Here is a 55,934-nt window from a genome sequence, read left to right as displayed (position 1 = left end):
AACCATCAAGGGACAGGTTTATAGCCAGTCCCTCAGTATCGGGATCAGGGGGACATCGGCCGGAGGCATGGGATAGTCCCGAAGATCCCGCGCTCGGACCCATTTCAGCGCCTGACCTTCGCGCGATTGCGGAACGCCCTCCCATTTGCGGCAGGCAAACAGCGGCATCAGCAAGTGAAAATCATCATAGCTGTGGCTGGCAAAGGTCAGTGGCGCCAGGCAGGAGGCCCAGGTATTGATCCCCAGCTCCTCGTCCAGTTCGCGAATCAAGGCGTGTTCCGGTGTTTCGCCGGGCTCGACCTTGCCGCCCGGAAACTCCCACAGACCGGCCATCGACTTGCCCTCCGGGCGCTGCGCCAGCAGCACCCGGCCGTCCACGTCGATCAGGGCGACGGCGGAAACAAGGACGGTCTTCACGACCGGTAATCCGCGTTGATCTCGATGTACCCGTGGGTCAGATCGCAGGTCCAGACAGTCGCCTGCCCCTCGCCCAGCCCCAGATCGACGCCGATCACCAACTCTTGCCCCTTCATATAGGCGGCGGCCTCGGCCTCTTTGTAGCTCGGGCTGACCCAGCCTTTTTCCGCCACCAGGATATCGCCAAAGGAAATGCTCAGCAGGTCACGGTCGGCGGCGGCGCCGGATTTGCCGATGGCCATGACGACACGGCCCCAATTGGGATCCTCGCCCGCAATCGCGGTCTTGATCAGCGGCGAATTGGCGATGGCCATGCCGTGCACCTTTGCATCGGCATCAGAGGCCGCGCCGGTCACCCGGATCTCGACGAATTTCGTGGCACCTTCGCCGTCGCGCACGACCTGCTTGGCCAGGTCCAGCATCACGTCTTCGAGCCCTGCGGCGAACTCGGCATTGCCGGTCGCATCAACCCCCGAGGCACCGGTCGCGGCCAACAACAACGTGTCCGAGGTCGAGGTATCGCTGTCCACGGTGATGCAGTTGAAGGTCCGGTCGGTCATCGCCGACAGCATGGACTGAAGCGCGCCCTGCTCGACGCGGGCATCGGTGAAGATATAGACCAGCATCGTCGCCATGTCGGGCGCGATCATGCCCGAACCTTTGGCAATCCCCGCGATCTTGACGGTCTTGCCGTCGATCCCGACCGTCTTGCTGGCTCCCTTGGGGAAGGTGTCGGTCGTCATGATGGCGCGCGCCGCCTCTTCCAACGCGTCCGGGCGCAGCGTCGCGTTCAGATCGCCCAGCTTGGCCACAATACGCTCGTGCTTCATCGGCTCGCCAATGACTCCGGTCGAAGAGGTAAAGACCCGTTCGACCGGCACGCCGGTGACCTCGGCCACCGCGCGGGTGACCTCGGCCACCGAGGTCTGGCCGTAATGGCCGGTAAAGGCATTGGAATTGCCCGAGTTGACCACGATAGCCGCCGGTCCGTCGCTGGCACCGCCGATCTTCGCCTGGCAATCCAGCACCGGGGCCGAGCGCGTGGCCGAGCGGGTGAACACACCCGCGACCGAGGTGCCGGGATCCATCACTGCCATCATCACGTCGGTGCGGCCCTGATAGCGCACACCGGCGGCAATGGTGGCCAGACGCAGGCCGTCAATCTCCGGAAGGGAAGGGAAACTGGCGGGTGCCAGCGGGGAAACCTTGGTTATCTTGGCCATTTCAGAGGATCACTCCTGCACGAGTTCGAATTGACGCAGCACATCAGGGCCAATGCCGCCGAGATCGGGCTTTTCGATATTGCCGTCGCGGGTCAGGTCGGCCAGACGCGCTTCGATTGCATCCTGCTGGATCTGGCCGGCAAGCTCTTCGCGCACCTCGTCCAGTTCGGGCGCGGTCGATTTGCGCTTGTCGTTGAGCTTGATGACATGCCAGCCGAATTGGGTCTGCACCGGGACCGAAACCTTGCCGACCTCAAGCTCCATCACCGCAGCCTCGAACTCGGGCACCATGGCACCCGCTCCGAACCAACCCAGCTCGCCACCGTTAGGGCCGGACGGGCCGGTCGATTTCTCGCGCGCGGTGGCGGCAAAATCGGCACCGTTGTCGATCAGGTCCTTGACCGCTTTGGCCTCGTCCTCGGACGGCACCAGGATATGAGACGCGTTGAACTCATCTTCGCCAAATCCGTCAGCATACTTGGCATCATAGGCCGTCTGGAGCGCCTCGTCAGTGGTGACCGACGCCATGATCTGGTCGATGGTCTCGCCCGCCAGCAGCGAGCGTTCCTCATTCTCCAGCGACAGCACGACCTGGAGGGGCGTGCGGCCGTTCTGTACCTGCTTCAGCAGCGTCTGCTGGATCAGCTGGTCAAGGATACCCTCGAACAGCACCTCGTCCGGCAGCTGCTGGTATTGCTGCGGCAGGGTCGCACGGGCGATGATCATATGGCCCAGGGTGATCTCTTCGCCATTGACGCGGGCGACCACGGTACCGGCCTCGGCCTTGGTCTCGGCCGAGACCGGCAGGGCCAGAACCAGCGCAAGCGCCAGCGATGGCAGGAAAGTGAAACCTTTGGGCATTGAATTCATCCTATTCACGGGCCGCGACGGGGCACGGCGTTGACACTCTGGAGCCTGCCGCTTACATCGCTTGAAGCCTTTGACAGGACCGCCTTCACCCCCCGTATCTATGGGTTGCGCACATGGCGGGCAAGCCTGTCGTAACCATGACCGAACAGATCCGCTGGAGTGCATATGCTGGGACTTGGAACGCTTGCCAAAAAGGTGTTCGGAACACCGAACGACCGCAAGATCAAGGCAACCCGCCCGGTGATCGCACGGATCAACGGGTTGGAAGAGGAATTCTCGAAACTGTCCGACGACGGGCTGAAGGCGAAAACCGAGGAGCTGCGCAAGCGCGCTCTGGACGGCGAGAGCCTGGACGATCTGTTGCCCGAGGCATTCGCCAACTGCCGCGAGGCGGCCCGTCGCGCGCTGGGTCTGCGGGCCTTTGACGTGCAGCTGATGGGCGGGATGTTCCTGCATCAGGGCAATATCAGCGAAATGAAGACGGGCGAAGGCAAGACGCTGGTCGCCACCTTCCCCGCCTATCTGAACGCGCTGACAGGCAAGGGCGTGCATGTGGTCACGGTGAACGAATACCTGGCCAAGCGCGACTCGGAATGGATGGGCAAGGTGTTCGCCGCGCTTGGCATGACCACCGGCGTGATCTGGTCGGGCCAGCCCGACGACCAGAAGATGGCCGCCTATCAAAGCGACATCACCTATGCCACCAACAACGAGCTTGGCTTCGACTATCTGCGCGACAACATGAAGGGCGAGTTGAGCGAGGTCTATCAGAAGCAGCACAATTTCGCGATCGTGGACGAGGTCGACTCGATCCTGATCGACGAGGCGCGCACGCCGCTGATCATCTCGGGCCCGGCGCAGGACCGGTCGGAACTTTACGTCGCCATTGACGCGCTGCTGCCCTCGCTGTCCGAGGGTCACTACGAACTGGACGAAAAGACCCGCAACGTCACCTTTACCGACGAGGGCAACGAGTTTCTCGAGGCGCAGCTGGTCGCGCGTGGCCTGCTGCCCGAGGGGCAGTCGCTCTATGACCCTGAAAGCACGACCATCGTGCATCACGTCAACCAGGGGCTGCGGGCGCACAAGCTGTTCCAGCGCGACAAGGACTACATCGTCCGCGATGGCGAGGTTGTGCTGATCGACGAATTCACCGGCCGCATGATGCCTGGCCGCCGGTTGTCGGACGGACTGCATCAGGCCATCGAAGCCAAGGAAAACGTCCAGATCCAGCCCGAGAACGTGACGCTGGCCAGCGTGACATTTCAGAACTATTTCCGCCTCTACGACAAGCTGGCCGGGATGACCGGCACCGCGCTGACCGAGGCCGAGGAATTTGCCGAGATCTATGGCCTGGGCGTGGTCGAAGTGCCCACCAACAGGCCGATCGCACGTAAGGACGAGGACGACCAGGTCTATCGCACAGCGGCCGAGAAATACGCCGCCATGATCGCCGAGACCAAGAAGGCGCATGAAAAGGGGCAGCCAGTGCTGCTGGGCACCACCTCGATCGAGAAATCCGAGATGCTGAGCCAGATGCTGACCAAGGAAGGCATCGCGCACAACGTCCTGAACGCCCGCCAGCACGAGCGCGAGGCGCAGATCGTGGCCGAAGCAGGCCGGTTCGGCGCAGTGACCATCGCCACCAACATGGCCGGTCGCGGCACCGACATCCAGCTGGGCGGCAACGTCGAGATGAAGGTGCTGGAAGCCCTGGCCGAGAACCCCGAGGCAGACCCGGTCGAGCTGCGCGCCGCCGAAGAGGCCCGTCACGCCGAGGAAAAGCAAAAGGTGCTGGACGCCGGCGGCCTGTTCGTCATGGCATCCGAGCGGCACGAAAGCCGCCGCATCGACAACCAGCTGCGCGGCCGTTCCGGCCGTCAGGGCGACCCGGGCCGCACGGTGTTCTACCTCAGCCTTGAAGACGACCTGATGCGCATCTTCGGCTCGGAGCGGCTGGACAAGGTATTGACCACGCTGGGCATGAAGGAAGGCGAGGCAATCATTCACCCCTGGGTGAACAAATCGCTCGAACGCGCCCAGGCCAAGGTCGAGGGCCGCAACTTTGACATGCGCAAGAACGTGCTGAAGTTCGACGACGTGATGAACGACCAGCGCAAGGTGATCTTTAGCCAGCGGCGCGAGATCATGGCGGCCGAGGACCTGTCCGAGATTGTGGCCGACATGCGCGAACAGGTGATTGACGACCTGATCGACGAATTCATGCCCCCCAAAAGCTATGCGGACCAGTGGAACACCCACGGCCTTTATGCTGCGGTGATCGAGAAACTGGGCATCGACGTGCCGGTCATCGAATGGGCCTCCGAAGAGGGTGTGGACAACGACGAGATCCGCGAGCGCCTGATCAAGGCGGGCAACGAGTTCATGGAAAAGAAGGCTGCCGACTTTGGCGCCGAGAACATGCGCAACGTCGAAAAGCAGGTGCTGTTGCAGACCATCGACAGCAAGTGGCGCGAACACCTGCTGAAGCTGGAGCACCTGCGGTCTGTCGTGGGCTTCCGCGGCTATGCCCAGCGCGACCCGCTGAACGAGTACAAGAGCGAAAGCTTCCAGCTGTTCGAGGGTCTTCTGGACAGTCTGCGCGAAACCGTGACGCAGCAATTGTCGCGGGTGCGGATGCTGACCGAAGAGGAACAGCGCCAGATGATGGCGCAGATGCTGGCTCAGCAGGCTCAGGTGCAACAGGCTGGCCAGCGCGCCGAAGAGATCGCCGAGGCCAAAGCCTCGGGCGATGCGCGCCCCGGTTTTGACGAAGCAAATCCCGACACCTGGGGCAACCCGGCGAGGAACGACGCCTGCCCCTGCGGATCGGGCAAGAAGTTCAAGCACTGCCATGGTCGCCTGGCCTGAGGCCGGTCCCCACTGACACAATGACTCCCACAGGCGGCCATATCTTGGCCGCCTTTGTTTTCGACACTCCTGGCGGATTATCAGGTGATGGAGTGCGGAAATGGCACAGAAGAGTCGCAAGATCCTGACGGCGGGCGGAACGGTGCTGTGCGCGGCGCTGATCGGGTTCCTGATGCAGCAGAACGCCGCCCGCGAGGCACGGCAGGTTTCGCCACGCCAGGCGGTCATCCAGCAGGCGGTTCAGCAGCCCGAAGCCGTGACCGATGTCCAGGACCACGCGGTGACACGGGCCGTGGGCCTGTCGCTGGCCGCCGCATCCGTCGAATTGAGCCAGCCAGGCCGCCTGCCTGCGCCCGCGCTGGAACAGGTCAGCCCGTTTCCGGTCAAGGGCGAGGTTCTGCCGGAAACGCCGCTGGATCCCACTGAACCGCAATTGGGCTGCGCGATTCAGGCGGTGGCCGAACCCGCCCCCATGGCCAGCGCCAAGCTCTCGGTCAGCGCCCCCTGCTATGGCAACCAGCGGGTTACCGTGCACCACAGCGGCCTGATCTTTACCGAAACAACCGACGATGCGGGTAATCTGTCCGTGACGGTGCCGGTCCTGTCGGCGGATGCGGTTTTTGTCGTGGCCTTGCAGAACGGCCGCGGCGCAGTCGCCACGACACTGGTCGAGGACCTGAACCAAATCGCCCGCGTTGCCGTTCAGTGGTCGGGCGCGGCGGGCCTTCAGTTGCACGCGCGCGAATTCGGGGCCGCTTATGGCGACACAGGCCACGTATGGGCCGACACCGCCGCCAAGGGGTACGGTCAGGTGGTGCGCCTGGGCGAACCTGGCACGCTGGCCCCGCAAATCGCGGAAATCTACAGCTTCCCCGCCTCTGACAGCCCGGTCAGCGGAACCATCGCTTTGTCGCTCGAAGCTGAGGTCGCGGCGACCAATTGTGGCCGGGACATTTCAGCGCAATCCATCGAGTTGCGCGGTGACGGAACGCTTGGAACCCATGATCTGGTGTTGTCCATCCCCGATTGTTCTGCGGCCGGTGATTTTCTGGTGTTGAATAATCTGATCGAAGACCTGAAGATTGCCGCCAAATGATCCGCAGGTAATTTCAGGTTCCTCATGAATTTGTTCCGTGCGGCGGTTCTCGCCGCACTTTCCTTTGTACCAGCCGGCCCCAGCGCCGCGCAGGACATCACGCTCACCTCGCATGACGGCAAGGTCGAGATAACCGGAACCCTGCTGGGTTTCGATGGCGAGTTCTATCGGGTTGAAACCCGGTACGGAGAGCTGACCGTGGACGGGTCCGGGGTCACCTGCGATGGCCCCGCCTGCCCCAGCATGACCGACTATATCGCCGAGTTGACGCTCAGCGGCTCCTCCACTATGGCCGAAGTACTGCTTCCCGCCCTGATTGAAGGTTTTGCCCTGCGCAACCGCTACCAGACCCGGCGGGAAACCGAGGATGAGACGCGGTTCAGCTATCTGCTGTTCCAGAACGACCCGGCCCGTCCCCATGCCGTGTTTTCATTCCGCGTGACAACCACCGACGAAGGCTTTGCCGATCTTCTGGCCGACGAGGCCGACCTGGTCATGGCCCTGCGCGAGATCCGGCCCGAGGAGCGCCGGCGGGCGCTCGAACTCGGCCTGGGCGACATGACCGACAACAACCGCTCGCGGGTTCTGGCGCTGGATGCGATGGTACCCGTGGTGGCACCGGTCAATCCGGTGCAAAGCATCTCGATGCCGATGCTGGCGCGTGTGTTTGCCGGTGAGATCGACAATTGGGCGGATCTGGGTGGCCCCGACGCCCCCATCGCGCTGCATCTGCCAACCGCCGGGTCCGGCCTGGCGCAGGCGGTCGAGGATCGCCTGCTGACCCCGGTCCGCAAGACACTTCCCGATGACGTGATCCGCCACACCCGCTCCAGCCTGCTGTCCCGCGCCGTCACCATCGACCCGTTTGCCATCGGTATTGCCAGTTTTGCTGAAACCGGCACGGCCCGGCCGCTGACCCTGACCGGGGAATGCGGCTTTTCGCTGGCCGCCACCCGCCGCAATATCAAGACCGAGGATTATCCGCTGAACTCGCCGATGTTCCTCTATATGCCCGCGCGACGCCTGCCCAAGGTGGCGCGCGAGTTTATGGCCTATATGCGCAGCCCGGCGGCCCAGATCGTGATCCGCCGCGCCGGTTTTGTCGATCAGGCGCCCGAACTGATTCCCGTCGCGGGACAGGGCAACCGGCTGGCCAATGCCATCGCTGCCGCCGGGGCAGAAGTGCCGCTGACCGAACTGCAACGGCTTGTCTCGACCCTGTCGGGCATGCAGCGGCTCAGCCTGTCGTTCCGGTTCGAAACCGGCTCTTCACGCCCCGACGCGCAATCACGCACCAATATCGCGCAACTGGCCCAGGCTCTGGAAAGCGGCGCCTACGATACGCGCCAGTTGCTCTTTGTCGGGTTCAGCGACGGTGATGGCGCCGCCGAGGGCAACGCGCGCATCGCCCTGAAACGGGCCGAGGCTGTGCGCGACGCAGTGTTGCAAGCGGCCGAAACCCTCGACCTGGCGCGGGTCGGGATCTCGGTCGATGCCTTTGGCGAGGCGCTGCCGATGGCCTGTGATGACAGCGACTGGGGCCGTCAGGTCAACCGCCGGGTCGAGGTCTGGGTCAGGTAGCCCCTTCATCTCGCCTGCAATACTCCGGGGGAGTCGCGGCCCTGCCGCGACGGGGGCAGCGCCCCCTAAAGAAACCCTTCGGCGCGGAAGCTCAGCTCGACCGACTTTCCGATGATCAGATGGTCGTGCAGCGTGAGCCCCAGCGCCTCACACGCGGCCCGGATCCGCGCCGTCATGTCGATATCCGATTGCGACGGGGTCGGATCACCCGAGGGGTGGTTATGCACCAGGATCAGCGCCGAGGCGTTCAGCTCCAGCGCCCGCTTGGCCACCTCGCGCGGATAGACCGGCACGTGATCGACCGTGCCGCGCGCCTGTTCCTCATCCGCGATCAGCACGTTCTTGCGGTCGAGGTAGAAGACCCGGAACTGCTCGGTCTCGCGATGCGCCATGGTGGTGTGGCAATAATCCAGCAGCGCATCCCAGCTGGAGATCACCTGCCGCTGCATCACCCGGGCGCGGGCCATGCGGTGGGCGCTGGCCTCAAGTATCTTGAGATCGGTGATCACCGCCTCGCCCACGCCCTTGACCTCGGCCAACCGTTCCACCGGCGCGGTCAGCACCCGGTTGAAATCGCCAAACGTATCAAGCAGCAGCCGCGCCAGCGGCTTCACATCCTGCCGCGGGATGGAGCGGAACAACACCAGTTCAAGCAATTCGTAATCCGGCAGCGCCGCCGCACCACCGGCCATGAACCTGTCCCGCAGCCGCTTGCGATGATCCCGGATATAGGACGGCAACCGCCCCGAAGGCAGCGGCATCTCCGGCGCTTCGTCCATGTCGAACAGCATCGGGGCCTCGGAAAGACCAGTCTGGCGCATGGCAATCAGCCTCGCCCCGAATCGGTTTCCGAGAGGTTAACGCTCGCCCGCCATCCTCCGTGTCGCACGCCGCATCGCCAGATGCAGCAGCACCGATAGCACGCCCAGTGTCAGCATGGCGGCGAACATCAGGTCCGTTTTCGCCCGGCCATTGGCCAACAGCATCAGATAACCCAGGCCCTTTGACGCGCCTACCCATTCCCCGATCACCGCGCCGATCGGCGCATAGACCGCTGCCAGCCGCAGGCCCGAGGCCAGCTGCGGCAGCGCAGCAGGCACCCGGATATGCCAAAGCACCGCGCGCGGGCTGGCCTGCATGGTACGGGCCAGGTCGAGGTAGCCGACAGGCGTCCGCATCAGCCCGTCAAAAAACGCCGCCGTGATCGGGAAATAGATGATCAGCACCGCCATTGCCACCTTGGACCACAGCCCATAGCCCAGCCACAGCGTCAGGATAGGGGCCAGCGCAAAGACCGGCAGCGCCTGGGTAAAGACCAGCATCGGCTGCACCAGCACCCGTGCAATCCGTGAACTGGCCAGTTGCAGCGCCGTCGCGACACCCAGCACCGCGCCACAGGCAAGGCCGATCAGAACCTCGAGCGCGGTCACCACCGTATGCTCGGCAATCAGCCAGCGGTTTTGCCACCAGGTTTCGGCGACCAGCACCGGTCCCGGCAGGATAAAGCGCGGCAGGTCGGTCAGGCTGACCACCGCCTGCCAGACCGCCAGCGCAAAAAGGGTCGCGGCCAGAGCCGGGAGCCAGCGTGTCATTGCCCACCCTCCCGCAGCATCCTGAGCAACGCAGCCTGGCATTCCAGCGTCGCCGCGTCATCCACCGCGCGCGGCATCTGTTCCGTTGGCGGTGCAACCGCTGTCAGCCCTACGGCTGTCATCACCCGGATCGAATGGCCCAGCCGTGCGGCCTCGGCCGGGTCATGGGTCACCAGCAGCACCGTCCGCCCGGCCAACAGCTCGGCGGCCAGCTCCTGCATATCCGCGCGGGTACGGGCATCGAGCGCCGAAAAAGGCTCGTCCAGCAGCACAACCGGCTTGTCCTCCATCAGGGTACGGGCCAGCGCCACCCGCTGGCGCTGACCACCGGACAGCTCTGCCGGGCGCTTGGCGGCGTGATCGCTCAGCCGTACCCGGCGCAGCAGGTCTTCGAGCCGGGCAGGGTCCACCTGTTCTCCCCGCAGCCGCGCGCCCAGCGCCACGTTCTGCGCGACACTGGCCCAGGGCAGCAGCAGGTCGTCCTGCGCCATATAGGCCACTCGCGCCACCACCGGAGAACCATCCGACGCGGTGATCGTACCGCTGAACTCCGCCCCGGTCTCCAGCCCCGCGATCAACCGGAGCACCGTTGACTTGCCCACACCGGACCCGCCCAAGAGGCAGGTCCATTGTGCCGCCGCCAACCGCAAGGTCAGCGGCGCGAACAAGGGCGCGCCATCAATGCTGGCGCTGCCGGAGAGGGTGATTGCGGGGGCCGGTGTCACGGTGTCAGCCCCATCTGCCAGAAACCAACCTCAAGCTCGGTCGCGGTGCAGAAGGTCCGGCACAGACGTTCCCATCGTGGCGAGGCCTCGAAATCGGGGCCAATTCGTCTTGTTAGAGCCTGATTCATCAATTCCCCCACCGCCTTGCACGCGGCTTGATACTCGGCCCCGGCATAGGTGTCGATCCAGTCCTTATAGCGATCACTCGTCGCCTCTGCCGCCAGGCGCACGCCGATTTCGCCATAGCCCATGACACAGGGCGCCAGCGCCGCCAGCAAATCGGCCAAATCACCGCTATACCCGGCTTCGAGAACAAAGCGGGTATAGGCGAGGTTTTCGGGCCGCTCGGGCGTGGCGAACAGCTCGTCCTTCGAGATCCCGGCCGCCTCGCACACCCCGATATGGAGCTGCATCTCCTCGGCCACCAGCGCGTTGACGGTGCCAACGGCGGCCAGCATCTCGGCATGGGTCTGGCCCTTGACCACCGCCAGCGCCCAGGCCCGCGCGAAATGGATCAGGAACACGTAGTCCTGTCGCAGGTAATGCAGGAAAGCATCGTGTGGCAGGCTGCCGTCCTTCATCCCCTCGACAAACGCGTGGCGGGTATAGTTCCGCCACGGCTGGCCAGCCGCCGCACGCATCAGGCCAAAGGTGCGGCCATAGTCCGGCGCACTCATTCCGCGGTCACGTCGATGGCGATGGCTGAGACCGGGTTAACGCTGTCAATCAGGCCTGTGTCCTTCAGAAACGCCTCGAACCGGGCATAGCGGCCCGCGTCGACCCCGGCGGGACGCAGGGCAAAGCGGGGCAGCGTATCGGCCCAGGCGCGCTTGTTCAACTCGTCCTGCAACTCGGGCGAAGTGGCCGAGAAGACCTCCCAGCTGGCTTGCGGGTTATTGACGATGAACTGCGTCGCCTTCTCGGTCGCCTCAAGAAAGCGGGCGATCTTGTCGGCATCCATCCGCTCGGGGTTGGCGACGTAGATCAGCTCGTCATAGGACGGCACGCCCTCTTCCTCGATATAGAAGCAGCGGCCCGGCACCCCTTCGATATCCATCTGATTCAACTCGAAATTCCGGTAAGCACCGATCACCGCGTCGACCTGACCGCTCATCAAGGCGGGCGAGAGCGAGAAGTTCACGTTGATCATCTCTACATCGCTCAGGGCAACACCGTATTTGCCCAGAACCGTGGTCAGGATCGCCTCTTCGACGCCCGCGACAGAGAAGCCGATCTTCTTTCCCTTGAGGTCAGCGGGCGACTTGATCGGGCCATCTTCAAGCACCAGCAGACAGTTGAGGGGGGTGGCGACCAGCGTGCCGACACGTTTCAGGGGCAGCCCCTCGTGGATTTGCAGGTGCAGCTGCGGCTGATAGCTGACCGCCAGATCGGCCTGCCCGGCGGCAATCAGACGCGGCGGGGCGGAGGGGTCGGCGGGGGCCACGATTTCCACAGTTAGACCCTGTTCTGCGAAATATCCCTTTTCCTGCGCCACGATGATCGGGCCGTGGTCGGGGTTGATGAACCAATCCAAGAGAAGGGTCATCTTATCCTGCGCCAATGCGGGCGTTGCGGCCAGCAGTGCCAGTGCAGTTACCAGGTGTTTCATGTCGCGTTTCCTTTCATGATGTGGCGGCCGCGACGAGGACGATCTCGCCGGGCCAATCCGGTTGCAACCGCTCTGCCATGCGCCAGGCCCGGAGGCCGGTGGCGCAGCACAGAGCCAGTCGTTTTCCATTGTTAGTCTCTGATAGATCGAAGTTTGCTATCGTCATCCGCTGTGCAGATGGATGCGCCGGGTGCGGCGCTTCGGCCTCGGATCGCAGTTCGAAAATGAGGTCATCGGCTGTCAATTCCGAAGGCGCAACAAAGCGGAAAGCGGTGACCGGTTCCGCCGCGGCGTCGAAGCGGAACGCGCTGTTCCGCCAGGTTTGCGCGTCGATCTGCACCATCTGGCCAAGGGGCGAAGGTTCCAGGCCGAGAAGCACCGAAAGCGCCATTTGCGCCTGTATAGAGCCTAAGATGGAGACAACTGGCCCCAACACGCCAGCGGTTGCGCAACTGGCCGCACTGTCCGGTGCCTCGGGGAAGACCGCGCGCAGGCTGGGCCCACCGCCGCAGAAGCCGCCCGCATAGCCGACGAGCCCCAGAACCGAGGCGCTGATCAGCGGTTTACCCTGCGCCAGACAGGTGTCGCTGAGCAGATAGCTGGCGGCATAGCTGTCGGCGCAATCCAGCACCAGATCGGCGTTTTGACTGTTTTGGACGACGTTTTCCGGGGTGATTGACCGTTTTGTACCGGTCACGACAATCCCGGAATTTAACGCACGACAGCGTTCAGCGGCAACCTCGGCCTTGGCCCGGCCGACGTCGGCCTCGGTGAACAGCGTCTGGCGATGTAGGTTCGACAGCTCGATCGCGTCACCGTCAAAAATGTCGATCCGCCCCACCCCTGCCCCGGCAAGGATCGGCAGCGCGGGCGCCGCCAGCCCCCCGGCCCCGACCACCAGCACGCGGGCGGCGGCGAGCCGGGCCTGGCCCTCGGCCCCGACCTGCGGCAGCATCATCTGGCGGGCATAACGGCTCATCTGGTGGCCTCGATCCATTGGCGCACGCGTGCCTCGGGATCGGCATTCAAGGTGATGTCGGTCACGACCGAGACGATATCGGCCCCGGCGGCCAGCACGCCCGACGCACGCTCGACACTCATGCCGCCGATACCGACCAGCGGGATGGAACCTACTCGCGCTTTCCATTCGGTGACGCGCGGCAGGCCCTGCTGATGCCATTTCATCTGTTTCAGGATGGTCGGATAGACCGGGCCAAGGGCCACATAGTCGGGATCCATGCTCAGCACCCGCTCCAGTTCGTCATCGTCATGAGTGGAGACTCCCAGCCGCAGACCCGCCTTGCGGATCGCGGGCAGATCGGCCTCGTCCAGATCCTCTTGCCCCAAGTGCAGCCAGTCGCAGCCCGCGTCGATGGCGGCCGGCCAATAGTCGTTGATGACCAGCACCGCGCCATGCGCGCGGCAAAGGTCGCGCGCGGTGGCAATCTCGGCGCGGATCACTGCGTCGGGCTGGTCCTTGATCCTGAGTTGCACCAGCTTGACCCCCAGTGGCAGCATCCGGCGCAGCCAGTCGGTATGGTCGAAGATCGGATAGAACCGGTCGAGCGTCATGACAGGAATGCCTTTCCGATGACTGGGGTCGAGGCGCTGGCCATATCGCGTGCCTCGATCGGGTCGGCGCGATGCGCCAGTTGCCCGGCCTGAATGGCCAGGGCCATGGCGCACGCCATCTCAACCGGATCGCCCGCGCGGGCCACGGCGGTATTGAGCAGGACGGCGTCATAGCCGAGCTCCATCGCGCGGGCGGCGTGGCTGGGCAGGCCGATGCCTGCGTCGACCACCAGCGGCACATCGGGAAACTCGGCCCGCATGGCGCGCAGCGCATATTCGTTGTTCAGCCCCCGGCCCGAACCGATGGGCGCGCCCCAGGGCATCAGCACCTCGCAGCCTGCCGCCAACAGGCGCTCGCCGACGATCAGGTCGTCGGTGGTATAGGGAAACACCTGGAACCCGTCCTCGGTCAGGATGCGCGCGGCCTCGACCAGGCCGAAGACATCGGGTTGCAGGCTGTCGGTATGGCCAATCAGCTCCAGCTTGATCCAGGGGGTGCCGAACACCTCGCGCGCCATATGGGCGGTGGTGACCGCCTCTTTCACCGTGTGGCAGCCGGCGGTGTTGGGCAGGACCAGCACACCCAGATCGCGGATCATCGACCAGAATGTCTGTCCCGCACCGGATTCGCGCCGCAGCGATACGGTGGCCACCCCGGCCCCGCTGGCGCGGAACGCCTGTTCCAGGATCGCGGGGCTGGGATATTGCGCGGTGCCCAGCATCAGCGGGTTCGGCAATTCGGTTCCGTAAAAGGCGCGCATGTCTCAGCCCCCCTGCATCGGAGCGAGCACCTCGACCCGGTCACCATCATGCAGCCGATGCGCGCCGCGCAGGGACGAGGGCACAAAGCTTTCGTTCACGGCGGTGGCTACCCGGCCCGACAGGCCGCATTCGGCCAGCAGTGCGGCCAGGGTTTCGGCCTCGACCTCGCGCGGCTCGCCGTTAATCACGATCTTCATCGACCAACTCCGTATGTGTGTCGTTCAGCGCCAGGTCGGCCACCCCCTGCGCCAAGGCGGGCGCCAGAAGATAGCCGTGGCGATAAAGGCCATTGGCATAAATGGTCCGCCCCAGCCGCCGGATGCGCGGCAGGTTGTCGGGAAAGGCGGGGCGTAGATCGACGCCGATTTCCAACACTTCGGCCTCGCCAAAGGCGGGGTTCAGGGCATAGGCGGCGCTAAGGAGTTCCAGCATCGAGCGCGCGGTGATACGGCCGCTGTCCTCGCTCTCGATCATTGTCGCGCCCAGCATGTAGACATGGTCGCTGCGCGGCACGACATAAAGTGGCATGCGGGGATGCAGCAGGCGAATTGGTCTTGTTAGAGCCACATCTGGCGCGCGGATGACCAGCATCTCTCCTTTGACGCCGCGCAGGTCGTGCAGCACCTCGCGCGCGTGCAGGCCACGGCAGTCGATGGCATTCTCCAGACCGGCGGGGGCGGGTTTGCGGTGAAACGCGACCCCCTTGTCAATGAGGCCGCGATAAAGGTCCGAGAGCGCGCGGCGCGGGTCCAGATGCGCCTCGTCTGGGAAATGGAGACCCTTTGAGAAGGCATTGATATCAGGCTCTAACTCTGTAATTTCTGCATGACTGATCTCGGTAAACCCTTCGGTCCGGCGGGCAAAGCGGCGCAGGTCCGGCAGGTCGCGCGGATTGGCCAGCACCAAAGTACCGCACCGGTTGACGGTGGTATGCGCCTCCCACCAGCCGATCGCCTGCTGGCCCAGGCGCAGGACCGGCTCCTCGGCGTTCTCATACTCGCACCAGGGCGCCAGCATGCCGCCTGCCCACCAGCTGCATCCATGCGGGCCGGGCGGGCCGGAGGGGTCGAACACCTGCACCTGTGCGCCGCGCGCGACCAGTTCGGTCGCTACCGCCAGGCCGGCAACGCCCGCGCCTATGACCGACCAAAGCGTCATGCGGGCCAGACCCGATGGAAATGATGCACCGGGCCGTGGCCGTGGCCCACTTGCAGATCGTCGGCAGCGATTATCGCGCCTTGCAGATAGGTATGCGCCTCTTGCACCGCGCTTTTCAGGGTCAGCCCCTTGGCCAGACCGGCGGCGATCGCCGAACTGAGCGTACAGCCGGTGCCGTGGGTGTTCTTGGTCTCCCGGCGTGGCGCGGTGAACTCGGCCAATATTCCGGTCGGTGTCACCAACAGATCATGACACACCGCCCCCCGGCCATGCCCTCCCTTCATCAGAATGGCGCCCGCGCCCAGGGCGAGCAACGCCTGAGCCTGAGCGACCATGTCATCCGGGCTGTCGGCATCCGCGGCCCGCAACAGGCGCGCGGCCTCGGGCAGGTTCGGCGTCAGCAGGGTTGCGCGCGGCAAGAGCCGGTCACGCAGGCTGGCCACCGCCGCCTCGGCCAAAAGCGCATCGCCTGATTTCGCCACCATCACCGGGTCCAGCACGATGGGCCCGTCAAACCCGGCGATGGCATCGGCCACGGTGCTGATGATCTCGGGCGTGGCCAGCATGCCGATCTTGATCGCCCGCACATCGAGATCATCCAGAACCGCGTCGATCTGTGCCCGGATCACCTGCGCCGGGATGCCGTGTACCGACGTCACCGCGCGTGTGTTCTGCGCGGTCACCGCCGTGATGACCGAGGCACCATAGACGCCCAGCGCCGACATCGTCTTGAGGTCGGCCTGGATGCCCGCGCCGCTGCCGCTGTCGGACCCCGCAATCGTCAGGGCAATCGCCGTCATATCCGTCACTCCGGTTCGGGGGCAACGGGGGCATGGAAAACGTCCGAAAGTGCGAGACCGTTCCCTACGCCGGTATTGCCCGGATCAGGTTCGATGGGTTGACGCAATCGCGCCTCTCAGCCCCACACAGGGCACCCCAACGGTTGGCCGGACAATCTCAGGTGACGCGACGACAATCAAGAGCGAATCGTTGCAAAAAAGGCGAGCACCGTATGGCGCCCGCCCTTGTCTTCATTTCGCTGAAAATACTCCGGGGGAGTCGCCGCCAGGCGACGGGGGCAGCGCCCCCTAGCCCTTCATCCCGTCCCAGAACGACTTGACCGAGGAAAAGAAGCTCTTGGTCTCGGGATTGTTGTCCTCGCTCAGCTCCTCGAACTCGCGCAGCAGGTCTTTCTGCTTGCTGGTCAGGTTGACCGGGGTTTCCACCGCCAGTTCGATGAACATGTCGCCGATACCGCCGCCGCGCAGGGCGGGCATGCCCTTGCCGCGCAGGCGCATCTGACGGCCCGACTGGCTGCCTGCGGGCACCTGCACCCGGCCCCGGCCGCCGTCGATGGTCGGCACCTCGATCGCGCCGCCCAGCGCCGCCTTGGCCATGCTGACCGGCACCCGGCAGTAGAGGTTCACCCCGTCGCGTTCGAACAGGTCGTGCTTGGTCACCTCGACAAAGATATAGAGATCTCCGGGAGGACCACCGCGCATCCCGGCTTCGCCCTCGCCCGCCAGGCGGATGCGGGTACCGGTTTCGACGCCTGCGGGAATGTTCACGCTGAGCGAGCGGTCCTTTTCGACCCGGCCCGCGCCCCGGCAGGATTTGCACGGGTTCTTGATGATCTGACCCAGGCCGGAACAGGTGGGACAGGTGCGTTCAACGGTAAAGAACCCCTGTTGCGCCCGCACCTTGCCCATGCCCGAACAGGTCGGGCAGGTGGTCGGCTCGACCCCGCCTTCGGCGCCTGTCCCTTCGCAGGCCGAACAGCTGACGGCGGTGGGCACGTTGATGGTCTTTTGCATGCCCGAGAAGGAATCCTCGAGCGTGACCCGCAGGTTATAACGCAGGTCCGAGCCGCGCGCGGCGCGGCGCCCGCCGCCAGCGCCACCGCGCTGGCCCATGAAATCTCCGAATAGATCCTCGAACACGTCCGAGAACGCGCTGGAGAAATCGCCGCCGCCGAAACCGCCACCGGGACGCGCGCCCGCGCCCGTGCCGTTTTCGAACGCGGCATGGCCGAACCGGTCATAGGCTGCCTTTTTGTCGGCGTCCTTGAGAATGTCGTAAGCCTCGTTCGCTTCCTTGAACTTGGCCTCGGCCTCGGGATTGTCCTTGTTGCGGTCGGGGTGCAGTTCCTTGGCCTTGGTGCGGAAGGCCTTCTTGATCTCGTCCGCCGACGCGCCCTTGGACACCCCGAGCACGTCGTAATAGTCGCGTTTTGACATCCGATTTTCCTTCTGCCTCAACGAATGCGGGCCGGTCCGGTGAACGGACCGGCCCGTTCTGGCCCGGATGACCGGTTACTTGCGCTTGTCTTCGCCGAGATCTTCGAAATCGGCGTCGACGATGTCGTCGTCGCGTCCTTCGGCATCGGCCGCCGCCGGCTCGTCATTGCCGCCTTCGGCCTGCGCCTTATAGATCGCCTCGCCCAGTTTCATCGCCGCTTCGGTCACGTTCTGGATGCCCGACTTGATCTTTTCGGCGCTGACGCCGTCCTTTTCAAGGTCGTCCTTGAGCGCGGCAATGGCCAGTTCGATCGCCTCGACGGTGGTCGGGTCGACCTTGTCGCCATGCTCTTCGACCGATTTCTCGGTCGAATGGATGAGGCTTTCGGCCTGGTTGCGCGCCTCGACCAGCGATTTGCGCGCCTTGTCGGCTTCGGCGTTTTCCTCGGCGTCCTTGACCATCTTTTCGATGTCCTCGTCCGAGAGACCGCCCGAGGCCTGAATGGTGATCTTGTGCTCTTTGCCGGTGCCCTTGTCCTTGGCCGAGACCGACACGATGCCGTTGGCGTCGATGTCGAATGTCACCTCGATCTGAGGCATGCCGCGCGGTGCGGGCGGGATGTCTTCGAGATTGAACTGGCCCAGGATCTTGTTGTCGGCGGCCATTTCACGCTCGCCCTGGAACACGCGGATGGTCACCGCGTTCTGATTGTCCTCGGCGGTCGAGAAGACCTGGCTTTTCTTGGTCGGGATCGTGGTGTTGCGGTCGATGAGGCGGGTGAACACACCGCCCAGGGTTTCGATACCCAGCGACAGCGGGGTCACGTCGAGCAGGACCACATCCTTGACGTCGCCTTGGAGAACGCCGGCCTGAATGGCGGCACCCATGGCGACAACCTCGTCCGGGTTAACACCCTTGTGGGGTTCCTTGCCGAAGAACTTGGTCACTTCCTCGATGACCTTGGGCATGCGGGTCATACCGCCGACCAGGACCACCTCGTCAACGTCGGAGGCCGAGATGCCGGCATCCTTGAGCGCGGCCTTGCAGGGGTCCATCGACTTCTTGATCAGGTCGCCCACCAGGCTTTCCAGCTTGGCGCGGGTCAGTTTCATGACCATGTGCAGCGGCTGGCCGTTGGCGCCCATCGAGATGAACGGCTGGTTGATCTCGGTCTGGGTGGTCGAGGAAAGCTCGATCTTTGCCTTTTCGGCGGCTTCCTTCAGGCGCTGAAGCGCCATCTTGTCCTTGCTGAGGTCGACGCCATGCTCTTTCTTGAACTCCTCGGCGAGGTAGTTGACGATGCGCATGTCGAAGTCTTCGCCACCCAGGAAGGTGTCGCCGTTGGTCGATTTGACCTCGAACAGACCGTCGTCGATTTCCAGGATGGTAACGTCGAAGGTACCGCCGCCAAGGTCATAGACCGCGATGGTCTGGCTGTTCTTCTTGTCCAGGCCATAGGCGAGCGCGGCGGCAGTCGGTTCGTTGATGATCCGCAGCACTTCGAGACCGGCGATCTTGCCTGCATCCTTGGTGGCCTGACGCTGGGCATCGTTGAAATAGGCGGGCACGGTGATCACGGCCTGGGTCACGTCCTCGCCCAGGTAGGATTCCGCGGTTTCCTTCATCTTGCCGAGGATGAAGGCCGAGATTTGCGAGGGCGAATATTTCTCGTCCCGGGCTTCGACCCAGGCGTCGCCATTGCCGCCGTTCACGATGTTGAACGGCACCATTTTCTTGTCCTTGGTGACCTCGGCGTCATCGACGCGGCGGCCGATCAGGCGCTTGACACCAAAGATGGTGTTCGAGGGGTTGGTGACCGCCTGGCGTTTTGCCGGCTGCCCGACCAGTCGCTCGTCTTCGGTGAAGGCGACGATCGAGGGCGTGGTGCGTGCCCCTTCGGCGTTTTCGATGACCTTCGGCTGGGCGCCGTCCATGATGGCAACGCACGAGTTGGTGGTGCCAAGGTCAATACCGATTACTTTTCCCATTGTTCGATCCCTTTCTCTTCAAGGCGATGGCTCGAAACCCGAACCCGTTTTGGCATTCCGGCCCCGATCTGTTTGCGCAATGGCACTACACCACGGCGCGTCCCGGCGTATATAGGGGGCGAAAACAGGGGCTGCAAGCATGCTGAATTGCAGGTTTTCGGGAATCTGCGTGGTTTTTGGCAAGGCTGCGTCAAGGAAGGACCGGGTTGAATGACAAGGCTGATGGTGCGCGGCGTCGAGATCCGCAAGGGCGCGCTGGACGGCCCGGCCCAGGTCCGGCTGATCGACGCCCTGCGCCCGGTGCTGAAGGCGGCACCGCTGTTTTCGCCGGTGACGGCCAATGGCAAGGCGATGTCGGTGCGGATGACCTCGGCCGGGGGTTTGGGCTGGGTGTCGGACAAGGGTGGCTATCGCTATCAGCCGACACATCCGCGCGGCAGTGCGTGGCCAGCGATCCCCGATCCGGTTCTGGACATCTGGCGTGACGTCACGGGACACGACCGGACGCCCGATTGCTGCCTGATCAACTATTATGGCGAGGGCGCCAAGATGGGCCTGCACCAGGATCGGGACGAGGCGGATTTTTCCTGGCCGGTGGTGTCGGTGTCGCTGGGCGACGATGCGCTGTTCCGCATCGGTGACACGGTGCGAGGCGGCAAGACGGAATCGGTCTGGCTGAACTCGGGCGACGTGGTGGTGATGGGGGGACCGGCGCGGCTGGTCTATCACGGGATCGACCGGATCCGGTTCGGCTCATCCCGGTTGCTGCCAAAGGGCGGGCGGATCAACCTGACGCTGCGGGTCGCGGTTTAATCCGCCACCAGCGAACAGCAGCCGGAATAGAGCGAGTCGCCCAGCACCAGGGAAATCTCCAGCCCATAGGCGCGATCCGACATGCCGTCATGGCATTGTTCCTGCCGGATGATGGCCAGGTTGTCGCCCAGTGCGATCATGAACCGGTTCACCACGGCAACCCCCGGTTTCAAGGTACCGGCAGGCATGCTCTGCGCCTGATCCGCCATCGGATCGAACCGGGCGGAAACCCCCTGGTCGATGGTCAGGGACCAGAACGGCTCGGTCCCGGAACAGACCAGACGCGGGGTCAGCCAGAGGTCGGGGTGATCGGGCCGCCGCGCCAGATAGCGCATCGCGACCCATCCGGCGATCTCGCCTGCGTTCACCCGCCCCCATTTGCCGTCAAAGGTCAGGTCCACCACCTCGACCCCGGTGGCATTGGCGACCAGTTCACCCAGTTTCTCGGAACTGGCCGACGGCTCGGCGCGCAGGTTCAGCACGTCGTTGGCGGCCACGCCGGTGACATCGAACAGTGCCGGAACAGGATCCGCCCGCAACGCGGGCGCCCCGGCCAGCGCCAGCAGTATCGCCAGCGCCCGGATCATCGGCGTGCATACCAGCTGGCCGAGACATGCCGGCGGGTATAGAACTCGCCCATCAGCCCGACCATGATCAGGACGATCCCGACCCACAACGCATACTGCCAGTTGCTGTTGTGCGGAAAGTAGTTCTTGAACACGAATCCCCGGCACTGGTCGATGGCGTGAAACAGCGGGTTCCAGTCGAACATGGCCAGCATGTAGCCCGGCAGGGTGTTGGCCACGAACATCTTGCCCGAGGCGATCATGTTGGCCCGCTGGTAGATCGTGGTCAGAACGCCGACAAAGGTGGGCGCCCAGGGCTTGATCGACAGAAACACCAGCCCCACGGCAAAGCCGGTGAACCACGCCAGCATCAACATGGCAAAGGCGCCGCCCCAATCGTCGATATAGACCGGCGTAAAGGCGACGTGATAACCGAACAGGATCAGGATCAGGGTCAGCAGCTGGGTATAAAGCGACGCGATCGCCGCCGACAGAATCGCCACGATCGTGTTCATCGGCGCGTGTTTCATCATCGGGCTGTTGGGCCCTTCGGCCCCGGAGACAGCGCCGACCGTCTTGATATGCACCATGAACAGGAAGATGCCCGACATGATGTAGAGCAGGAAATCCCCCCGGATCGCCGAGCCGCGCAGTCCCAGGATCGAGAACATCAGGTAGAACACCAGCACAAAGACCAGCACCTGCATCATGTTCTTGCCCAAGGCGACATAGGCGTTGGAATGGCCCTGGCGCACGCTGCGGACCACGTTGTGAAAGATGAGCTCGGCCATGGTGAAGGCACCGCTCAGTAGGGAATTATGCTGCCTGAATTTGAACACGCTGCCAGTTCCTGTTGCTCTGCCTTTGAAAATTACATGGAATTCTTGCCGATCCCTTGCAATCACAGCATAAGGGCAGCTGCATTGCAGATCAACAAATCACCAAACCGGAGCAAATTTGTGACCTACACCGACCTTATTCCTGTCATTCGGCGTCTTGCATTGGAAGCAGGCGACAAGATCATGGAGATTTACAACGCCGACGATTTCGATGTGAAGGTCAAGTCTGACGCGAGCCCGGTGACCGAGGCGGACGAGGCGGCGGATGCGCTGATCTCGGCCGGGCTCAGGGCGGCCTTCCCCGATATCCTGCTGGTGACCGAGGAACAGGCCGCCTCGCACAGTCAGACGGGCGACACCTTCCTGATCGTCGATCCGCTGGACGGGACCAAGGAATTCATCAACCGGCGTGGCGATTTTACGGTGAATATCGCGCTGGTGGAAAACGGCACGCCCACGCGCGGCGTGGTCTATGCCCCGGCCAAGGGGCGGATGTTCTATACTCTGGCTGACGGTTCATCGGTCGAGGAGACCGGCGCGCTGGACAAGGAAACCCCCGGTGACCTCTCTCCGATCCGGGTGGCGCAGGCAGACAATGCCGCGCTGATGGTGGTGGCGTCGAAATCGCACCGCGACCAGGCGACCGAGGATTACATCGGCAAATACGCCGTCAAGGACAGCAAGAGCGCCGGTTCCTCGCTGAAATTCTGCCTTGTGGCCACGGGTGAGGCGGATCTGTACCCGCGTGTTGGCCGCACCATGGAATGGGATACAGCCGCCGGTCACGCGGTTCTGGCCGGAGCCGGGGGCAAGGTGGTACGTTTCGACAATCACCAGCCGCTGGTCTATGGCAAGGACGGCTATGCCAACCCGTTCTTCATCGCCTATGCGCCCAGCGTCACGCTCAAGGAAGCCTGAATGTCCGTCCTCATCGCCATTCCCGCCCGCTATGCCTCGACCCGCTATCCCGGCAAGCCACTGGTCAGCCTGACCGGCGCCAGCGGCAAGGCGATGACGCTGATCGAACGCTCGTGGCGAGCGGCGATGGCGGTGAGCGGCGCCGACCGGGTGGTGGTCGCCACTGATGACGACCGCATCCGCGAGGTGGCCGAAGGGTTCGGGGCCGAGGTCGTCATGACCTCGTCCAACTGCGTCAACGGCACCGAGCGCTGCGCCGAGGCGCATGCGGCGCTGGGAGCCGGGCATGACATCGTGGTCAACCTGCAAGGCGATGCGCCGCTGACGCCCCACTGGTTTGTCGAAGACCTGATTTCGGGGCTGCGCGCCGCGCCCGAGGCCGATATCGCCACGCCGGTCCTGCGTTGTGACGGGATGGCGCTGAACAGCTTTCTGAACGACCGCAAGCATGGCCGGGTCGGCGGCACCACGGCGGTGTTCGCCACCGACCGCAGCGCGCTTTATTTCTCGAAAGAGGTGATCCCCTATACCTCGGAAGTCTATGCTGATGACGCGCCGACCCCGGTGTTCCACCATGTGGGCGTCTATGCTTATCGGCCCGGCGCGCTGGCGGAATACCCGACCTGGCCGATGGGACCGCTGGAAACGCTGGAGGGACTGGAGCAACTGCGTTTCATGGAAAACGGGCGCAAGGTTCTGTGTGTCGAGGTCGAGGCCCGCGGGCGGCAGTTCTGGGAGCTGAACAACCCCGCTGACGTGGCCCGGATCGAGGGCATGATGGCCGCGATGGGGCTGGAATAGCGCGAGGGGCACGATGACCATCAGCCCAGCGCCGACATTGCAGCCGATCGGATGGGCCGATGCCTATCGGCTGCGATGGAAACGGCGTCGGCTGCTCTGGCGGTCATTTCGCAGCCGGCATGCGCTGACCCTATTGGCGGACCGGACCAACACGATCCGGCCCGGTCATGTGCTGGCTTTCACCACGCTCAGAAACGAGGCGTTGCGCCTGCCCGGTTTTCTGGAACACTACCGGACACTGGGCGTCGATCACTTTCTGATGGTCGACAACGGCAGCGACGATGGCAGCGTCGAGATGCTGGCGGAGCAGCCGGACGTGTCGCTGTGGCAAACCAGGGCGAGCTATCGCGCGGCGCGGTTCGGGCTGGACTGGCTGACATGGTTGCAGATGCGGCACGCGCACGGGCACTGGAGCCTGATGGTCGATGTCGACGAGTTGCTGATCTATGCCGATCATGATCGTTGCGACTTGCACAGGCTGGCTGGCTGGCTGGACAGCGAAGGGCACGACACCTTTGGCGCGCATATGCTGGACCTCTATCCCAAGGGTCCGGTGGGCGCGCAGAGCTTTGCCGCCGGGGACGATCCGCTGGCGATCTTGTGCTGGTTTGACGCCGGACCCTATCGCGCCCGGCGGCAACAGCCGATGGGCAACCTGTGGGTTCAGGGCGGCGCCCGCGAGCGGATGTTCTTTGCGGATGAGCCGCTGCGTTCGCCGACGCTGAACAAGATCCCGCTGGTCCGCTGGAACCGGCGCTATGCCTATGTGAATTCCTGCCATTCCGCCCTGCCCCGGCATCTGAACGACGCCTATGGCGGGCCGGGGGGCGCCGCGCCCTCGGGGGTGTTGCTGCATACCAAGCTGCTGCCTGACATTGTTTCCAGATCCGAGACCGAAAAATCCCGGCAACAGCATTTCCATGCCCCGGCGGATTTCGATCACTATTACGACGATCTGATGGCCTCGCCAGATTTCTGGACCCCGGCCTCGGTTCGGCTGACCGGGTGGCGGCAATTGCAGGAGCTTGGCCTGATTTCCCCCTTTAGTTGTGAGAAATAGCCAGAATACAACAAGAGAGCGGGGAATTTCGTGGCAGAATTGTCAAGCCCGGCGTAACGGTTCCTAAACCCGTTGCCCTGAAAGATGTTTCGGTGACATAAACGGCCTGTACCACTTGGTTTTCTGGTGTTTTGGTGCGGGCGGGCGCGCATAGATTGATGGTTGGATAACAGCGTGAGCCTTTGGGGATCGTATAAAATGCGGGTGCGGCGCAAGCGCCGCCTTTTGCGTTGCCTGCGCAAGTCGCGCGAATTGCGATCGGTCCAGAACAATACCGCCGCCATCCGTCCGGGCGATGTCCTGCTGGTCAGCACCGTGCGAAACGAGAAGATCCGCCTGCCGTACTTCCTTCGCTACTACCGCGATATGGGGATCGATCATTTCCTGATCGTCGACAACGACAGCACGGATGGTACACTTGCCTATCTGTCGGGCCAGTCGGATGTCTCGGTCTGGCATACCACCCACAGCTACAAGTCGGCGACCTTTGGCGTCGACTGGATGAACTGGCTGAAGCGGACCTATGCCCACGGGCACTGGGTGCTGGTCGTCGACCCGGACGAGTTCTTTATCTACCCATTCTGCGACACACGGCCGATCCAGGCCCTGACCGACTGGCTGGACAATTCCTCGATCCGGTCGTTCAGCGCCATGCTGATCGACCTTTATCCCAAGGGCAAGATCGACGAGACGCCCTATGTCGAGGGCCAGAATCCGCTGGATATCGCCAACTGGTTCGACAGCGGCAATTACACGATCAAGAAGAACCCCGATTACGGCAACCTGTGGATTCAGGGCGGCCCGCGCAGCCGGGTGTTCTTTCCCGACCGGCCCAAGAAGGCGCCGGCGCTGAACAAGATACCGCTGGTCAAGTGGGACAAGCGCTATGTCTATGTCAGTTCGACCCATGCACTGTTGCCGCGCGGCCTGAACCAGGTCTACGAGGAATGGGGCGGCGAAAAGGCCAGCGGCGCGTTGTTGCACACCAAGTTCCTGGACACCTTTACCCAGAAGGCGGCCGAGGAGCTGACGCGCAAACAGCATTACGCAAACTCGGTCGAATATACGGCCTATGCCGAGACGGTGAAATCGCAGCCCGACCTGTGGTGCAAGTGGTCCGAAAAATACATCAACTGGCGCCAGCTTGAGATTCTGGGCCTCATGTCCAAGGGGAACTGGGCATGAGCACGGTCGGTATCGTGATGCTGGTTCATACGGCGCTGGACAGGGCCCAGCAGGTGGCGCGTCACTGGACCGCCTCGGGCTGTCCGGTGGTCATCCATGTCGACAAGAAGGTTCCGCGCAAAACCTATCGCGCCTTTCACGACGCCTGCATCCAGGATCCGCTGATCCGGTTTTGCAGCCGCCACCGCTGTGACTGGGGTACATGGGGGATCGTGGCCGCGTCGCAATCGGCGTCCGAGCTGATACTGGCCGAGTTTCCCGACATCCGGCATGTCTATCTGGCGTCGGGTTCGTGCCTGCCGCTGCGCCCGGTGCAAGAGCTGATCGACTATCTTGCCAGCCGTCCGCGCACGGATTTCATCGAAAGCGCAACCACGGCGGACGTGCCCTGGACAGTGGGCGGGCTGGATCACGAGCGATTCACCCTGCGGTTTCCGTTCTCGTGGAAAAAGCAGCGCTGGCTGTTCGACAAATACGTGAACCTGCAACGGCGTCTTGGTTTCAAACGCAGGATTCCGGCGGGTATCGTGCCGCATATGGGCAGCCAGTGGTGGTGCCTGACCCGTCAGACCCTGTCGGCGATCCTGCAAGACCCCGAGCGGTCGACCTATGACCGCTATTTCCAAAAGGTCTGGATTCCCGACGAGAGCTATTTCCAGACTCTTGCCCGACAATATTCGAGCAGCGTCGAAAGCCGCTCGCTGACCCTGTCCAAGTTCGATTTCCAGGGCAAGCCGCATATTTTCTACGACGATCACTTGCAACTGTTGCGCCGGTCCGACTGTTTCGTCGCGCGCAAGATCTGGCCCCGCGCGCACCGGCTGTACGATGCGTTCCTGACCGACAAGACGGGCGCGATGAAGCGAACCGAGCCGAACCCGGGCAAGATCGACCGCATCTTTGCCAAGGCGGTCGAACGGCGGACCCGGGGGCGTGACGGGCTGTATATGCAGAGCCGATTTCCCCGGCACGGTAACGAGAACGGCCTGACCTCGAACCCGTATTCGATGTTCCAGGGATTCACCGAGTTGTTCGAGGATTTCGAACCCTGGCTGGCGCGGGCCACCGGCGCGCGGGTGCATGGCCATCTGTTCGGCCCCGAGCGGGTGGAGTTCGCGGGCGGCCAGACGATGATCAACGGCGCGCTCAGCGACAACGCAGCGATCCGCGATTATAATCCGATCAGCTTTCTGACCTCGCTGATCTGGAACACACGGGGTGAGCGGCAGTGCTTCCAGTTTGGCCCGGCCGACAACCAGGAAATCAACTGGCTGCTGGCACGCGATCCCAATGCGCAGATCTCGGTGATCACCGGCGCCTGGGCGGTGCCACTGTTCAAGTTGAACCGCAATTTCGCCGATATCCGCAAGGAAGCGGCCAAGCTGCAACAGACCGAGACCAAGCAGCTGGAGATTCTGCGATCGGTCTGGACCAAGGCGCGCGTGCGCATCTGGACCATGGCCGAATTCATCGAGGCGCCGATGGAACCGATCCAGACCATCGTGGACGAGATCGGGCCCGCCAACCCCCGCCGCCTGACCGAGGTGCCGACAATGGTCGACCTAACCGGCTTCGGACAGTTCCTGCAAAACCTCAAGAACCAGGGCATGCACCCCTATCTGATGGGTGATTTCCCGGTTGAACAGCCGCCGGTCAACACGCCGAAAACGAACCGTAAACCCTATCTGGTGCGATAAGCCCGAATGAGCAGCCCCTTTGATTACTTTGTCGTGTTCGCGGAGATGCGGACCGGCTCCAACTTTCTCGAAACCAACCTGAACGCGCTGGATGGCGTGGGCTGTTTCGGCGAGGCGTTCAATCCGCATTTCATCGGTTATCCGAACAAGACCGAGATCCTGGAAATCAGTCAGGCGATGCGCGATGCCGACCCCCAGTGCCTGCTGGATGCGATCCGGGATGCGCGCGGCATTCTGGGCGGGTTTCGTTATTTCCATGACCACGATCCGCGCATCCTGGATACGGTTCTAAGCGATCCGCGCTGCGCCAAGATCATCCTGACGCGCAATCCGCTGGACAGCTATGTGTCCTGGAAGATCGCCAAGGAGACCGGTCAGTGGAAGCTGACCAATATCAAGAAACGGAAAGAGGCACAGGCCCGGTTCGATGCCGAGGAATTCGCTCGCCATGTCGAGGAGTTGCAGGATTTCCAGGTATTCCTGTTGAACAGCCTGCAACGCGGCGGTCAGACGCCGTTCTACATCGCCTATGAAGACTTGCAGGACCTTGGCGTGCTGAACGGTCTGGCGCAGTGGCTGGGCGTTCCGGCGCGGCTGGAGGGGCTGGACGACAGTCTGAAACGGCAGAACCCCAGCCCTCTGACCTCGAAAGTGGTCAATGCCGACGAGATGATCCAGTCGCTGAGCGGTCTGGACCGGTTCAACCTGACCCGGACCCCGAATTTTGAACCGCGCCGAGGTCCGGCGGTGCCAACCTATGTCACCGGCGCGGTGACGCCGCTGATGTACCTGCCGGTCCGGGGCGGGCCCGAGGATGAGGTGCGGCGCTGGATGGCCGATCTGGATGGGGTGGTCGACGCGGCACTGGGCACCGGGCTGAACCAGAAACAGGTGCGCCAATGGCTCAAGGGCAACGAGGGGCACCGCTGTTTCACCGTGGTCCGGCACCCGCTGGCGCGGGCGCATGCGGCCTTTTGCTATCGTATCCTGAACAAGGGGCCGGGCTGTTTCACCAAGGTCCGCAACACGTTGCGGCGGCAGTTCAACCTGCCCATCCCCGAGGATACGCCCGGTGCCGACTATGGCCGCGCCGATCACCGCGCCGCGTTCGAGGCGTTTCTGGAATTCCTGCGGATGAACCTGGCCGGGCAGACCGCGATCCGTATTGACGGGTCATGGTGCAGCCAGGCGCAGGCCATCGGCAGCTTTTCGGATTTCGTCAACCCCGACCTGATCCTGCGCGAGGATGAAATGGCCGAGGCCCTGCCGGCGCTGGCACGGCGGTTTGGTCATACCGAACCGCCCGAACCCGCCATGGCACCAGCCGATACACCGGTTTCGCTGGCCGATATCTATGATGACGCGCTCGAGGCGCTGGCGGCGGATGTGTATCAGCGCGACTATATCGTTTTCGGCTTTGGCAAATGGTCAGACCGGACAACGGTCGGCTAGGTCGTGAGATCTGGAGCGAGATCGGCGCAGGTGCTGGCGGCCCAATCGCGGAACGCCCGCAGATGGGGTTTGTCCCACCGCTCGCGCCGACCAATCAGCACATAGCCCCCTTGCGGTGTGACACAGGTCATCTCGGGGAAGGGCAGCACCAGCGTCCCGGCCCTCAGCTCTTCGCGACACAGGGCAAGGTCCGCCATGACCACACCCGATCCCATCACGGCGGCCCTGGCGGCCATATCCAGATTGGGAAAGGTCGGGCCGCTGCTGGCATCCACGCCCTTCACGCCAAAATGGCTCAGCCAATGCGCCCAGTCCCGGCGTTGTGGTGTTTCGTGCAGCAGGACCATCCGCACCAGGTCTGCCGGTGAGGTCAGCCGCTGTTGGCTGAGAAGCTTTGGCGAACAGGCCGGGGCCAGAACCATCGGAAAAAGCGGCATACTGGCAATCTCGGCGGACCGGCCCGGAACATGTTCGACCGAAACACCAAGATCGTATTCGGTGCCGTCAAATCCCTTGGCGCTGTAGAACTCGGTGGTCAGGCGAACACGGATGTCGGGATGCGCGGCCTGGAACTGCTCAAGTCTCGGAAACAGCCATCGGATGGACAGCGCGGGCGGGCAGATGATCCGGACATCGCGGGTCATGGCAGAGATCTGTTCGGCTTCGCGCGCGATCCGGGCAAAGGTCTCGGTCAACACCGGCAGAAGCTGCCGCCCCGCTGCGGTCAGGTCAACGCCCCGGTGGTTGCGGTGAAACAGCGAGACGCCCAGATGCTCCTCCAACAGCTTGATGTGGCGGCTGACAGCGCCCCGGGTCACGCATAGTTCCTCGGCCGCGGCAATATAGCCGTTGTGGCGCGCGGCGGCTTCGAAGGCGCGCAATGCGTTCAGCGGCGGCAATCGCATCGCAAATCCTTTGGATCAGGTTTCCTGGTCCATGCTACGAGAAAGCTTGCGTTGAAGGCAAGCACATGCGTGCCCAATCTAAGGCTTGAAAGAGCCTATGACAGGAAACGCTATGGTACTGTGTGATACTTCACCGACACGCACCAAAACCCAGCCGCACGGGCGCGTCTGGCCCTTTGGATGGATCAGCTTTACTAGACACGAGCCAGATCTGGACTGCGCAACGCTGGAGGCCGAGCTTGTCCGCCTGGCCGAAAGTGGGCCGCATCTGCTGGCCGATATCGGGTTTCAGGTGGACCCCCGTCGCAGCACCGGCGCCACGACGGTGTGGGTCTCGCCAAAGAATGGTCTGGTCTTTGAACAACCGGGACCGGCAGCAGTCAGGCGCGCAGGGTAATGACCGTGCCGTCGCGCACCATGGCATAGATCTCTTCGATCTCGTCATTCTTGACCGCGATGCAGCCCGCGGTCCAATCTTGGGTTTTTTTCGCCCGTTTGCGTTCGCGCAGCAGGTTCGGCTCGCCATGAATGAAGATTTCGCCGCCCGGCCGTTTGCCCAGCGATTGGGCATATGCGACGTCGCGCGCGTTCGGGTACGAGATCCCCAGCGACAGGTGATACTTGCTGTTGGGGTTGCGACGGTCGATCAGATAGGTGCCTTCGGGCGTCTTGCCGTCGCCCTCGAACTGCTTGTGGCCGGCCGGGGCGAATCCAAGATCGACCTTGAATTCCTTCAGCACCTTTTGATCGTTCAACAGGTACATCTTGCGCGCACCCTTGTTGATCACGACCGAGGTGACCGCAGGCCCGTAATACCGGCGAAACTTGCTGTTCCCGCTGCCACAGGCCGACAAGCCCAGGGTGGCGATTGCGGCCAGACCAAAATGCCGACGATCCATTGTTCTCACTGCCCTATGTTTGTTTGAGCCACCGCATAGCGGCGAATCTCTGGTTTGCAAAATCACTTTTTGGTTTCGCCGAGCATCTTAATACGAGTTTCGATCTGATCCAAACGTGTCAGCACTTCGTCGCGATAGGCATCGGTGCGCACGCCGTCTTCGGCATGGTGGGCGTCCTGCATCGAGTTGACGATGAGGCCCACCAGCAGGTTCACCACCGCAAACGTGGTGATCATGATGAAGGGGACAAAGAACAGCCAGGCATAGGGGTAGACCTCCATCACCGGGCGGACGATTCCCATCGACCAGCTTTCCAGCGTCATGATCTGAAACAGCGTATAGGCCGACAGGCCCAGATCACCGAACCAGTCGGGAAAGCTGCTGGCAAAGAGCTTGGTGGCGATCACCGCGCCGATATAGAAGATGATGGTCATCAACAGGAACACGCTGGCCATGCCGGGCAGCGCGGTGATGAAGCCTTCGACCACGCGGCGCAGGCGCGGCGCGACCGAGATCACCCGAAGCACCCGCAGGATACGCAGCGCCCGCAGGACCGAGAGACCGCCGGCGCTGGGAACCAGCGCGATGGCGACCACGGTGAAATCGAAAAGGTTCCAGCCGTTGGTAAAGAAACGCCGCCCTTGTGCCGCCAGCTTCAGCCCGATTTCAGCGATGAAGATGGCAAGACAAGCATTGTCGATCGCCAGGATCAGGCCGCCCCAGTGCAGCATCAGATAGGGCGAGGTTTCCATCCCCAGCACCACGGCGTTGACCATGATGACAAGGGTGATGACCTGCCCGAATTGGGGACGGTCGATAAATGCCTGCAACTGCTGGCGAACCTGCATACCAAATGCTCCTTTTCCTCAACCGCCGATATGGGCAAGCGAGAAGGAGGCTGCAAGCTCCACATGTGCCGACCAGCGGAACTGATCGACGACCTGCACCCAATTCAGGCGATACCCGGCCTGAGTCAGCGTTTTGGCATCGCGGGCAAAGGTGACGGGGTTGCAGCTGACATAGGCGATGACCGGCGGCTTGGCGCGTGTCAGCTCAGTGACCTGCGCCTCGGCCCCGGCGCGGGGCGGGTCCAGCACCACGGCGTCGAAACGGCGCAACTCATCGGGCAGCAGCGGGCGGCGGAACAGGTCGCGCGCCTCGGTGCTGAGGCGTTTCAGCCCTTGCGCCCGGCGCCATCCCTGATCGAGCGCGGTCGTCATTGACGCCTCGCCTTCGACGGCGTGCACCTCGGCGGTTTCGGCCAGCGGCAGCGAGAAGGTGCCGCAGCCGGCAAACAGGTCAGCCACGCGTTTGGCACTTCCCACGATTTCGCGCACGGCCGAAAGCAGCGCCGCCTCGCCGTCTTTGGTCGCCTGAAGAAAGGCACCGGGTGGCGGCACGACATTCGCCTTGCCAAAACGCTGGACCGGGGAATGGCGGCTGGCGATCACCTCGCCCTCCCAGGCAAGCCGGGCCAACCCGTGCTGCTCGGCGATCAGGGCCAGCGATGCCTCGAACGGGCCATCGAGCGGCTTGCCGCCGCTGACCGACACGTCGAGCCCGGCCTCGGACAGGGTCAGCGTGACCGCCAGAACCCCTTTGCGGCTGCCCCCCAAAAGCGCCAGCGCCTGGGCCACCGGGATGGCGGCGAGCAGCGCTGGATCGAGGAGCTGGCAATCGGGGATTTCGGTGATCACATCAGAAGCGCGGCCATGGAACCCGGCCAACGTGCCTTTCTTGGTGCGGCGCACGGAGATGGTGGCGCGGCGGCGCGACCGGGGCGGCGAGGTGTGGATCGGGCGCAGCGCGGCCTCGACTCCCTGTGCGCTGAGCGCGGCGCGCACCACATCCTGTTTCCAGTCGGCAACAAAGGCGTCCGAGGCATGTTGCAACTGGCAACCACCACAGGCGCGGTAATGGCGGCAGGGCGGCGAAACCCGGTGCGGCGAGGGGGTGACAACCTGCATCTCGGCCAGCGTGTCGCCCTCGGGCGTGCCGCTGACCACCTCGCCCGGCAGGGCGCGCGGCACATAGATCGGTCCGGGGGCGATACCGTCGCCCTGATGGCCCAACCGGGTGATGGTGATTTCCTGTGTCATGGCTGCCTGATACAGGGGCGCGCGGCGCCGGGAAAGCCCCTACTCCGCCGCCTCGGTCCGGATAAACCCGCCCGACTGACGATGCCAGAACCGGGAGTAAAGCCCGTTTTTGGCCAACAGCGCATCGTGACTGCCGCTTTCGACGATGCTGCCCTGATCCAGCACCACGATCCGGTCCATTTCGGACAGGGTCGACAGGCGGTGCGCGATGGCCAGCACCGTCTTGCCTTCCATAACCCGGTGCAATGCGGCCTGTATCGACGCCTCGACCTCGCTGTCAAGCGCGCTGGTGGCCTCGTCCAGAACCAGGATCGGTGCGTCCTTGAGGATGGCGCGAGCCAGTGCGATGCGCTGCCGCTGACCGCCGCTGAGCTTGACCCCCCGTTCGCCCAGATGCGCATCATAGCCGCTGCGCCCGCGCGCATCCGCGAGTGACTGGATAAACTCATGCGCCTCTGCCTTTTTGGCGGCGGCGATCATCTGCTCTTCGGTGGCCTCGGGGCGGCCATACTTGATGTTGTCGCGGGCCGAGCGGTTGAACATCGCGGTTTCCTGCGTGACCGTGCCGATCTGGCGGCGCAGGCTGTCTTGTGTCACGGTCGCGATATCCTGGCCATCGATGCGGATCGTACCGGTTTCGGCGTCATAGAGCCTGAGGAGCAGCGACACGAGCGTCGATTTGCCCGCCCCCGATGCGCCGACGATACCCAGTTTTTCTCCCGGCGCGATGGTGAGGTTCAGCGCCTCGACCCCGCCGGTTTCGCGGCCATAAGCGAACCCCACATCGTCGAACACGATCTCGCCTCGGATCACGGCCAGTTCGGTGGCACCTCGCGCATCCTCGATCCGCACGACCTTGGCCAGGGTGTGCATGCCGTTCTCGACCTCGCCCACATTGGCGTAGAGCCCCATCAGCGTGAAGCTGACCCAGCCAGTCATCTGCGCGATGCGGACCGAGACAGAGCCCGCCGCCACGATATCGCCCGCGCTGGCCTGTCCGCCCTGCCACAGGAACAGCGTCGCCCCAATCAGCAGTACCGGCAGGACACCCGCCAGGAACATCAGGATGAACCGGAAACTGGCCGAGAGCCGCCCGAAATCCAGCGAGCGTTCGCGCAATTCGACCATGGTTTGACGGGCGGCGCTATCCTCTTGCGTGGCATGTGCGAACAGTTTGACCGTCTTGATATTGGTGATCGTATCGACCACCTGCCCCGACACCATCGCCCGCGCGCCTGCCCGTGCCGACGAGCGTTTGCGGATGCGAGGCAGATACCAGCGAACCAGGGTGAAATAGACCCCCAACCAGAGGACAAAGGGCACCATGACCAAGGGATGGATTGCCCCCAAAAGCACAAGGCTGCCCGCCAGCGAGGCTAGGGCAAAGACAACGGCGCTGATGGTTTCCGACACGACCGAGGCCAGGGCATTGGCCGTCTGCATCTGTTTCTGGGCGATGCGGCCAGCGAAATCGTCGTCGAAATAGCTGACCGACTGGCCCAGCGTCCAGCGGTTCAGCCGCGCCAGTACCAGCGGCGTGATATTCGGCATGACGATATAGTTGTTCGACAACGCCGAGAGGCCAAAGGCCGCGGGGCGGATCAGCATGAAGAACGCCGCCGCCCACAGGACCGGGCCAAGGTTCTCGGCGCTTAAGACGCCCCCTGGCCCGCTGTCGACGGCGGTGTCGATGACCTGACCCAGGATCCAGGCCGTACCCGCCTCGAACATGCCCGCAAGGGCCGAAAAGGCCGCCGCTGCAAACAGCGCGGGCCAGGCCCCGGTCAGGCACCAGCGGATGAACGCCCCCAGCCGTTGCGGCGGGGGCGTGTCCGTCTCACGGAACGGGTCGATGACGTCGGCCAGCCTCATTCGGCGGCCTCGGTGTTGAGGAACCCGCCCGATTGACGCGCCCAGAACTGCGCATAGACCCCGCCGCGCGCCAAGAGGTCGGCATGAGTGCCTTCCTCGACGATATGGCCCTGATCCAGCACCAGGATACGGTCCATCTGCGCGATGGTGCTGAGCCGGTGCGCGATGGCAATCACCGTCTTGCCCTGCATCATGCCATAGAGCGTGTCCTGAATGGCCGCTTCGACCTCGGAATCTAGCGCGCTGGTCGCCTCGTCCAACAGGAGGATCGGCGCGTCCTTCAGGATCACCCGCGCCAGCGTCACCCGCTGCCGTTGGCCACCGCTCAGCTTGACACCCCGTTCGCCCACATGCGCGTCATATCCGCGCCTGCCCTGCGGGTCTTCGAGATCGAGGATGAAGTCATGCGCCTCGGCCTGTCTGGCGGCGGCAAGCATCTCTTCCTCGGTGGCATCGGGACGACCATAGAGGATGTTGTCCCGCACCGAGCGATGCAACAGCGCGCTGTCCTGCTGTACCATGCCGATATGGCTGCGCAGGCTGTCCTGTGTCACCCGGGCAATATCCTGACCGTCGATCAGGATCCGGCCGCTGTCGGGGTCGTAGAACCTGAGCAGCAGCTTGACCAGCGTCGACTTGCCCGCGCCCGACCGGCCGATCAGGCCGATCTTTTCGCCCGGCGCGATGGTCAGGTCGATCCGGTCTAGACCGCCCGCGCCCCGCCCGTAGTGATGCGAAAGCTGCTGCAACTCGATCCGGCCCTCGGTCAGCCGCAGAGGCGCCGCGCCGGGCGCATCGACCAGGTCGATGGGCTGCGCGATGGTCTGCATCCCTTCGGCCACCACGCCCAATTGCCGGAAAAAGCTGGTCAGCGCCCACATGATCCAGCCGGTCATCGCATTGAGCCGCAGGGTCAGGGCCGAAGCGGCAGCTACGACACCAACGCTTGCCTGTCCCTGCATCCAGAGCGCGATGGCCCAGCCGACGACGCCAACGATCAAAAGCCCGTTCAGCGTGACCAGAACCACGTCCATGATCGTGAAGATCCGCATCTCCACCTGAAAGGTGCGGCGGGTTTCCTCGATCGCCTCGCGGGCGTATTCGAGCTCATGATTGCTGTGGGCGAACATCTTGACCGAGTGGATGTTGGTATAGCTGTCCACCACCCGCCCGGTCACGGTCGAGCGCGCGTCAGAAGCGGCCTGCGACGCAGGCCCCACCCGCCGGATGGTCCAGCGCACCAGCAGCGCGTAAAGCGCGAACCAGATCAGCAACGGCAGCAACAGCCGGATATCGGCGGCCATCAGCAAGACCGCCGCGCCCAGAAGATAGGCCAGCGAAAAGGAGATGGCGTCGAACACCTGAAAGATCACTTCACCCGCCGCTGGCGGGGTCTGCATGATCCGGTTGGCGATGCGCCCGGCAAAATCGTTCTCGAACCAGCCGACCGACTGGCGCAACACGTGCTTGTGCGCGCGCCAGCGAATCAGGGTTCCGAAATTGGGCAGGATCGCGTTATTCAACAGCAGCACATCGGCCACATGCAGCGCGGGCCTGATCAGCAGTACGAACAGCGCCAGCACGATGAACTCGGTACCGTACTGCGCCCAGACCTCGGCCGGTTCACCGTTCAGTACATCGACCACGCGGCCCATATAATAGATCAGCGCAATCTCGACCCCGGCCACGATGACAGACAACAGCGCGGTCCAGAAAAAGACCCGCAGGAACGGGCGAGAATAGTCCAGCAGAAAAGGCCACAGGCGGGTGGGCGGTGTATCGGTCTCGTCATAGGCGATGAAAGGATCGACGAGATTCTCGAAATAGCGAAACATGACGTATGCTCCAACTGAGCGGAAATCTTGGAAAATGCGAAGCAGGCGGCGTGCGGAACACCACCCCAAACGGGTCGGTTATTCCGGCTTAGCCGAACCAGAGCCCGTAATACATTCGCATCCCTCCTGTCAGGTTTCAGGGCCGACCGTAATCGGAAATGGACCGGTCTGTCACGAGGGAAAGTCTTGACCTTGCGTCAAAATTGGTCGGACAACAGCGCCGCGCGGTCAAGTGTGAAGCCAGACGAAATCCAGCGCGACTTGAGTTGTGCCAATTTTTCGCCCAGCGCCTTGCCGGAATAGGCAGGCATCAAGTCCTTGGCCGATATGGGAAAAATGGCCTCTGCGCCACGCTCCACCTCGGTCAGGCAAGCGGGATCAAAGGGCGTTTCCAGAAGTGCAGCGCGCAGCAGCAAGGCATCGCGGGCGGCAGCGATCCCTAATTCGTGACCAAGCTCACCCGGCGAGGCAGTGCCCGGCACCGCTGCCCGCAACCGGGCCAGCGCCGTCATCTGCGCCTTGCTCAGCCGCAGGTTCTCCATCACTTCGGGTTCGCCCAGCGCCGCAAGGCGGCGGATTGGATCGGCGGGCAGATTGCCTTCGAGATGGACCAGCGGGGCAAGCGCGCGGTCGTCCGCGCCGGGCAGAATCTGCGCCAGCACTCCTGTCGTGCGCATCACCGCCACCGCGGGCGCCGGGTCGGGGGCGCCGAGCAACTTCAACAACTCGGCCCCGACCCGTTCACGCGACAGCCGGGCCAGCCCGTCGAGATTGGCGGCTATTGCGGCCAGCGCATCGGCATCGAACCCGGCACCGTCATCGCCATACCAGGCGTGAAAGCGGAAATAGCGCAGCGAGCGCAGGTAATCCTCGCGGATACGGTCGGTGGCATTGCCGATAAACCGGACCCGGCGCGCTTGCAGGTCGGGCAGGCCATCGAGCGGGTCCAGAATGCTGCCATCCGGCCGGGCATAAAGCGCGTTCATGGTGAAATCGCGCCGCGCCGCATCCTCGTGAAGCGACTCCGAAAACGCCACCACCGCACGGCGCCCATCGGTTTCCACATCGCGGCGAAAGGTGGTGACCTCGTGCGGGATACCACCTTTGACCAGCGTCACGGTGCCATGTTCGATACCGGTCGGGATTGCCTTGATCCCGGCCGCCTTGGCCAGCTCGATCACCCGTTCGGGCCGGGCGTCGGTGGTGATGTCGATATCACTGACCGGGGCGCCCAGCAGTGCGTTGCGAACGCAACCGCCGACAAACAGCGCCTGCGCGCCGCCATCGGTGAGGACCCGGCAGACCGCCTGCGTCGCCTTATGGGTCAGCCAGGGGTCGGTGATCTTCATTCGTCCTGCATCCTTGCCGCCAGTCCGCGCAGCATCCGCGCGGTCGCGCCCCAGATGTAATAGGGGCCCCAGGGCACAGTATAGTAATGCCGCCGCTGTCCGCGCCAGCGGCGCGACTGGACCGAGTAATTCCCCGGCGCCATGAGATGAGACAGGGGAACGGTAAACACCTCTTCGACCTCGCCCGGCTCGGGCCGGATGTCGAACCCGTGCTCGATCACGGCCACCACCGGCGTCACCATGAACGAGGTCACGGTTTCATGCGCGGGCAACGTGCCCAGCACCTGCGGCAGATCGCGCGGCAGGCCGATTTCCTCATGCGCCTCGCGCAGGGCCGCGGCGATCACATCGGCATCGCCCTCGTCCTGCTTGCCGCCCGGAAAAGCGATCTGGCCGGGATGGTGTTTCAACGCCGAGGAGCGTTTGGTCAGGATCACCCGTGGCGCACCCTGCGCCAGCGTGACCGGCACCAGCACCCCGGCCGGGCGCAGCTTGCGGCCCTCGGGCAAAACGGTTCCGGGGTTCAGATCGAAATCGCTCGACCCCGGCCCAGGCCGCGACAGCGCCGCCAACAGAGAGGCGACCGGATCATTCACCCTGGTTCGCCTCGAACCCGAGGCTCTCGGGATCCAGAATGTAATGAGCACCGCAGAACTGGCAATCGGCAGTGACCATGCCGTCATCGGTTGTCATATGGCCGATGTCCTTTTGCGAGTAGATCGACAGGCTTTGACGCACCCGATCCTCGGAACAGGTGCAGCCGAAGCGAACCGATTGCGAATCGTAAACGCGCGGCTGTTCCTCGTGGAACAGGCGCACCAGCAAGTCGGTCGGCGGTAGGGCCGGCCCGATCAGCTCCAGCTCTTCGACAGTGTCGAGCAGGATATTGACGCGGTTCCAGTTCTCGCCCTCTTCGCCATCGACAAGATCGTCGGCGCTCAGGATATCGCCGTTACCGGGACCGCTGGCGGCAAAGGGTGACGCCTTGGGCATGTGTTGCAGCATGATGCCCCCGGCGCGCCAGTGTTCGGGCACACCCGGTTCGATGGACTTGCCAAACCGCAGCACGAACCGCGTGGGCAATTGTTCAGACTGGGCGAAATAAGCCTCGGCACAGGCGCTGAGCGATCCGCCCGCCAGCGGCGTGATACCCTGATAGGGTTGGGTGCCCTTGCCCTGGTCGATCAGGATCGCGAAATACCCTTTGCCGATCTGCGCAAACGGCGCCTCGTTGGTCAGGCGGTCGCGGTCGAAACTGGCGTAGGCGCGGATGCGCGCCGGTTCGCCCTCAACCTTGGGGGCGTAATAGTCGGTGGCGATCATCCGCACCGGGCCGTTCGACTGCACCTGAAGCGACAGTTTCCAGCGCAGCTTGATCGTCTGGCCGATCAGCGCGGTCAACAGGGCCATTTCGGCCACCAGCGCCTCGACCACGGGCGGGTAGTCGTGCTGTTTCAGGACGCCCTCGAGAACCCCGTCAAGCCGGGCGATACGGCCGCGCATCTGGGGCAAATCCAACTGAAAAGGCAGGACCGTGTCGTCCCACGCGATTTTGGTTCCGATAGTCATGGGGTTTCCTTGTACGCCAGGTCTTGGCATATCGCGACCATATAGGGTCGGACAAGCCGCGTTGAAAGGGGCCTTACATGATCAGACGTTTCGGTGAAACCCCGGAACCGGGGCGGACATATATCCGCCGGGTTGGCGCCTATGCACTGTTGCCGCGCGGTGATGCGCTGCTGTTGACGTGCCAGGCCGATCCGGACCCGGACCTGCAACTGCCGGGCGGGGGCATCGACCCGGGCGAATCGCCAATCACCGCCCTGCACCGCGAGGTCTATGAGGAAACCGGCTGGCTGATCGCGGCACCGCGGCGCGTCGGCACGTTCCGGCGGTTCACCTATATGCCGGAATACGACCTGTGGGCCGAAAAGATCTGTCTGATCTACTCTGCCCGGCCGGTGCGCCGCCTCGGACCGCCGACCGAACCGGCCCATACCGCGCTGTGGATGGCCGCCGACGCGGCGGTCGAGGCGCTGGGCAACGCGGGCGACCGGCACTTTGCCGCCCGGCACCTTCGCCGTCTCAGGGACCGTTGAACTCCAGGAACGTGGCTGAAACGTCGTCTTCCAATCCGTGTTCGGCCGACATGACCTGTGTCAGCCGCCAGAACAGGTCATCCAGAAACTCCTGCCCGCCCTGTTGCGGATCGCAGTCGCGAACCAGGCTCAGCAAACCCTCGGGTTCCAGCATTTCGCCGTTTTCCAGCCGACATTCCGTGAAACCGTCGGAGTAAAGCAGCAGGCGGTCGCCGGGATGCATCTGGGTCTGGTACTGCGTATAGGGGATATCCGGCAACAGACCGATCGGAACGCCGCCCTCGCCAATGAACTCAGCACTGCCATCGGCACGCAGCAGCAAAGGGTGCGGATGCCCGGCCTGCACCATCTTCAACAGCCCGCTGCGCAGATCCATGATGGCGTAGACCATGGTAAAGTATTCCTCGATCCCGGCATCTGCGATCAGGCGCGAGTTCAGCGTGCTGGCCACCTCCTGCGGTGGGCGCAGCGCATAGAATTTGCCGAATCGTTTTTCCATCGCGACGTTCTGGTCGAAATAGAGGCTCGACAGATACCCCCCAAGCCGCGCAGTCATCATGGCGGATGTAATGCCATGGCCGGATACGTCGATGCTGTAGAATCCCAGCCGGTTCTCTCCGGGAGAGAACATACCGACCAGATCGCCGCCGATATGACCGCAGGGCTTCAACAGCAGGCTGACCCGCGACCTGCCAAAGTCGCGGCTGAACTCCGGCACCAGGGATTCCTGGATCTTGCGGGCCTGTATCAGGTCCTTGTCGATGGCGTCATGCGCGACTTTGAGCTCGTCCAGCGCGCGGGCGATCATCTGGTTCTTGCGCGACAGTTCTCGCTGCATTCCCAGGATCCGGTCACCTGCGGAAATCCGCGCGCGCAATTCGTCGGCATCGACCGGCTTGATCAGGAAATCGTCGGCGCCCGCATCCAGCCCCTGGGCCACCTCGTTCTTTTCGCTTTTGGAGGTGAGCAGGATGAAATAGCAGTACTTGTCCGAATTCAGCCGCCGGAACGTGCGGCAGAATTCAACCCCGGTCATCCCGGGCATGACCCAATCGCTGAGGATCAGATCCGGCATCGACTGCGCGCAGATTTCCATCGCCTGCTCGCCGCTGTCGGCCTCTATCACGTCAAAGCCCCATTTCTTGAGAGAGCTGGACAGAATCCGACGCTGCAACCGACTGTCGTCGACAACCAGAACCTTGTGGATTGCCCCCGGCTCCATCTCGGCATGGGCCTCCAATTCCCTACCCTGCAACACTTATCCCGACCCTGAACACACCAAAAGCTGATAACAGACAGGTTTGGAACACGCCCCTTAACATCCGGTGAAACGGACAATTCTAACCAGTTGTCCAGACCTCTTAACCCGGTGTTTACCGTCAATGTCCTAACCAAGAGTGAAGCAGAAGCTGGTCGGAGGCGTGTCATGATCAATTGGCCCCGCATTGCGCAACTCAGGGACGAGATCGGCGCCGAGGATTTCGGCGAAATCGTACAGCTGTTTCTGGAAGAGGTGGAAGAGGTGATTGACCGGATGCGGGACAGTCCCGATCCGGACAGGTTGGAGAGCGATCTTCACTTCCTGAAGGGCAGTGCGCTCAACCTCGGATTCAGATCATTTTCCACCCTGTGTCAGGATGGAGAACGAATGGCCGCCGCAGGCAGGGCGAACGAGGTCGATGTTGCGGCGGTGGTCCTGAATTTCGAGCAGTCGCGCGACCTGTTCCAGGCGGAACTGGCCGCGCATGTGTAAGCGCGCTCAGATCACGAATTGCGCCAGCGTTTCGTTGCGGGTGATGTCGGTATAGGTGAACCCGGCTTCGTCCAGACGGGCATAGAGCCGCTCGAAATTCTCAGGTTTGCTGGTCTCGATACCGATCAGGACAGAGCCGAAATTGCGCGCCGATTTCTTCATATATTCGAACCGGGCGATATCGTCATCCGGTCCAAGGATGTTCAGAAACTCCTTCAGCGCGCCGGGACGTTGCGGCAGACGCAGCAGGAAGTATTTCTTGACCCCCGAATAACGCTGCGCGCGCTCCTTGACCTCGGGCAGGCGTTCGAAATCGAAATTTCCCCCCGAGGTGACACAGACCACCGTCTTGCCCCGGATGAAGCTTTGCACATCCCCGACCGCCTCGACCGACAGCGCGCCGGCGGGTTCCAGCACGATACCCTCGACATTCAGCATCTCGATAATGGTGGTACAGATCCGGTCCTCGGACATCACAAGCACATCCGACATGTGCCGGGACTTCAGCAGCTCGAATGTCTTTTCCCCAATCCGCCCGACCGCCGCGCCGTCAACGAAATTGTCCACATGGTCGAGCGTCACCGGATGCCCCGCCGCCAGCGCCGCGCGCAGACAGGCGCCGCCCTCGGGCTCGACAAAGATGCAATGGCTGCGATCCCCGAACCAGGTCGCCACCCCCGCCGACATTCCACCGCCACCCACCGGCAGCACCACATGGTCCGGCACGCCGCCCAGCTGTTCCTCGATCTCGACGGCCAGCGAGGCCTGCCCCTCGATCACATCGGCATCGTCGAAGGGTGACAGGAAATGGCCACCCTCCTGCGCGCACCAGGCCTGCGCCGCCGCCAGCGTCTGGTCGAAATAGTCGCCAGTCAGATGAATTTCGATCTGATCGCCGCCGAACATGCGGGTTTTCTGGATCTTCTGCTGCGGCGTGGTCACCGGCATGAAGATCACACCGCGCACCCCCATGTGCCGACACATATAGGCCACGCCCTGTGCATGGTTACCCGCACTGGCACAGACGAACAGCCCCTGCCCCGGCTGCTTGCGCATCGCGTTGAACGCACCGCGGATCTTGTAGGAGCGCACTGGGCTCAGATCTTCGCGCTTGAGCCAGATATCGGCGCCATAACGCGCCGACAGATGGTCGTTGCGCTGCAACGGCGTGGCGGGAAAGACATCGCGCATCGCCTGTTCGGCGGCGCGGGCACGGGACATGAAATCGCTCATTCCGCCTGACTGCCGCAACCCCGCGCCCGAGGCAAGGAATACATTGGTGTGCCGCCGGTTGCTCCCGATTTCGTCGCACATCCGACGCCACAACTTGCCCCCAACCGCAAAACCCGCTAGGCCCCACACGTCATGCGTTTAAGGGGAAATCCGATGTCCGCGCCCAAGAAAGTTGTCCTGGCCTATTCCGGTGGCCTCGATACCTCGATCATCCTGAAATGGTTGCAGACCGAATATGGCTGCGAGGTTGTCACCTTTACCGCCGATCTCGGCCAGGGAGAGGAACTGGAACCCGCCCGCAAAAAGGCCGAGCTGCTGGGCATCAAGCCCGAGAACATCCATATCGAGGATGTGCGCGAAGAGTTCGTGCGCGACTTTGTCTTCCCGATGTTCCGCGCCAATGCGGTGTACGAGGGGCTGTATCTTCTGGGCACCTCGATCGCGCGGCCGCTGATCTCGAAACGTCTAGTCGAGATCGCCGCCGAACACGGCGCCGATGCGGTGGCCCACGGCGCCACCGGCAAGGGCAACGACCAGGTGCGGTTTGAACTTTCCGCCTATGCGCTGAACCCCGAGATCAAGGTGATCGCGCCCTGGCGCCTTTGGGACCTGACCAGCCGCACCCGCCTGCTGGAGTTCGCCGAACAGAACCAGATCCCGATCGCCAAGGACAAGCGCGGCGAGGCGCCGTTCTCGGTCGATGCGAACCTGCTGCACACCTCGTCCGAGGGCAAGGTGCTGGAGGATCCGGGCGTCGAGGCGCCCGATTATGTCGCCCAGCGCATCGTTGCGGTCGAAGACGCCCCCGACACGCCCGAGTTCATCGAGATCACCTTTGAAAAGGGTGACGCGGTGGCGATCAACGGCGAGGCGATGTCGCCCGCGACCATCCTGACCCGTCTGAACGAGTTGGGCGGCAAGCACGGTATCGGCCTGTTGGACTTTGTCGAAAACCGCTTTGTCGGTATGAAGTCGCGCGGCGTTTACGAGACCCCCGGCGGTACCATCCTGCTTGAGGCGCATCGCGGCATCGAACAGATCACGCTGGACAGCGGCGCTGGCCACCTCAAGGATTCGATCATGCCCCGCTATGCCGAGCTGATCTATAACGGCTTCTGGTTCAGCCCCGAGCGCGAGATGCTGCAAGCCCTGATCGACAAGAGCCAGGAGCATGTGTCGGGCACCGTCCGGCTGAAACTCTACAAGGGCTCGGCACGTACCGTCGCCCGCTGGTCGGATCACTCGCTCTATTCCGAAAAGCACGTGACCTTCGAAGAAGACGCAGGCGCCTATGACCAGCAGGATGCCAAAGGTTTCATCCAGCTGAACGCACTGCGGCTGAAACTGATCGCCACCCGCAACCGTCGCGTCGCGGACAAGTGAGCGCCGAAGACGACTTTGACGAAGACGACGAGCTGGAGATGTTCGTCGAAGCGCAGGACACCGTTTGGCCGGATGTCCTGCGCGAACTGACTGCGGGACAGAAGACAAGCCACTGGATGTGGTTCGTCTTTCCGCAACTGGCCGAACTGGGCCGGTCGCATATGGCACAGCTCTACGGGATCGGGGATCTCGACGAGGCCGCCGCCTATCTGGCTCACCCCATATTGCGCGCCCGCCTGGTCGAGGTCAGCCGCCTGATGCTTGGCCACACCGGCAAACGGCCCGAAGATATCCTGGGCAGTATCGACGCCAAGAAACTGCGCTCCTCCATGACCCTGTTCGCTGCGGTGCCGGACGCGCCGGGCGAGTTCCGCGCGGTTCTCGATGCTTTCTACGACGGATCGCCCTGCCCCCTGACCCAACGCACGCTGGGCGGCTGACCCTGCCGCTTGGTCAATCTTGCCAAGCGCGGGCCGGTTTCTTACCGCTTTTCCCAGCAACATGAGGGGCCGGATATGCTTCAGGATATCGCCGACAAGATGCAGGCCGAACTGGCGGGCAAAAACTTTGACGGATCGCTGAAATTCGATTGCGGCGAGGATGGCGTGATCGTTCTGGCCGACAACACCGCCAGTACCCAGGATCGTGACACCGATTGCACCATCCGTCTGAGCCAGGACAATCTGGTCAAGCTGCTGACCGGCAAGCTGAACCCGATGACCGGAGTGATGATGGGCAAGCTCAAGATCAGCGGCAATATGGCTGTGGCGATGAAGCTGGGGCAGCTCCTGTAACGGCCTGCGTTCAGGGCCTGCCGTCTGTAAACTGGACCAGATCCCAAAGCGTGCCGTAAAGATCGCGGAACACCGCCACGATGCCATAGGGTTGCGCCTTGGGTTCGCGGACAAATTCGATACCCTGATCGCGAAACGCCTGGTAGTCGCGCCAGAAGTCATCCGTTCTCAGAAACAGGAACACCCGTCCCCCGGTCTGATCGCCGATGTATCGGGCCTGATGCGCGTCGGACGCCCGCGCCAGCAGGATCGAACAGCCATCCGCGCCCGGCCGCACCACGACCCAGCGCTTGTCCTGTTCCGGCTGATAGCTGTCCTCGACCAGCTCGAACCCCAGCTTGCCGACATAAAAATCGATGGCCTCGTCATAATCCCGCACCACCAGCGCGACATGAGCCAGAGATCTGCGCATCGATAGCCCTTTCCTCTTGCCCAAAATATCCCGGGGTGAATGCGCCAAAGGCGCAGAGGGGCAGCGCCCCTTAACCCCGATTCAGATCTTTTCGGCCTTCATCCGTTCGTAAAACGGCAATGCCGCATCCAGCACCGGTTGCAGCGTCTCCGGCACCTCGGGCAACTCCCCCTCGGGACCTGCAAACCCGGTCGAGTTCCAGACCGCCCCGTACCAATGCCGCGCCCAGACACCATCGTCCTTGTGGCCACCCTTGGGCCAGCTCAGCATATGCGGCGACCACGGCACGCCGATCCGGTCACAAAGCCGTTCCAGCATTCGCGCCGGATCCTCGCGAATATCGTGGCTGTCGATCACCACCGGGTCGCCGCCCCAACCCGACACCTCGTCAAACAGCTCTGCCTGCTGAGCGAATCCGATATCTTCAAGCGTCGGGTTTTCGCGTTTCTCGGCATAGCTGGCGATCACACGCGCCGGATGGCGGATCAGGAACACGTTGCAGACCGACCGCATCCAGTCGCGCGGGATGCCGGGGATCATGTGCTGGGTCATGTGTTTCTGGTACCAGAACGGCCGCGCGCCCGGATTGGCGCCAACCAGCATCGCCGCCACCTGTTCAGGGTCCTGCGGCTGCGCGGCCAGAACCTCTTCCCGCATCGGGTGGTTCAACCCGGTCATCGCCAGATAGGCGGCATAGAACGGCTCGTCGATCACCGCGCAATCGGTCCGGGCGCCAAAGGCGTACATCATCGCCGTCGACAGGTTGCGCGGCCCCGACCACATCGCGATTTTCATCCCTGCCCCCCTCAAGGTGTGAATTCGCGGGCAAGCTATCTGCCCCGCCCACGGGTTCCAAGGGGTAAACCACCGATCAACAGAGCGTGACAAACCATGTCGGCAGCTTGTCGCACGGGTCCGATCGCGGCAGCCTGAAGATATCTGCAAGAGGAGGTCCGCAATGTCCCCGATCCAGACGCTTAAACCCATCGCCCTTGTTACCGCCATGGCACTGGCATCCGTGCTGCAACCCGCCCCTGCACGGGCGGCCCCCGCCGAGACACTGACGGTCGCGGGCGGCTGTTTCTGGTGTGTCGAATCCGATTTCGAACAGGTGCCCGGCGTTCTGGGTGCAGTGTCCGGCTATACCGGCGGGACGGTCGAGAACCCCACCTACAAGCAGGTCACGCGCGGTGGCACTGGCCACTATGAGGCAGTACAGATCACATTCGACCCCGACCGGGTTTCACGTGAACGCCTGCTGCATCTGTTTTTCCGCTCGGTCGATCCAACGGATGCAGGTGGTCAGTTCTGTGATCGCGGCGACAGCTATCGCACCGCGATATTTGTCTCTAACAAAGAGGAATCCGCGCTTGCGGCCCAAGCAAGGGCCGAGGCCGAAGCTCAGTTGGGACAAAAGGTCGTAACCCCGGTTCTGGATGCTGGGCCCTTTTATCCGGCAGAGGCGTATCATCAGGACTATTACAAGGGCGACAGCCTTGTGCTCACCCGGTTCGGCCCAAAACGACAGCACACGGCGTACAAGCTTTATCGCAATTCCTGTGGCCGCGATGCGCGGGTGAAACAGCTTTGGGGCGATGCAGCACCCTTTGCGGGCAGCTAGAACCGCGCCTCCAAAACCTCTTTCAGGTCGGGGATCACATCCGCGGTTCCGTGGCGCATCACCATCAGCGCGGCGGCGCGCATCGCCTGAGCAATCGCCTGCGGCATCGGAAGGCCGCGATCCATCCCGGACAGGACATAACCGGTAAAGGTATCACCTGCCCCGGTGGTATCGACCGCCTTGACCTTATGCGCCGGATATTCCGCCATTTTCCCCTGACTAGTGTCGAAATAGCGCGCACCTTTGGATCCCAGGGTGACGATGACATGCTGCACCGGCAACTGATCCGGCGACAGGCCGGTCGCCTGTTGCAACTGCTCGGCCTCAACCGCGTTCAGGATCAGGAAATCAAGCCATGGCAGAACATCGCGCACCGCCTGCGCGTCAAACGGGGCGGCGGCATAGCACACGGTCAGGCCGCCTTCGCAACCCAATCGCGCCGCTTCGATCTGGGCGCTGGTCTCGTTCTGCATCACCAGCAGGTCACCCGGCACGGCATCCGCCAGCACGCTGGCGACCCGCTCGGGTGATATCGCCCGGTTGGCCCCGGGCAACAGAACGATCAGGTTCTCGCCACCCGGCTCGACCGCGATGATGGCATGGCCCGTGGGCGCCTCTAGCGTCGCGATATGGCGGGTATCGACGCCATATTCGGTCAGCCGGTCGATGGCCCAGCGCCCATCCGGCCCCACCGCTCCGATATGGTGCACATGCGAACCCGCGCGGGCGGCGGCCACCGACATATTGGCACCCTTGCCGCCCAGAAACCGCTCCATCCCCGAAGCGGCCAGCGTTTCCCCCGGCCCGGGCAGATGCGGCACGGCATAGACCATGTCCGCATTGATCGAGCCGAGGTTCCAGATCGCCATGGCCTAGCCGATCTCGGCCGAGGCCAGCACCGCCATGTTCAGAATGTCATTGGCGGTGGAGACGGTCGAACAGATCTGGATCGGCTTGTCGACACCGGTCAGGATCGGGCCAATCACTGTGGCGCCCGCCATCTCCTGCATCAGCTTGGTCGAAATCGAGGCCGAGTGCCGCGCCGGCACGATCAGGATATTCGCCGGACCAGTGAGGCGCGAGAAGGGATAGGCCTCTTTCGAGCGCGGGTTCAGCGCCACATCGACGGTCATTTCGCCTTCGAACTCGAAATTCACGCCGCGCGCCTCCAACACCTTGGGCGCTTTTGTCAGTTTTTCTGTCCGCTCCGAGATCGGATAGCCGAAGGTCGAGAAACTGACAAAGGCCACGCGCGGCTCCAGCCCCATATGGCGGGCCACGTCGGCGGCGCGTTCGGCGATGGTCGCCAGATCGTGCTCGTCGGGCCATTCATGCACCAGCGTGTCGCCGATCAGCACGATCTTGCCTTTGTGCAACAGCGCGGTGATCCCTGCCGCCCCATGCGCGGCGTCGGCGTCAAACACATGGCTGATCTGGTGCAGCACATGCGCCGACTTGCGGGTCGCCCCGGTCACCAGCCCGTCGCCATGCCCATGTGCCAGCATCAGGGCCGAGAACACGTGCCGGTCGCGCGCGGCGAGGCGATGCACATCCTTCTGGTCAAACCCCTTGCGTTGCAGGCGCGCGTACAGGAACTCCTTGTAGGTCTCCAGATGCGTGGTGTTGGCGGCGTTCACCACCTCCAACTCGCGCACCGCATCCTCCAGGCCCGCGGCTTCAAGCTTGGTCTTCACGTCGTCATGTCGGCCCACCACCAGCGCCTTGCCATAGCCCGAGCGCTGATACATCACCGCCGCGCGCAGCACCCGGGGGTCGTCGCCCTCGGCAAAGATCATCCGGCTTTGCGCCTTGCGGGCACGGGCGTTGATGCCGCGCAGGATGCTGGCGGTCGGATCCATCCGCGATTTCAGGCCCAGCTCATAGGCATCCATGTCGATGATCGGCCGCCGCGCCGCGCCGGTATCCATACCCGCACGCGCCACGGCGGGCGGAATGCGGTGGATCAGACGCGGGTCGAACGGGGTCGGGATGATGTAGTCGCGGCCAAAGGTCAGGCTCTTGCCATAGGCCATTGCAACCTCGTCCGGCACATCCTCGCGCGCCAGCGCCGCCAGCGCATGGGCGCAGGCGATCTTCATCTCGTCATTGATCGCGCGGGCATGAATATCCAGCGCGCCGCGGAAGAGATAGGGAAAGCCCAACACGTTGTTGACCTGGTTGGGATAGTCGCTGCGCCCGGTGGCGACGATGGCGTCGCGGCGCACCTCGTGCGCCTCCTCGGGCGTGATTTCGGGGTCAGGGTTGGCCATGGCAAAGATGACCGGGTTGTCGGCCATGCTCTGCACCATCTCTTGCGTCACCGCGCCCTTGACGCTGACACCCAGGAACACGTCGGCCCCCTTCATCGCCTCTTCAAGGCTGCGCAGCTCGGTCTTGATGGCATGGGCCGATTTCCACTGGTTCATGCCCTCGGTACGGCCCTGATAGATCACGCCCTTGGTGTCGCAGACGATGCAGTTCTCGTGCCGCGCACCCATGGTTTTCAAGAGTTCGATACAGGCGATGCCCGCCGCCCCTGCCCCGTTCAGCACGATCTTTACATCTTCGATCTTTTTGCCCGAGATGTGCAGCGCGTTGATCAGCCCCGCCGCGCAGATCACCGCCGTGCCGTGCTGGTCGTCGTGAAAGACGGGAATGTCCATCTCTTCCTTCAGGCGCTGCTCGATGATGAAACATTCGGGCGCCTTGATGTCTTCGAGGTTGATGCCGCCGAATGTCGGCCCCATCAGCTTGACCGCGCGGCAGAACTCGTCCGGATCCTCGGTATCCAGTTCGATGTCGATCGAGTTCACGTCGGCAAAGCGCTTGAACAGCACCGCCTTGCCCTCCATCACCGGCTTGCCGCCCAGCGCGCCCAGGTTGCCCAGGCCCAGAACCGCCGTCCCGTTCGAGATCACCGCAACCAGGTTGCCCTTGTTGGTATAGTCATAGGCCAGCCCGGGATCGGCCGCGATCGCCTCGCAGGGGACCGCCACGCCGGGGGAATAGGCCAGCGACAGATCGCGCTGCGTGGTCATGGGGACGGTGGCCTGGACCTCCCACTTGCCGGGGGTCGGTTCCAGGTGAAAGGCCAGCGCCTCTTCGTTTGTGATCTTCGCTTTGGGCATGGGATGGGTCGTTTCTCTGCTATGCGGGCTTTCAGCGTCATAGCGCAGGCAATCGCGCGCCTCAACGACAATGCGTTTTCGCCTTTCGCCGCAGGGGCCGGATTTGTAAGGTCGCGCGCACCAGCCGCCGGAGAACAATGCCTTGACCACCGTCACACCCATGATGGCCCAATACCTGGAAATCAAAGAGGCCCATGCCGACGCCTTGCTGTTCTACCGGATGGGCGATTTCTACGAGATGTTCTTTGACGACGCGATTGCCGCAGCCGAGGCGCTGGATATCGCGCTGACCAAGCGCGGCAAGCACGAGGGCGAGGACATCCCGATGTGCGGCGTGCCTGTCCACGCCGCCGAGGGCTATCTGCTGACCCTGATCCGCAAGGGGTTCCGCGTCGCCGTCTGCGAACAGATGGAAAGCCCGGCCGAGGCCAAGAAGCGCGGATCGAAATCCGTGGTCCGGCGCGATGTGGTGCGGCTGGTGACCCCCGGCACCCTGACCGAGGACGCCTTGCTGGAGGCGCGCCGTCACAACTTCCTGGTCGCCTATGCCGAAGTGCGCAGCGGCGCGGCGCTGGCCTGGGCCGATATCTCGACCGGCGACTTCCACGTGATGCCGGTAACCCGCCCGCGCCTCAGCCCGGAACTGGCGCGGCTGGCCCCCTCTGAGCTGCTGGTTGTCGATGAACCGGTGTTCCAGCAGCTGCGCCCGCTGGTCGACGATTACCGCATCCCGTTGACCCCGCTGGGCAAGGCCAGTTTCGACAGCATGGCCGCTGAAAAGCGCCTTTGCGAGCTCTACAAAGTCGGCTCGTTGGAGGGGTTCGGGACCTTCGCCCGCGCCGAGCTGTCGGCCATGGGCGCTCTGATCGACTATCTGGAACTGACGCAAAAGGGCAAACTTCCGCTGCTGCAACCCCCGGTGCAAGAGGCCGAGGACCGGGTGATGCAGATCGACGCCGCCACACGGCGCAATCTGGAACTGACGCGCTCACTATCTGGCGAACGCGGCGGCTCGCTGCTCTCGGTGATCGACCGCACCGTCACGCCGGGCGGCGCGCGCTTGCTGGAACAGCGCATTGCCAGCCCGTCGCGCAATCTGGATGTGATCCACGCGCGGCTGTCGGCGCTCGACTTCTGTATCGACCACACCACCCTGGCCGCCGACCTGCGTGCCGCCCTGCGCAAGACGCCTGACCTGGACCGTGCCCTGTCGCGCCTGGCACTGGACCGGGGCGGCCCGCGCGACCTTGCCGCGATCCGCAACGGGCTGGGCCAGGCCGAGGCGATTGCCGCCCTCTGCGACGGGCTCGATCTGCCGGGGCTGATTGCCAATGCCTGCGCCGATCTGAACGGGTTCGACGACCTGCTTGGCCTGCTCGACACCGCGCTGGTAGCGGAGCCGCCGCTTCTGGCCCGCGATGGCGGCTTCATCGCGCCGGGTCATGACAGCGAACTGGACGAGGCGCGCGAGCTTCGCGACAAGGGCCGTGGCGTCATCGCCGGGATGCAGCAGAAATATGCCGAACATACCGGCATCGCCTCGCTGAAGATCAAGCACAACAACGTGCTGGGTTATTTCATCGAAACCACCGCCACGCACGCGGCCAAGATGCTGAACCCGCCGCTGAGCGAGACCTATATTCACCGACAGACCACCGCCAATCAGGTGCGCTTTACCACGGTCGAGTTGAGCGAGCTGGAAACCCGCATCCTGAACGCTGGCAATCACGCGCTCGAGATCGAAAAACGGCTCTATTCCAGCCTGTCCGGCGCAATACTAGAGGCCGCCGCCCGCCTCAACCTCGCCGCGCGCGGCCTGGCCGAGCTGGATCTTGCGACCGCGCTGGCCGATCTGGCACGGGCCGAGAACTGGTGCCGACCCAGCGTCGACGCCTCACGCGCCTTTGCCATCGAGGGCGGCCGCCACCCGGTGGTGGAACACGCCTTGCGCCGACAGGGCGGCGAGCCGTTCGTGGCCAATGACTGCGACCTCAGCGCCGACAAGGGCGCCGCAATCCGCCTGCTGACCGGCCCCAACATGGCCGGTAAATCAACCTATCTGCGGCAGAACGCGCTGATCGCCCTGCTTGCCCAGATGGGCAGCTACGTGCCTGCCGACAGCGCCCATATCGGGGTGGTCAGCCAGCTTTTCAGCCGCGTCGGCGCTTCGGACGATCTGGCACGCGGCCGCTCGACCTTCATGGTCGAGATGGTGGAAACCGCCGCCATCCTGAACCAGGCCGACGACCACGCACTGGTCATCCTGGACGAAATCGGCCGCGGCACCGCCACCTATGACGGGCTTTCCATCGCCTGGGCCACGCTGGAACATCTGCACGCGACTAATCGCTGCCGCGCTCTGTTCGCCACCCATTACCACGAGTTGACCGCACTGGCCGCTAAGCTGGATGGTGTCGAGAACCTGACCGTTGCCGTAAAAGAGTGGGAGGGCGAGGTCATCTTTCTGCACGAGGTGCGCCAGGGTGCGGCCGACCGGTCCTATGGCGTGCAGGTGGCGCAGCTGGCGGGCCTGCCGCCCTCGGTCGTGGCCCGCGCCCGGGTGGTGCTGGACCAGCTGGAGAAATCCGAACGCGAAGGCGGCAAGCAAAAGGCGCTGATCGACGATCTGCCGCTGTTCTCCGCCGCGCCGCCACCGCCGCCGCCCGCGCCAAAGACCTCACCCGCCGACGCGATGCTCAAGGACATCCACCCCGACGAGCTGACGCCCCGCCAGGCGCTGGAAGTACTCTATAAACTGAAAGAGGCGGCCAGATCCTGACCGCCCCTTCATCTCGCTGAGAATACTCCCGCCGGAGGTTTGGCGAAGCCAAAATCAGCCGGCAGGCATCGACGATACGCCAACCTGCGCCGGGCGCAGCAGTCGGTCGTGCAGCATGAAGCCTTCGGCCGAAACCTGGATGATATCGCCCGCCCGGGTGCCCGGCACCGGTGCCTCGAACATCGCCTCGTGCATCTGCGGATCGAATCGGTCGCCCACCTGCGGCGACAGGACCTGGATACCATGCTTGCCAAACACATCCAGCAGCGCCCGCATCGTCAGTTCGATCCCCTCGATCAGCGCGCCCGAAACCGCCCGCTGTTCATCGGTCATCGCCTCCAGCGCGCGTTTCATGTTGTCGTAAACCGGCAGCATGTCGCGCGCGAGTTTCGAGCCGCCGTATTGCTCGGCCTCGCGCCGCGCGCGCTCACCGCGCTTGCGGACGTTTTCGGCATCCGCCAGCGCCCGCATGAACTTGTCCTTGTATTCGTCCCGCTCGGCCCGCAGCGCATCGACCTCGGCGGCCTCGCCGGTGATCTCTGCCATGTCCTCGGCATATTCCTCGGCTTCGGCGGTTGCGATATCGTCCAGAAACTCTTCGTTCTTCGACTCTGCCATTCTTCTACCTCTAGCTCCGGTCGGAAATCAGCCGCCCGACCAGTTGTGCCGTGTAATCCACAATCGGCACGATCCGTCCATAGTTCAGGCGGGTGGGTCCGATGACCCCGACCGCTCCGATGATCTTTCGGTCAGCGTTCATATAAGGAGACACCACCAAAGAGGAACCCGAAAGTGAGAAAAGTTTGTTCTCGGACCCGATAAAAATGCGCACACCCTCGCCTTGTTCGGTCAATTCCAGAAATTCCGCGATGTCGCGCTTGCGTTCCAGGTCGTCAAACAGCGTCCGGATACGCTCCAGCTCCTCTTCCTGACCAGCGCCGCCCAACAGATTCGCCCGGCCCCGGACGATCAGCCGCGCTGTATCGGCCCCCTGCCCTTCCCATACGGCAAGGCCGCTTTCCACCATCTCGCGGGCCAGCCCGTCGACCTCCTGCTGGCGGGCGCGGATCTCGGTCTGCATCATCCGCCGCACGTCGCTCAGCGTTTTGCCCTCAATCAGCGCGTTCAGAAAATTCGCCGCCTCGCGCATCGAACTGGGCGTCTGCCCCGGCGGCGGGGTGAACAGACGGTTTTCCACATGTCCATCGGCAAAGACCAGCACCACCAGCGCCCGGTCATGGCCCAGAGAGACGAACTCGATATGCTTGATCTCGGTCTCGTGCTTGGGCGTCAGCACCAGCGAGGCGCCCTGGCTGACCCGGCTCAGCGCCGCACCAATCTTGTCCAGCGCGCCGCCGACATCGCCGGTGTTTCCGCCCAGGGTGGCATCCAGCTTTTGCCGGTCGCCCATGTCCAGATCGCCGATCTCCAACAACCCGTCGACAAACATCCGCAGCCCCATTTGCGTCGGGATGCGGCCCGCGCTGACATGGGGGCTGTCCAGCAGGCCCAGATATTCAAGATCCTGCATCACGTTGCGCACCGTGGCGGCGCTGACCTTTTCGCTCAAGGTCCGGGTCAAGGTCCGGCTGCCGACCGGTTCGCCACTGTCGAGATAGCTTTCGACGATCAGACGAAACACCTCGCGCGAGCGATCGTTCAGATCGTCCAGGATTTTGCGTGCGTCACTCATCTGTCTTCCCTGACTGTCCGGTCATTAAATCCGCTGTCCGGAAAAGGTCAATCGGGCTTGCATCGCCGCCCCTGCGGGCGGTATCCCCTGCGCAACAGACAAAGGATGACCCATGCGACCCTCTGGACGAGATCTAAGCGAAATGCGCCCGGTTTCAATCGAAACCGGCTTCACCAAACATGCCGAGGGCTCCTGCCTGATCAAGATGGGCGACACGCATGTGCTGTGCACCGCCACCATCGAGGACCGCGTGCCGCCGTTCATCAAAGGTTCGGGCCTGGGTTGGGTCACCGCCGAATACGGCATGCTGCCCCGCGCCACCAACACCCGGATGCGGCGCGAGGCGGCAAGCGGCAAGCAAGGCGGCCGTACCGTTGAAATCCAGCGCCTGATCGGCCGCGCCCTGCGCGCCGGCGTCGACCGGGTGGCGCTGGGAGAACGCCAGATCACCGTCGACTGTGATGTGATCCAGGCCGATGGCGGCACCCGCTGCGCGTCGATCACCGGTGGCTGGGTCGCGCTGCGCCTGGCGGTGAACAAGCTGATGAAGGCAGGTGACGTGATTTCCGACCCGCTGGTCGATCCGGTCGCCGCCGTGTCCTGCGGCATCTATGCCGGGCAGCCGGTGCTGGACCTCGATTACCCCGAGGACAGCGAGGCAGGCGTTGACGGCAATTTCATCATGACCGGGTCCGGCAAGCTGATCGAGGTACAGATGAGTGCCGAAGGCTCTGTCTTTAACCGCGCGCAGCTGGATCAGCTGCTGGGCCTGGCCGAAAAGGGCGTGGGTGAACTGGTCGCCGCGCAAAAGGCCGCCACCGCATGACCCGCAGGTTCACAGGCGACACGCTGCTGATCGCGACCCACAACAAGGGCAAGCTGGAAGAGATGGCACATCTCCTCCGGCCCTTTGGTGTCAAGGTCGTTGGCGCCGCCGAAATGAACCTGCCCGAACCGGAAGAGACCGAAGACACCTTTGTCGGCAATGCCCGAATCAAGGCGCATGCCGCCGCCCGGACCACAGGCCTGCCCGCCCTGTCCGATGAC

General features: G+C 63.5%; 55 protein-coding genes and 1 riboswitch (1 of these 56 only partly in view). Of the genes, 20 read left to right on the top strand and 35 right to left on the bottom strand.

Features of this window, described 5'->3' with window-relative positions:
- Positions 1-18: 18 nt before the first annotated feature.
- From mutT to G0P99_RS16075, 3 genes are read right to left on the bottom strand one after another with little or no spacing between them, the layout of a single operon-like run.
- A complete protein-coding gene (gene mutT / locus G0P99_RS16085) occupies positions 19-417 on the bottom strand; it encodes an 8-oxo-dGTP diphosphatase MutT (protein WP_164131503.1) in 399 nt (132 codons plus the stop codon).
- Positions 414-1,640, bottom strand: coding sequence for a bifunctional glutamate N-acetyltransferase/amino-acid acetyltransferase ArgJ (gene argJ / locus G0P99_RS16080; RefSeq protein ID WP_164131502.1), 1,227 nt, complete (start codon positions 1,638-1,640; stop codon positions 414-416). Before argJ ends, mutT begins: the two co-directional genes overlap by 4 nt.
- Before the next feature lie 9 nt (positions 1,641-1,649).
- A complete protein-coding gene (locus tag G0P99_RS16075; protein ID WP_164131501.1) occupies positions 1,650-2,501 on the bottom strand; it encodes a peptidylprolyl isomerase in 852 nt (283 codons plus the stop codon).
- Between the two features lie 174 nt (positions 2,502-2,675).
- On the opposite strand from G0P99_RS16075, the gene secA reads away from it, so the two are divergent.
- From secA to G0P99_RS16060, 3 genes are all read left to right on the top strand, one after another.
- Positions 2,676-5,381 carry a preprotein translocase subunit SecA gene (gene secA, locus G0P99_RS16070; protein ID WP_164131500.1) on the top strand — a complete coding sequence of 902 codons (2,706 nt, stop codon included), beginning with the start codon at positions 2,676-2,678 and terminating at the stop codon, positions 5,379-5,381.
- Between the two features lie 100 nt (positions 5,382-5,481).
- Positions 5,482-6,477 carry a hypothetical protein gene (locus G0P99_RS16065; RefSeq protein WP_164131499.1) on the top strand — a complete coding sequence of 332 codons (996 nt, stop codon included), beginning with the start codon at positions 5,482-5,484 and terminating at the stop codon, positions 6,475-6,477.
- Positions 6,478-6,501: 24 nt separating this feature from the next.
- Positions 6,502-8,058 (top strand): phosphate ABC transporter substrate-binding/OmpA family protein, encoded by a 1,557-nt coding sequence (locus G0P99_RS16060; protein ID WP_164131498.1) that lies wholly within the window; start codon positions 6,502-6,504, stop codon positions 8,056-8,058.
- 65 nt (positions 8,059-8,123) lie between these two features.
- On the opposite strand, the gene radC is transcribed toward G0P99_RS16060, so the two are convergent.
- The 13 genes from radC to dnaK all read right to left on the bottom strand — a co-directional run bounded on the left by radC (position 8,124) and on the right by dnaK (position 19,702).
- Complete coding sequence (radC, locus tag G0P99_RS16055; protein ID WP_370462812.1) at positions 8,124-8,879, bottom strand: DNA repair protein RadC; 756 nt, start codon at positions 8,877-8,879, stop codon at positions 8,124-8,126.
- 36 nt (positions 8,880-8,915) lie between these two features.
- A complete protein-coding gene (locus tag G0P99_RS16050) occupies positions 8,916-9,650 on the bottom strand; it encodes an ABC transporter permease (RefSeq protein ID WP_164131497.1) in 735 nt (244 codons plus the stop codon).
- Complete coding sequence (locus tag G0P99_RS16045; protein WP_164131496.1) at positions 9,647-10,375, bottom strand: ABC transporter ATP-binding protein; 729 nt, start codon at positions 10,373-10,375, stop codon at positions 9,647-9,649. Before G0P99_RS16045 ends, G0P99_RS16050 begins: the two co-directional genes overlap by 4 nt.
- Positions 10,372-11,052 (bottom strand): thiaminase II, encoded by a 681-nt coding sequence (tenA, locus tag G0P99_RS16040; protein WP_239059842.1) that lies wholly within the window; start codon positions 11,050-11,052, stop codon positions 10,372-10,374. Before tenA ends, G0P99_RS16045 begins: the two co-directional genes overlap by 4 nt.
- Positions 11,049-11,984 carry an ABC transporter substrate-binding protein gene (locus tag G0P99_RS16035; RefSeq protein WP_164131495.1) on the bottom strand — a complete coding sequence of 312 codons (936 nt, stop codon included), beginning with the start codon at positions 11,982-11,984 and terminating at the stop codon, positions 11,049-11,051. Before G0P99_RS16035 ends, tenA begins: the two co-directional genes overlap by 4 nt.
- A gap of 13 nt (positions 11,985-11,997) precedes the next feature.
- Positions 11,998-12,963, bottom strand: coding sequence for a thiazole biosynthesis adenylyltransferase ThiF (locus G0P99_RS16030; RefSeq protein WP_164131494.1), 966 nt, complete (start codon positions 12,961-12,963; stop codon positions 11,998-12,000).
- On the bottom strand, positions 12,960-13,556 hold the full coding sequence (locus G0P99_RS16025) for a thiamine phosphate synthase (RefSeq protein WP_164131493.1): 597 nt from the start codon (positions 13,554-13,556) through the stop codon (positions 12,960-12,962). Before G0P99_RS16025 ends, G0P99_RS16030 begins: the two co-directional genes overlap by 4 nt.
- Positions 13,553-14,317 (bottom strand): thiazole synthase, encoded by a 765-nt coding sequence (locus tag G0P99_RS16020; RefSeq protein ID WP_164131492.1) that lies wholly within the window; start codon positions 14,315-14,317, stop codon positions 13,553-13,555. The genes G0P99_RS16025 and G0P99_RS16020 overlap by 4 nt, the downstream gene beginning before the upstream one ends.
- A 3-nt stretch (positions 14,318-14,320) precedes the next feature.
- Positions 14,321-14,515 carry a sulfur carrier protein ThiS gene (gene thiS / locus G0P99_RS16015; RefSeq protein ID WP_164131491.1) on the bottom strand — a complete coding sequence of 65 codons (195 nt, stop codon included), beginning with the start codon at positions 14,513-14,515 and terminating at the stop codon, positions 14,321-14,323.
- Entirely contained in the window at positions 14,499-15,476 is a 978-nt protein-coding gene (locus tag G0P99_RS16010) for an FAD-dependent oxidoreductase (RefSeq protein WP_164131490.1), read from the bottom strand. The genes thiS and G0P99_RS16010 overlap by 17 nt, the downstream gene beginning before the upstream one ends.
- A complete protein-coding gene (gene thiD / locus G0P99_RS16005; protein WP_164131489.1) occupies positions 15,473-16,276 on the bottom strand; it encodes a bifunctional hydroxymethylpyrimidine kinase/phosphomethylpyrimidine kinase in 804 nt (267 codons plus the stop codon). Before thiD ends, G0P99_RS16010 begins: the two co-directional genes overlap by 4 nt.
- A gap of 44 nt (positions 16,277-16,320) precedes the next feature.
- Positions 16,321-16,425: riboswitch (TPP riboswitch) on the bottom strand.
- A gap of 139 nt (positions 16,426-16,564) precedes the next feature.
- The gene (gene dnaJ, locus G0P99_RS16000; protein WP_164131488.1) at positions 16,565-17,713 is read right to left on the bottom strand and encodes a molecular chaperone DnaJ; all 1,149 of its coding nucleotides are present in this window, start codon (positions 17,711-17,713) and stop codon (positions 16,565-16,567) included.
- Positions 17,714-17,788: 75 nt separating this feature from the next.
- Positions 17,789-19,702: a molecular chaperone DnaK gene (dnaK, locus tag G0P99_RS15995; RefSeq protein ID WP_164131487.1), complete on the bottom strand. Its 1,914-nt coding sequence runs from the start codon at positions 19,700-19,702 to the stop codon at positions 17,789-17,791.
- 210 nt (positions 19,703-19,912) lie between these two features.
- Between dnaK and G0P99_RS15990 the strand changes: the two genes are divergently transcribed.
- Complete coding sequence (locus tag G0P99_RS15990; protein WP_164131486.1) at positions 19,913-20,515, top strand: alpha-ketoglutarate-dependent dioxygenase AlkB; 603 nt, start codon at positions 19,913-19,915, stop codon at positions 20,513-20,515.
- Here G0P99_RS15990 and G0P99_RS15985 read toward each other — a convergent pair.
- Entirely contained in the window at positions 20,512-21,102 is a 591-nt protein-coding gene (locus tag G0P99_RS15985; protein WP_164131485.1) for a COG3650 family protein, read from the bottom strand. The genes G0P99_RS15990 and G0P99_RS15985 overlap by 4 nt on opposite strands.
- A complete protein-coding gene (locus G0P99_RS15980) occupies positions 21,099-21,872 on the bottom strand; it encodes an ABC transporter permease (protein WP_164131484.1) in 774 nt (257 codons plus the stop codon). The genes G0P99_RS15985 and G0P99_RS15980 overlap by 4 nt, the downstream gene beginning before the upstream one ends.
- Positions 21,873-22,040: 168 nt before the next feature.
- Here G0P99_RS15980 and cysQ point away from each other — a divergent pair, with 168 nt between their 5' ends.
- The 6 genes from cysQ (at position 22,041) to G0P99_RS15950 (ending at position 29,033) form a co-directional block, all read left to right on the top strand.
- Positions 22,041-22,838 (top strand): 3'(2'),5'-bisphosphate nucleotidase CysQ, encoded by a 798-nt coding sequence (gene cysQ / locus G0P99_RS15975; RefSeq protein WP_164131483.1) that lies wholly within the window; start codon positions 22,041-22,043, stop codon positions 22,836-22,838.
- Complete coding sequence (locus tag G0P99_RS15970; protein WP_164131482.1) at positions 22,839-23,639, top strand: manno-octulosonate cytidylyltransferase; 801 nt, start codon at positions 22,839-22,841, stop codon at positions 23,637-23,639.
- Positions 23,640-23,652: 13 nt separating this feature from the next.
- Positions 23,653-24,699, top strand: a complete 1,047-nt coding sequence (locus tag G0P99_RS15965; RefSeq protein WP_164131481.1) for a glycosyltransferase family 2 protein — start codon at positions 23,653-23,655, stop codon at positions 24,697-24,699.
- Positions 24,700-24,897: 198 nt separating this feature from the next.
- The gene (locus G0P99_RS15960) at positions 24,898-25,884 is read left to right on the top strand and encodes a glycosyltransferase family 2 protein (protein ID WP_164131704.1); all 987 of its coding nucleotides are present in this window, start codon (positions 24,898-24,900) and stop codon (positions 25,882-25,884) included.
- Entirely contained in the window at positions 25,881-27,581 is a 1,701-nt protein-coding gene (locus tag G0P99_RS15955) for a beta-1,6-N-acetylglucosaminyltransferase (protein WP_164131480.1), read from the top strand. Before G0P99_RS15960 ends, G0P99_RS15955 begins: the two co-directional genes overlap by 4 nt.
- Positions 27,582-27,587: 6 nt before the next feature.
- On the top strand, positions 27,588-29,033 hold the full coding sequence (locus G0P99_RS15950) for a nodulation protein NodH (RefSeq protein ID WP_164131479.1): 1,446 nt from the start codon (positions 27,588-27,590) through the stop codon (positions 29,031-29,033).
- Here the strand turns inward: G0P99_RS15950 and G0P99_RS15945 are convergent.
- Positions 29,030-29,938: a LysR substrate-binding domain-containing protein gene (locus G0P99_RS15945; RefSeq protein ID WP_164131478.1), complete on the bottom strand. Its 909-nt coding sequence runs from the start codon at positions 29,936-29,938 to the stop codon at positions 29,030-29,032. The two genes, G0P99_RS15950 and G0P99_RS15945, sit on opposite strands and share 4 nt — an antisense overlap.
- Before the next feature lie 112 nt (positions 29,939-30,050).
- Between G0P99_RS15945 and G0P99_RS15940 the strand changes: the two genes are divergently transcribed.
- On the top strand, positions 30,051-30,335 hold the full coding sequence (locus G0P99_RS15940) for a hypothetical protein (RefSeq protein WP_164131477.1): 285 nt from the start codon (positions 30,051-30,053) through the stop codon (positions 30,333-30,335).
- On the opposite strand, the gene G0P99_RS15935 is transcribed toward G0P99_RS15940, so the two are convergent.
- The 8 genes from G0P99_RS15935 to G0P99_RS15900 all read right to left on the bottom strand — a co-directional run bounded on the left by G0P99_RS15935 (position 30,319) and on the right by G0P99_RS15900 (position 39,561).
- Positions 30,319-30,837 (bottom strand): murein L,D-transpeptidase family protein, encoded by a 519-nt coding sequence (locus G0P99_RS15935; RefSeq protein WP_164131476.1) that lies wholly within the window; start codon positions 30,835-30,837, stop codon positions 30,319-30,321. The genes G0P99_RS15940 and G0P99_RS15935 overlap by 17 nt on opposite strands.
- 62 nt (positions 30,838-30,899) lie before the next feature.
- Positions 30,900-31,685 (bottom strand): ion transporter, encoded by a 786-nt coding sequence (locus tag G0P99_RS15930; protein WP_164131475.1) that lies wholly within the window; start codon positions 31,683-31,685, stop codon positions 30,900-30,902.
- Positions 31,686-31,703: 18 nt separating this feature from the next.
- Positions 31,704-32,936 carry a class I SAM-dependent RNA methyltransferase gene (locus G0P99_RS15925; protein ID WP_164131474.1) on the bottom strand — a complete coding sequence of 411 codons (1,233 nt, stop codon included), beginning with the start codon at positions 32,934-32,936 and terminating at the stop codon, positions 31,704-31,706.
- A gap of 39 nt (positions 32,937-32,975) precedes the next feature.
- Positions 32,976-34,808, bottom strand: coding sequence for an ABC transporter ATP-binding protein (locus G0P99_RS15920; protein WP_164131473.1), 1,833 nt, complete (start codon positions 34,806-34,808; stop codon positions 32,976-32,978).
- A complete protein-coding gene (locus G0P99_RS15915) occupies positions 34,805-36,643 on the bottom strand; it encodes an ABC transporter ATP-binding protein (protein ID WP_164131472.1) in 1,839 nt (612 codons plus the stop codon). The genes G0P99_RS15920 and G0P99_RS15915 overlap by 4 nt, the downstream gene beginning before the upstream one ends.
- A 197-nt stretch (positions 36,644-36,840) precedes the next feature.
- A complete protein-coding gene (locus G0P99_RS15910) occupies positions 36,841-37,992 on the bottom strand; it encodes a CCA tRNA nucleotidyltransferase (RefSeq protein ID WP_164131471.1) in 1,152 nt (383 codons plus the stop codon).
- Positions 37,989-38,564 (bottom strand): CoA pyrophosphatase, encoded by a 576-nt coding sequence (locus G0P99_RS15905; protein WP_239059847.1) that lies wholly within the window; start codon positions 38,562-38,564, stop codon positions 37,989-37,991. The genes G0P99_RS15910 and G0P99_RS15905 overlap by 4 nt, the downstream gene beginning before the upstream one ends.
- Before the next feature lie 16 nt (positions 38,565-38,580).
- Positions 38,581-39,561 (bottom strand): Hsp33 family molecular chaperone HslO, encoded by a 981-nt coding sequence (locus tag G0P99_RS15900; protein WP_164131469.1) that lies wholly within the window; start codon positions 39,559-39,561, stop codon positions 38,581-38,583.
- A 77-nt stretch (positions 39,562-39,638) separates the two neighbouring features.
- Between G0P99_RS15900 and G0P99_RS15895 the strand changes: the two genes are divergently transcribed.
- Positions 39,639-40,091 carry an NUDIX hydrolase gene (locus G0P99_RS15895; protein WP_164131468.1) on the top strand — a complete coding sequence of 151 codons (453 nt, stop codon included), beginning with the start codon at positions 39,639-39,641 and terminating at the stop codon, positions 40,089-40,091.
- Here G0P99_RS15895 and G0P99_RS15890 read toward each other — a convergent pair.
- Positions 40,078-41,313, bottom strand: coding sequence for a PP2C family protein-serine/threonine phosphatase (locus tag G0P99_RS15890; RefSeq protein ID WP_164131703.1), 1,236 nt, complete (start codon positions 41,311-41,313; stop codon positions 40,078-40,080). The genes G0P99_RS15895 and G0P99_RS15890 overlap by 14 nt on opposite strands.
- Positions 41,314-41,517: 204 nt before the next feature.
- On the opposite strand from G0P99_RS15890, the gene G0P99_RS15885 reads away from it, so the two are divergent.
- Positions 41,518-41,844, top strand: coding sequence for an Hpt domain-containing protein (locus tag G0P99_RS15885; protein WP_164131467.1), 327 nt, complete (start codon positions 41,518-41,520; stop codon positions 41,842-41,844).
- 6 nt (positions 41,845-41,850) lie between these two features.
- Here G0P99_RS15885 and ilvA read toward each other — a convergent pair whose 3' ends face one another.
- Positions 41,851-43,077 carry a threonine ammonia-lyase IlvA gene (gene ilvA / locus G0P99_RS15880; RefSeq protein ID WP_164131466.1) on the bottom strand — a complete coding sequence of 409 codons (1,227 nt, stop codon included), beginning with the start codon at positions 43,075-43,077 and terminating at the stop codon, positions 41,851-41,853.
- Between the two features lie 153 nt (positions 43,078-43,230).
- Here ilvA and G0P99_RS15875 point away from each other — a divergent pair, with 153 nt between their 5' ends.
- From G0P99_RS15875 to G0P99_RS15865, 3 genes are all read left to right on the top strand, one after another.
- The gene (locus G0P99_RS15875; RefSeq protein ID WP_164131465.1) at positions 43,231-44,460 is read left to right on the top strand and encodes an argininosuccinate synthase; all 1,230 of its coding nucleotides are present in this window, start codon (positions 43,231-43,233) and stop codon (positions 44,458-44,460) included.
- A complete protein-coding gene (locus tag G0P99_RS15870; RefSeq protein WP_370462810.1) occupies positions 44,457-44,900 on the top strand; it encodes a DUF1810 domain-containing protein in 444 nt (147 codons plus the stop codon). The genes G0P99_RS15875 and G0P99_RS15870 overlap by 4 nt, the downstream gene beginning before the upstream one ends.
- A 75-nt stretch (positions 44,901-44,975) precedes the next feature.
- Positions 44,976-45,254, top strand: a complete 279-nt coding sequence (locus G0P99_RS15865; RefSeq protein ID WP_164131464.1) for an SCP2 sterol-binding domain-containing protein — start codon at positions 44,976-44,978, stop codon at positions 45,252-45,254.
- 10 nt (positions 45,255-45,264) lie between these two features.
- Here the strand turns inward: G0P99_RS15865 and G0P99_RS15860 are convergent, their stop codons facing one another.
- On the bottom strand, positions 45,265-45,666 hold the full coding sequence (locus tag G0P99_RS15860) for a VOC family protein (protein ID WP_164131463.1): 402 nt from the start codon (positions 45,664-45,666) through the stop codon (positions 45,265-45,267).
- 81 nt (positions 45,667-45,747) lie between these two features.
- Positions 45,748-46,461, bottom strand: coding sequence for an HAD family hydrolase (locus G0P99_RS15855; protein WP_164131462.1), 714 nt, complete (start codon positions 46,459-46,461; stop codon positions 45,748-45,750).
- Between the two features lie 163 nt (positions 46,462-46,624).
- Here G0P99_RS15855 and msrA point away from each other — a divergent pair, with 163 nt between their 5' ends.
- Positions 46,625-47,287 carry a peptide-methionine (S)-S-oxide reductase MsrA gene (msrA, locus tag G0P99_RS15850; RefSeq protein ID WP_164131461.1) on the top strand — a complete coding sequence of 221 codons (663 nt, stop codon included), beginning with the start codon at positions 46,625-46,627 and terminating at the stop codon, positions 47,285-47,287.
- Here msrA and G0P99_RS15845 read toward each other — a convergent pair.
- Positions 47,284-48,156 carry a ribokinase gene (locus tag G0P99_RS15845; RefSeq protein WP_164131460.1) on the bottom strand — a complete coding sequence of 291 codons (873 nt, stop codon included), beginning with the start codon at positions 48,154-48,156 and terminating at the stop codon, positions 47,284-47,286. The genes msrA and G0P99_RS15845 overlap by 4 nt on opposite strands.
- 3 nt (positions 48,157-48,159) lie before the next feature.
- Positions 48,160-50,415: an NADP-dependent malic enzyme gene (locus G0P99_RS15840; protein WP_164131459.1), complete on the bottom strand. Its 2,256-nt coding sequence runs from the start codon at positions 50,413-50,415 to the stop codon at positions 48,160-48,162.
- Positions 50,416-50,575: 160 nt separating this feature from the next.
- Between G0P99_RS15840 and mutS the strand changes: the two genes are divergently transcribed.
- Entirely contained in the window at positions 50,576-53,194 is a 2,619-nt protein-coding gene (mutS, locus tag G0P99_RS15835; RefSeq protein WP_164131701.1) for a DNA mismatch repair protein MutS, read from the top strand.
- Between the two features lie 54 nt (positions 53,195-53,248).
- Here mutS and G0P99_RS15830 read toward each other — a convergent pair whose 3' ends face one another.
- Both G0P99_RS15830 and hrcA read right to left on the bottom strand, forming a co-directional pair.
- Positions 53,249-53,812 (bottom strand): nucleotide exchange factor GrpE, encoded by a 564-nt coding sequence (locus G0P99_RS15830; protein WP_164131458.1) that lies wholly within the window; start codon positions 53,810-53,812, stop codon positions 53,249-53,251.
- Positions 53,813-53,822: 10 nt separating this feature from the next.
- Entirely contained in the window at positions 53,823-54,887 is a 1,065-nt protein-coding gene (gene hrcA / locus G0P99_RS15825; RefSeq protein ID WP_164131457.1) for a heat-inducible transcriptional repressor HrcA, read from the bottom strand.
- Between the two features lie 112 nt (positions 54,888-54,999).
- On the opposite strand from hrcA, the gene rph reads away from it, so the two are divergent.
- Both rph and rdgB read left to right on the top strand, forming a co-directional pair.
- Complete coding sequence (gene rph / locus G0P99_RS15820) at positions 55,000-55,713, top strand: ribonuclease PH (RefSeq protein ID WP_164131456.1); 714 nt, start codon at positions 55,000-55,002, stop codon at positions 55,711-55,713.
- Positions 55,710-55,934, top strand: the 5' end (the start) of a protein-coding gene (gene rdgB, locus G0P99_RS15815) for an RdgB/HAM1 family non-canonical purine NTP pyrophosphatase (RefSeq protein ID WP_164131455.1). 390 nt of this gene lie beyond the right edge of the window; the window shows 225 of its 615 coding nt (coding positions 1-225); its start codon is at positions 55,710-55,712; the stop codon falls past the right edge of the window. The genes rph and rdgB overlap by 4 nt, the downstream gene beginning before the upstream one ends.

The sequence above is a fragment of the Ruegeria sp. PrR005 genome (assembly GCF_010500245.1).
GTDB lineage: Bacteria > Pseudomonadota > Alphaproteobacteria > Rhodobacterales > Rhodobacteraceae > Ruegeria_B > Ruegeria_B marisflavi.
This window is presented reverse-complemented; position numbering and strand designations above follow the sequence as displayed.

Bases quoted from the DNA above. Each gene is read 5' to 3' on its own strand.
- argJ (WP_164131502.1), bottom strand. From the start codon at position 1,640: ATGGCCAAGATAACCAAGGTTTCCCCGCTGGCACCCGCCAGTTTCCCT.
- G0P99_RS16075 (WP_164131501.1), bottom strand. From the start codon at position 2,501: ATGCCCAAAGGTTTCACTTTCCTGCCATCGCTGGCGCTTGCGCTGGTT.
- secA (WP_164131500.1), top strand. From the start codon at position 2,676: ATGCTGGGACTTGGAACGCTTGCCAAAAAGGTGTTCGGAACACCGAAC.
- G0P99_RS16065 (WP_164131499.1), top strand. From the start codon at position 5,482: ATGGCACAGAAGAGTCGCAAGATCCTGACGGCGGGCGGAACGGTGCTG.
- G0P99_RS16060 (WP_164131498.1), top strand. From the start codon at position 6,502: ATGAATTTGTTCCGTGCGGCGGTTCTCGCCGCACTTTCCTTTGTACCA.
- radC (WP_370462812.1), bottom strand. From the start codon at position 8,879: ATGCGCCAGACTGGTCTTTCCGAGGCCCCGATGCTGTTCGACATGGAC.
- G0P99_RS16050 (WP_164131497.1), bottom strand. From the start codon at position 9,650: ATGACACGCTGGCTCCCGGCTCTGGCCGCGACCCTTTTTGCGCTGGCG.
- tenA (WP_239059842.1), bottom strand. From the start codon at position 11,052: ATGAGTGCGCCGGACTATGGCCGCACCTTTGGCCTGATGCGTGCGGCG.
- G0P99_RS16035 (WP_164131495.1), bottom strand. From the start codon at position 11,984: ATGAAACACCTGGTAACTGCACTGGCACTGCTGGCCGCAACGCCCGCA.
- G0P99_RS16030 (WP_164131494.1), bottom strand. From the start codon at position 12,963: ATGAGCCGTTATGCCCGCCAGATGATGCTGCCGCAGGTCGGGGCCGAG.
- G0P99_RS16025 (WP_164131493.1), bottom strand. From the start codon at position 13,556: ATGACGCTCGACCGGTTCTATCCGATCTTCGACCATACCGACTGGCTG.
- G0P99_RS16020 (WP_164131492.1), bottom strand. From the start codon at position 14,317: ATGCGCGCCTTTTACGGAACCGAATTGCCGAACCCGCTGATGCTGGGC.
- thiS (WP_164131491.1), bottom strand. From the start codon at position 14,515: ATGAAGATCGTGATTAACGGCGAGCCGCGCGAGGTCGAGGCCGAAACC.
- G0P99_RS16010 (WP_164131490.1), bottom strand. From the start codon at position 15,476: ATGACGCTTTGGTCGGTCATAGGCGCGGGCGTTGCCGGCCTGGCGGTA.
- thiD (WP_164131489.1), bottom strand. From the start codon at position 16,276: ATGACGGCGATTGCCCTGACGATTGCGGGGTCCGACAGCGGCAGCGGC.
- dnaJ (WP_164131488.1), bottom strand. From the start codon at position 17,713: ATGTCAAAACGCGACTATTACGACGTGCTCGGGGTGTCCAAGGGCGCG.
- dnaK (WP_164131487.1), bottom strand. From the start codon at position 19,702: ATGGGAAAAGTAATCGGTATTGACCTTGGCACCACCAACTCGTGCGTT.
- G0P99_RS15990 (WP_164131486.1), top strand. From the start codon at position 19,913: ATGACAAGGCTGATGGTGCGCGGCGTCGAGATCCGCAAGGGCGCGCTG.
- G0P99_RS15985 (WP_164131485.1), bottom strand. From the start codon at position 21,102: ATGATCCGGGCGCTGGCGATACTGCTGGCGCTGGCCGGGGCGCCCGCG.
- G0P99_RS15980 (WP_164131484.1), bottom strand. From the start codon at position 21,872: ATGGCCGAGCTCATCTTTCACAACGTGGTCCGCAGCGTGCGCCAGGGC.
- G0P99_RS15970 (WP_164131482.1), top strand. From the start codon at position 22,839: ATGTCCGTCCTCATCGCCATTCCCGCCCGCTATGCCTCGACCCGCTAT.
- G0P99_RS15965 (WP_164131481.1), top strand. From the start codon at position 23,653: ATGACCATCAGCCCAGCGCCGACATTGCAGCCGATCGGATGGGCCGAT.
- G0P99_RS15960 (WP_164131704.1), top strand. From the start codon at position 24,898: ATGCGGGTGCGGCGCAAGCGCCGCCTTTTGCGTTGCCTGCGCAAGTCG.
- G0P99_RS15955 (WP_164131480.1), top strand. From the start codon at position 25,881: ATGAGCACGGTCGGTATCGTGATGCTGGTTCATACGGCGCTGGACAGG.
- G0P99_RS15950 (WP_164131479.1), top strand. From the start codon at position 27,588: ATGAGCAGCCCCTTTGATTACTTTGTCGTGTTCGCGGAGATGCGGACC.
- G0P99_RS15945 (WP_164131478.1), bottom strand. From the start codon at position 29,938: ATGCGATTGCCGCCGCTGAACGCATTGCGCGCCTTCGAAGCCGCCGCG.
- G0P99_RS15940 (WP_164131477.1), top strand. From the start codon at position 30,051: ATGGTACTGTGTGATACTTCACCGACACGCACCAAAACCCAGCCGCAC.
- G0P99_RS15935 (WP_164131476.1), bottom strand. From the start codon at position 30,837: ATGGATCGTCGGCATTTTGGTCTGGCCGCAATCGCCACCCTGGGCTTG.
- G0P99_RS15930 (WP_164131475.1), bottom strand. From the start codon at position 31,685: ATGCAGGTTCGCCAGCAGTTGCAGGCATTTATCGACCGTCCCCAATTC.
- G0P99_RS15925 (WP_164131474.1), bottom strand. From the start codon at position 32,936: ATGACACAGGAAATCACCATCACCCGGTTGGGCCATCAGGGCGACGGT.
- G0P99_RS15920 (WP_164131473.1), bottom strand. From the start codon at position 34,808: ATGAGGCTGGCCGACGTCATCGACCCGTTCCGTGAGACGGACACGCCC.
- G0P99_RS15915 (WP_164131472.1), bottom strand. From the start codon at position 36,643: ATGTTTCGCTATTTCGAGAATCTCGTCGATCCTTTCATCGCCTATGAC.
- G0P99_RS15910 (WP_164131471.1), bottom strand. From the start codon at position 37,992: ATGAAGATCACCGACCCCTGGCTGACCCATAAGGCGACGCAGGCGGTC.
- G0P99_RS15900 (WP_164131469.1), bottom strand. From the start codon at position 39,561: ATGACTATCGGAACCAAAATCGCGTGGGACGACACGGTCCTGCCTTTT.
- G0P99_RS15895 (WP_164131468.1), top strand. From the start codon at position 39,639: ATGATCAGACGTTTCGGTGAAACCCCGGAACCGGGGCGGACATATATC.
- G0P99_RS15890 (WP_164131703.1), bottom strand. From the start codon at position 41,313: ATGGAGCCGGGGGCAATCCACAAGGTTCTGGTTGTCGACGACAGTCGG.
- G0P99_RS15885 (WP_164131467.1), top strand. From the start codon at position 41,518: ATGATCAATTGGCCCCGCATTGCGCAACTCAGGGACGAGATCGGCGCC.
- ilvA (WP_164131466.1), bottom strand. From the start codon at position 43,077: ATGAGCGATTTCATGTCCCGTGCCCGCGCCGCCGAACAGGCGATGCGC.
- G0P99_RS15875 (WP_164131465.1), top strand. From the start codon at position 43,231: ATGTCCGCGCCCAAGAAAGTTGTCCTGGCCTATTCCGGTGGCCTCGAT.
- G0P99_RS15865 (WP_164131464.1), top strand. From the start codon at position 44,976: ATGCTTCAGGATATCGCCGACAAGATGCAGGCCGAACTGGCGGGCAAA.
- G0P99_RS15860 (WP_164131463.1), bottom strand. From the start codon at position 45,666: ATGCGCAGATCTCTGGCTCATGTCGCGCTGGTGGTGCGGGATTATGAC.
- G0P99_RS15855 (WP_164131462.1), bottom strand. From the start codon at position 46,461: ATGAAAATCGCGATGTGGTCGGGGCCGCGCAACCTGTCGACGGCGATG.
- msrA (WP_164131461.1), top strand. From the start codon at position 46,625: ATGTCCCCGATCCAGACGCTTAAACCCATCGCCCTTGTTACCGCCATG.
- G0P99_RS15845 (WP_164131460.1), bottom strand. From the start codon at position 48,156: ATGGCGATCTGGAACCTCGGCTCGATCAATGCGGACATGGTCTATGCC.
- G0P99_RS15840 (WP_164131459.1), bottom strand. From the start codon at position 50,415: ATGCCCAAAGCGAAGATCACAAACGAAGAGGCGCTGGCCTTTCACCTG.
- mutS (WP_164131701.1), top strand. From the start codon at position 50,576: ATGATGGCCCAATACCTGGAAATCAAAGAGGCCCATGCCGACGCCTTG.
- G0P99_RS15830 (WP_164131458.1), bottom strand. From the start codon at position 53,812: ATGGCAGAGTCGAAGAACGAAGAGTTTCTGGACGATATCGCAACCGCC.
- hrcA (WP_164131457.1), bottom strand. From the start codon at position 54,887: ATGAGTGACGCACGCAAAATCCTGGACGATCTGAACGATCGCTCGCGC.
- rph (WP_164131456.1), top strand. From the start codon at position 55,000: ATGCGACCCTCTGGACGAGATCTAAGCGAAATGCGCCCGGTTTCAATC.